Source organism: Pseudomonas sp. AIG (genome assembly GCF_977020205.1).
This window is the reverse complement of sequence record NZ_CDROCK010000011.1, coordinates 1-56,905: the sequence shown is the minus strand read 5'-3', so window position 1 is coordinate 56,905 and position 56,905 is coordinate 1. Positions and strand designations below refer to the sequence as shown.

Here is a 56,905-nt window from a genome sequence, read left to right as displayed (position 1 = left end):
AGAGCAGGGATGCAGCCGATCAGCAGCCAGGTCAGGCGCATGCGTGGCGGCTGACCACGGCCGGCGAGTACGGCCAGCGTCAGGAACAGCGCAAAGGAGCCCGACGCGTGACCGCTGGGCATGCTGAACGTTGTCAGCGGATCGGTCAGCACTTCCGGGCGCACCCGGGCGAAGAAGTATTTGGTCCCCGTGTTGGCCAGCGCGGTGACCAGCAGCGTACCCACCGCGAACAGTGCTTGGCGCCATTGGCGGCACACTAACAGCAGGGCCACGAGCAGCGCGCTGAACATCAGCATGTTGCGGAATTCGCCAATCAGCGTCAGCGTCACCGCAACTTCGTCCAGAACCGGCTGGCGATGTTCCTGCACCAGCGTCATCACGCCTTGATCGAGCGCGGTCAAATAGGGATAGCCAATGAACAGGCCGATCAGAATCAACAGGCTCATGCTGCTGATCCAGATCGTTGCGCGGCGGTGACGGCGCAGACTGCTGTTGACGCTCAGGCCGACCATCACGGCGATGCTGGCAGCGACAATTCCGGCTTCGAGCCAGAATCCTTCGGGCAGCGGCAGTCGGAACGCCGCTCCCGTGGCCCATCCAGGCAACAGATAGGCCAGGCTCCAGCCAGCGGCGGCCAACAGGCTGACAGCGGCGAAACGCGGGAAGGGCATGTCGCACATGCCGGCAACCATTGGCAGCATCGGTCGCAGCGGGCCGATGAAACGGCCGACCAGCAGGCTGGCGATGCCGTACCGCTGGAAGTAGGACTCGGCGCCCGCCATCCATTCCGGATGATGACGCAACCCCGGCAGACGACGGATGTTCTGGTGGAAGTGACGGCCGAGCAAATACGAAACGGCATCGCCAAGAATCCCGCCGAGAAACCCCAGCAACAGGGTTTCGCTCAGCGACAGTGCGCCGCTGCCGGCCAGAACGGCGATGGCAAACAGCAGCACGGTGCCCGGCACGATCAAACCGGCAATCGCCAGGCACTCCACCATGGCAACAATGAACACCGCAGCAGCCAGCCATTGTGGATTGGCTGCCAGCCACCCGGTCACGCTATCGAGCCATGGGCCCATACAGAAAAACTCCAAACCATTGATGATCCCTATGCAGGGGCTCCCCAAGGCTGCGATCTTTTGATCTTGATGCTTAAAACAAAGTCAAAAAATCGCAGCCTTGCGCAGCGTCTGCACAGGTTTGTGTTTACAGCAGAAAATAATCCCGGCCTTCGACCTGACCGCGTCGCAGCGGGTTCCGCGTGCACCATTGCGCATAGGCTGAGTCGACAAAACGGTACATCAGGTGTTCATCGCGGCCATGGGGAATGCCCAGGCGTGTGGTTTGAATGATGTGCGATGGCGCCGGCCCGGTGTCCTCTACCAAAAGGACTTCATGATCGAAACGTTTCGCGTCCCACACTGGCACCTTCAGTCCCAGCGCTTTGCACAGTAACGTTTGCCCGGCGCAAAGCTTTTGCGAAGGACGCGCACGTCCCTGGGCATCAGGGTTGTTCAACAGCATTTGCGCCAGGCTCGCCGGCCCGCTGATTTCATCCACCCACGGATAGGCGGATTTGATCAATACCGCATTGCCCGGCCCTTGCGCGCTGAAGTTCAGCGAATCACCGCCACGGGCGTAGTACATATAGATGTGCCCGCCATCCAGAAACAAAGCCTTACGTTTTTCCGTGTAGCCGAGGGACGCGTGGCTGCCTTTTTCGGCGCAGTAATAGGCTTCGGTTTCGATGATTCGCGCGCTCAGCCATAGATCGCCGACTCGGTGGCGGATGACTTTGCCGAGCAGATCCTGCGCCAGCACTTGCGCATCTCGGTCGAAAAAGGCGTCCGGCAGCCCCAGCGGCAGGCGTTCGGCACGGTGGCGAACGGTCAGGTTGGACATGGCAGGCAAGGTTTATCCAGGCTCAAGAGGTCGTGATGATAACAACGCCCGGCTTAATTGGGCCTGAACGCCGGCGAATCAGCGTTCATTTTGACCATCCGCCCGTCACCGCTGTTAGTCCCGGGACGCGACAGCTATAATCTGCCGCTTTCCTCTTTGCCAAGACCCCAGCAGACCATGACTGAGTCCGTTCTTGACTACATGACCCGATTGGGTCGCGCCGCCCGCGAAGCCTCCCGGGTCATCGGCCGTGCCAGCACCGCGCAGAAAAACCGCGCCTTGCAGGCTGCTGCCAATGCCCTGGACGCCGCGCGCGCCGAGCTTGCCGCCGCCAATGAGCAGGATCTGGCAGCCGGTCGCGCCAATGGTCTGGAGCCGGCACTGCTGGAGCGTCTGGAACTGACCCCGGCGCGCATCGACGGCATGATCGTCGGTTTGCGTCAGGTCGCTGCACTGCCGGACCCGGTCGGTGCGATCCGCGACATGAGCTTCCGTCCGTCGGGGATTCAGGTTGGCAAGATGCGCGTGCCGCTGGGCGTGATCGGGATCATTTACGAGTCCCGTCCCAACGTGACCATCGATGCCGCCAGCCTGTGCTTGAAGTCCGGCAACGCGACCATCCTGCGCGGTGGCTCCGAAGCGATTCATTCCAACCGGGCGATTGCCGCGTGCATTCAACGAGGTCTGGCCGAGGCCGAGTTGCCCGCCGCCGTGGTGCAAGTGGTCGAAACCACCGACCGTGCCGCCGTTGGCGCGATGATCACCATGCCCGAGTACGTCGACGTGATCGTGCCGCGCGGTGGCCGTGGCCTGATCGAACGCATCAGCCGCGATGCCCGGGTGCCGGTGATCAAGCATCTGGACGGCATCTGCCACGTTTACGTCAGTGCCCACGCCGATCTGGCGAAAGCCCAGCGCATCGCTTTCAATGCCAAGACTTATCGCTACGGCATCTGCGGTGCGATGGAGACTTTGCTGGTCGATCAAACGGTTGCGAAAGATTTCCTGCCGTCGATGGCGGCCCAGTTCCGCGAAAAAGGCGTCGAACTGCGTGGTTGCGAGCGCACTCGGGCGATCATCGAGGCCGTTGCTGCCAGCGAAGACGACTGGAGCACCGAATATCTGGCGCCGATTCTGTCGATTCGCGTGGTCGATGGGCTGGATCAGGCCATTGAACACATCAACCATTACGGCTCCCATCACACCGACTCGATCGTCAGCGAACACCTCGCCGACACCCGTCGGTTTGTCGCGGAAGTCGACTCGGCGTCGGTGATGATCAATACCCCGACCTGCTTCGCCGATGGATTTGAATACGGATTGGGTGCCGAGATCGGCATTTCTACTGATAAGCTGCACGCCCGCGGCCCGGTGGGCCTCGAAGGACTGACCTGCGAGAAGTACATCGTGGTCGGTGATGGCCAGTTGCGCGGCCAGGCGCCGGTCTGACTTGTCCGACCTCGACCTGACAGCGCCGCAGCCCGGCAACGAAACCCGTCCGCGACGCATTGGCGTTCTGGGCGGTACATTCGACCCGGTGCACATCGGCCATTTGCGCGGTGGGCTGGAAGTCGCCGAAGCGCTGGCACTCGATGAGCTGCGCCTGACGCCGAGTGCACGGCCGCCACATCGCAATACGCCGCAGGTGTCGGCGCAGGACCGCTTGGCGATGGTCGAGTGCGCGGTGGCCGGAGTGCCGCCGCTGGTGGTGGATGCCCGCGAACTGCAGCGGGACAAACCGTCCTACACCATTGATACCCTGGAGTTGATGCGCGCCGAAATGCCCGCTGAAACCCAGGTTTTTCTGCTTTTGGGCTGGGACGCATTTTGCGGCCTGCCCACTTGGCACCGCTGGGAAGAGTTGCTCCAGCATTGCCACATCCTGGTGCTACAGCGCCCGGACGCCGACAGCGAACCGCCGGATGCCTTGCGCAACCTGCTGGCAGCGCGTTCGGTGAGCGACCCGCTGGCCCTGAAAGGGCCGAGCGGACAGATTGCATTCGTCTGGCAGACACCGCTCGCGGTTTCCGCCACCCAGATCCGTCAACTGCTGGCCAGCGGTAAGTCGGTACGTTTCCTGGTGCCCGACGCGGTCCTGGCCTACATCGATGCGCACGGTCTGTACCGTGCGTCGAACTGAGCAAGGCGTGCTTCACTGATACGAATCCACGTATCGCCAAGCCGCCGAATATATGAGCAAAACGAGTTTTATATGACTGACAAAGACCAAACCAAAGTAAAGCGCAAAGGCACATTCAAGAGCGCCCCGCTGCCAGAGCCGGTCAACACCAATGAGCCGCTCAAAGGCGACGAGCTGGTCAAACTTGCCGTTGCAGCCCTGGAAGACGTCAAGGCGCAAGACATTCAGATCATTGATGTTCGCGAAAAGCAGAGCATCACTGACTACATGATCATCGCCACCGGTACGTCCAACCGCCAGATCAACGCGATGCTTGACAAGGTTCGCGAAGAAGTCAAAAAGCAGGGCGCCAAGCCGCTGGGCGAAGAAGGCAAGGGCGACAGCGACTGGGTGCTGCTCGACCTGGACCTGGTGATCGTGCACATGATGACTGCCTCGGCACGCCAGTTTTACGACCTGGAACGCCTGTGGGCCGGTGCCGAGCAGAGCCGTGCGGCCGACGCCAAGCACCACAGCCCGGAAAACACCCACGAGCACTTCACCAAGCTCAACAAAGACCAGCTGTAAGGGATTGCTGTGCGACTGCGCCTGATCGCCGTCGGTTCACGCATGCCCAAGTGGGTGGAAGAAGGCTGGCATGAATATGCCAAGCGTCTTCCGTCCGAGCTGGCGCTGGAACTGGTGGAAATACCGCTCAATACCCGTGGCAAGAATGCCGACGTGGCCCGTTTCATCCGCCAGGAAGGCGAAGCCATGCTGGCCAAGGTCGGGCCGAACGAGCGGATCGTCACGCTGGAAGTCCACGGTAAACCCTGGAGCACCGAGCAGCTGGCGGTCGAACTCGACCGTTGGCGGCTGGATTCGCGCACGGTCAACTTCATGGTCGGTGGCCCGGAAGGGCTGGCGCCGGAAGTCTGTGCCCGGGCCGACCAGCGCTGGTCGTTGTCGCCGCTGACGTTGCCGCACCCGCTGGTGCGGATCCTGATCGGCGAACAGTTGTATCGTGCCTGGACCGTGTTGTCCGGTCACCCTTACCACAAGTAATCCAGCCCTCATGTCTCAGCCGATCCGCATCAAGGACCACGAAAAGGACGCACGCCTGGTGCGTAGCCGCGTCGTGTTCGGGGCCATTGCGATCATGCTGTTGATCGGCGTGCTGATCGCGCGGCTGTATTACTTGCAGGTGATCCAGTACGAGTACCACTCGACGCTCTCGGAAAACAATCGCGTTCACGTACAGCCGATTCCGCCGACGCGCGGGCTGATTTTCGACCGTAATGGCGTGGTGGTGGCGGACAACCGTCCGAGCTTCAGCCTGAGCATGACCCGCGAGCGCTCCGGCGACTGGCAGCAAGTGCTCGACGTCATCGTCGAAGTGCTGGAACTGACGCCCGAAGACCGGGTGATTTTCGAAAAGCGCATGCGCCAGGGGCGTCGGCCGTTCGAGCCGGTGCCGATCCTGTTCGAGCTGAGCGAAGAGCAGATCGCCCGCATCGCCGTTAACCAGTTCCGCCTGCCCGGCGTGGAAGTGGTCGCGCAACTGGTTCGTCACTACCCGCAAGGCGCGCATTTTGCGCACTCGGTCGGGTACATGGGGCGGATCAACGAGAAAGAGCTGAAGAGCCTCGATCCGGTCAACTACAGCGGCACCCATCACATCGGCAAAACCGGCATCGAGCGTTTCTACGAACCGGAATTGCACGGTCAGGTCGGTTACGAAGAAGTCGAGACCAACGCCCGTGGCCGTGTGTTGCGTGTGCTCAAACGCACCGATCCGATTCCCGGCAAGGACATCGTTCTGAGCCTGGACATCAAGTTGCAGGAAGCGGCCGAGGCAGCGTTGGGCGGCCGTCGCGGCGCGGTGGTGGCGCTCGATCCGAAGACCGGTGAAGTGCTGGCGATGGTCAGTCAGCCGAGTTTCGACCCGAACCTGTTCGTCACTGGCATCAGCTTCAAGGCTTATGCCGAGCTGCGGGATTCCATTGATCGACCGCTGTTCAATCGTGTGCTGCGCGGTCTTTATCCGCCGGGCTCGACGATCAAACCGGCGGTGGCGATTGCCGGTCTTGATTCCGGCGTAGTGACGGCATCGAGCCGGGTGTTCGACCCTGGCTACTACATGCTGCCCAACTACGATCATAAATACCGTAACTGGAACCGCACCGGTGACGGTTTCGTCGACCTCGATACGGCGATCATGCGTTCCAACGACACCTACTTCTATGACCTGGCGCACAAGCTCGGCATTGATCGATTGTCGACGTATATGAACAAGTTCGGCATCGGCCAGAAGGTCTCGCTGGACATGTTCGAAGAATCCCCCGGCCTGATGCCGTCCCGCGAGTGGAAGCGGGCGACGCGCAAACAGGCGTGGTTCCCTGGCGAAACCCTGATTCTCGGGATCGGCCAGGGCTACATGCAATCGACCCCGCTGCAGCTGGCCCAGGCCACGGCGCTGGTTGCCAACAAAGGCGTCTGGAATCGTCCGCACCTGGCCAAATCCCTCGAAGGGGTGAAGCCGGTGGACGAGAATCCGATGCCGGACATTGTCCTGCGCGATCCGTCGGACTGGACCAAGGTCAACCACGGCATGCAGCAGGTGATGCACGGCGCTCGCGGTACCGCGCGCAAAGCGGCCATCGGTGCGCAATATCGTATCGCCGGCAAATCGGGTACGGCGCAGGTCGTGGCGATCAAGCAGGGCGAGAAGTACGACCGCTCCAAGGTTCAGGAGCGCCACCGCGACCACGCCTTGTTCGTCGGTTTCGCTCCGGCCGATGACCCGCGCATCGTCGTATCGGTGATGGTCGAGAACGGTGAGTCCGGCTCCGGCGTTGCCGCGCCAGTGGTGCGCCAAGTGATGGACGCCTGGCTGCTCGATCAGGACGGACGTTTGAAGGCCGAATACGCCAGCCCAATCAGTGCGGAGGCTACGGCCCGTGATGAATAACTTTGATCGCATGCTCTCCAGCGAGGATGTGATGCGTCGCCGTGCGACGTTGCTGCAAAGACTGCATATCGATGGCCCGCTGTTGATCCTGTTGCTGATTCTCGCTGCCGGCAGCCTGTTCGTGCTGTATTCGGCCAGTGGCAAAAGCTGGGATCTGTTGGCCAAACAGGCCACCTCGTTCGGCATCGGTCTGGTGTCGATGATCGTTATCGCGCAGTTCGAGCCGCGTTTCATGGCCCGTTGGGTGCCGCTCGGCTATGTGATCGGCGTGGTGCTGCTGATGGTGGTGGACATCATGGGGCACAACGCCATGGGCGCGACGCGCTGGATCAACATCCCCGGGGTGATCCGCTTCCAGCCTTCGGAATTCATGAAAATCCTGATGCCGGCGACCATCGCCTGGTATCTGTCCAAACGCACACTGCCGCCGCAGCTCAAACACGTCGGCATCAGCCTGATGCTGATCGGTGTGCCGTTTGTGTTGATCGTGCGCCAGCCTGACCTCGGTACTTCGCTGCTGATTCTGGCGGGCGGTGCGTTCGTGTTGTTCATGGGCGGATTGCGCTGGCGCTGGATACTCAGCGTGCTGGCGGCGGCGATTCCGGTGTCGGTGGCGATGTGGTTTTTCATCATGCACGACTACCAGAAGCAGCGAATCCTGACTTTTCTCGACCCGGAAAGCGATCCGCTTGGCACTGGCTGGAACATCATTCAGTCGAAAGCCGCGATCGGTTCCGGCGGCGTATTCGGCAAGGGCTGGCTGCTCGGCACCCAGTCGCACCTGGACTTCCTGCCGGAAAGCCACACTGACTTCATCATTGCCGTACTCGGCGAAGAGTTCGGCCTGGTGGGCATTTGCGCGCTGCTGCTGATCTATCTGTTGTTGATCGGCCGGGGGCTGGTGATCACGGCTCAGGCACAGACGTTGTTTGGCAAATTGCTCGCCGGTTCGTTGACCATGACGTTTTTTGTTTACGTTTTCGTCAACATCGGTATGGTCAGTGGCCTGTTGCCGGTCGTAGGGGTGCCGTTGCCGTTCATTAGCTACGGAGGAACTTCGCTGGTGACGCTGCTGTCAGCGTTTGGGGTTTTGATGTCGATCCATACCCATCGCAAGTGGATCGCACAGGTTTGAATAAGGTGAAGAGTTCAATGCAAGTAATGCGTGGCTGGGCGACTCGATGCGCGCCGCTGGTAGGCCTGATGGGCCTCCTGGGCAGCGTGCAGGAAGCGCTGGCCGGCGAATACGAAGGCTCGCCGCAGGTGGCCGAGTTCGTCGGTGAAATGACCCGCGACTATGGTTTCGCCGGTGAGCAACTGATGGCGGTGTTCCGCGAGGCTCAACGCAAACAGGCGATTCTCGACGCCATTTCAAAACCTGCCGAGCGGGTCAAACAGTGGAAAGAATATCGCCCGATGTTCATCACCGACGCGCGCATCGCTCGCGGTGTGGACTTCTGGCGTCAACACGAGGCCACGCTGGCCCGCGCTGAGCAGGAATACGGTGTACCGGCACAAGTCATCGTGTCGATCATCGGCGTTGAAACCTTTTTCGGACGTAATACCGGCAATTACCGGGTGATCGATGCGTTGTCGACGCTCGGTTTCGACTATCCTCCCCGTGCCGAATTTTTCCGCAAGGAACTGCGTGAGTTCCTGTTGCTGGCGCGCGAAGAACAGGTCGACCCACTGACCCTCAAAGGCTCTTACGCCGGGGCCATGGGCCTGCCGCAGTTCATGCCGAGCAGCTTTCGCGCGTATGCGGTGGATTTCGACGGTGACGGCCACATCAATATCTGGAACAACCCGGATGATGCGATCGGCAGCGTCGCCAGTTATTTCAAGCGTCACGGCTGGGTCGCCGGTGAGCCGGTGGTCAGCCGCGCCGATGTCCGTGGCGAGCAGGTCGATGAAGGCCTGACCACCGGCATCGAGCCGACGAAAACCGTTGGAGAGTTGCGGGCGCTGGGCTGGTCAAGTCATGATGCGCTGCGCGATGATATGCCGGTGACTGCATTTCGCCTCGAAGGCGAGAACGGCCCTGAATACTGGATGGGTCTGAAGAATTTCTACGCGATCACGCGTTATAACCGCAGCGTGATGTACGCCATGGCCGTACATCAACTGTCTGAACAGCTGGTACAAGCACGGGGCGTCAAGTAATGCGGGCATTGCCTAACAATAAACCCCTGAAGCTGGTGGCATTCGCTGCGTTGGCGGTGCTGGTCGCCAGTTGTTCGACCAGCCGTTCGCCGACTCAGAAAACCACCAATACCGCCGTGCGGGCGCAGCCGGGCCTGGACATCAATCGCGCGCACAAAGACGGCGCCCCTTGGTGGGACGTCGATGTGTCGCGCATCCCGGATGCCACGCCAACCCTGCACACCGGTCCGTACAAGGCCAACCCGTACACCGTACTGGGCAAGACCTACTTCCCGTTGCAGGAATCCAAGACCTATGTCGCTTCCGGCACGGCGTCCTGGTACGGCACCAAGTTTCACGGTCAGAACACCGCCAACGGCGAGGTCTACGACCTGTACGGCATGAGTGCCGCCCACAAGACATTGCCACTGCCAAGTTACGTTCGGGTGACCAACCTGGACAACAACCGCACGGTGATCCTGCGCGTCAACGACCGTGGGCCGTTCTATTCCGATCGCATCATCGACTTGTCCTACGCCGCCGCGAAAAAACTCGGTTACGCCGAAACCGGCACCGCGCGCGTCAAGGTTGAAGGCATCGATCCACAGCAATACTGGGCCGCCAAGGGGCGTCCGGCACCGCTGATGCTCAACGAACCGCAGGTCGCGCAGAACAGCGCGCCGGTGATCACGGCCTCGGCCGGCACCGTCGAGCAGTGGACGCCGCCACCGCAGCAACATGCCTCTGACACCGTCCCCGTGCCGATGAGTGCAAAAAAAAACGCTTCTGCAACAGCAACTGGCCAGTATCTGCAGGTGGGCGCGTTCGCCAACCCGGACGCTGCAGAACTCCTGAGGTCGAAGCTCAGCGGGATGGTGAGCGCTCCGGTGTTCATCAGCTCGATCGTGCGCAATCAGCAGACCCTGCACCGGGTTCGCCTGGGGCCGATCGGCTCGCCGGGTGAAATTGCCCAGGTGCAGAACAGCGTGCGCCTGGCCAACCTTGGTTCACCAAGTGTGGTCACCGAGTAATACGTAGAACTTGATTGACGGTTCGCTTGCGGTATTGGGGGGTGAACCAGGTTGTTGGCTCGTCGAAGAACAAAAGCCCGGCAAGGGTGACTGGAGTGAGCAACTGAACACGCGATGGCTCGTTAGAAAGTCATCTGATTAAATTTTGTCCGCAAGGACAGTTTCCATTAGCGATTTCGAGAGACGGATGAACATCACCACCTTTGCCAAACGCCTGTGTCTGCTAGTCCCGCTGCTCCTCTCGCCAGCCGCCTTCGCGGCCGAGATGATGCCGTCGCCACCGCAACTGGCTGCCAAAGCCTATGTTCTGATGGATGCCAGCAGCGGCAACGTGCTGGTCGAGAACAACGGCGACCAGCGTCTGCCACCGGCCAGCCTGACCAAGCTGATGACCGCGTACATCGCGACCCTGGAAATCCGTCGTGGCCAGATCGGTGAAAACGATCCGGTGACCGTCAGCGAAAACGCCTGGCGCACCGGCGGTTCGCGGATGTTCATCAAGGTCGGCTCGCAGGTGACTGTCAGCGACCTGCTGCACGGCATCATCATCCAGTCCGGCAACGACGCCAGCGTGGCGCTGTCCGAGCACATCGCCGGCAGCGAAGACGCGTTCGCCGACCTGATGAACAAGACTGTGGCTGATCTGGGCATGACCAATTCCCACTTCATGAACCCGACCGGTCTGCCAAACCCTGAGCACTACTCGTCGGCTCACGACATGGCGATCCTGGCCCGTGCGATCATCCACGAAGACCCGGCTCACTACGCGATCTACTCGCAGAAAGAGTTCTTCTGGAACGGCATCAAGCAGCCTAACCGCAACCTGCTGCTGTGGCGCGACAAGACCGTTGACGGTCTGAAAACCGGTCACACCGATGAAGCCGGCTACTGCATGGTGTCTTCGGCTGTACGTGACGGCCAGCGTCTGATCGCCGTGGTGTTCGGCACCAACAGCGAAGTGGCTCGCGCCGCTGAAACCCAGAAGCTGCTGACCTACGGCTTCCGCTTCTTCGAAACCCAGACCTTCTATCAGAAGGGCACCGAACTGGCTCAGGCCCCGGTCTGGAAAGGCACCACCAATCAAGTCAAGGCCGGCCTGGCTGAAGACCTGACCATGACCCTGCCAAAAGGCCAGCTGAAGAAGCTCGCTGCCAGCATGACCATGAACCCGCAACTGACCGCGCCAATCGCCAAGGGCGACGTGATCGGTAAAGTCGAAGTCAAACTGGAAGACAAGGTCGTGCACAGCGCTGACCTGATCGCTCTGGATGGCGTCGAGGAGGGTGGTATCTTCCGCCGCATGTGGGATAGCATCCGTCTATTCTTCTACGGCTTGTTCAACTGATTTGTGTTGACCTGCATGGCCCCGCCCCGATCCGGTGCGGGGCCATGCGCGTTATCACGGCTTGCGCTCAAGAGGCCGTTACGCCATGACCGATACCGAAGTAAAGGCGCCAAAGATCGAATTCCCTGTCACGGATTATCCCGTTAAGGTGATCAGCGATACCGGTGTGGGCAACAAAGACAAGATCATCGACATCGTCAAGAAACACGCGACCATCAATGATGAACGCATCGACGAGCGTCAAAGCACCAACGGCAAATACACCACGATTCAGTTGCACATCGTCGCGACCGATCAGGATCAGCTGTACAACATCAACAGCGAACTGCGGGCGACCGGCTTCGTGCACATGGTGTTGTGATGCCGGGCACGCTGGGCTTTCGTGAGCTCGGCCAGATGGCGTACGAGCCGGTCTGGCATGCCATGCAACGGTTTACCAACGAACGCGGCAGCGATGCCGCCGACGAAATCTGGCTCGTCGAACACCCTCCGGTGTTTACGCAGGGCCAGGCCGGCAAGGCCGAACACCTGTTGCTGCCGGGGGATATCCCGGTGGTGCAGGTCGATCGCGGCGGGCAGGTGACTTATCATGGCCCCGGCCAGTTGGTGGCCTATCTGCTGCTGGATGTACGCAAGCTGGGTTTCGGCGTGCGTGATCTGGTCAGCCGCATGGAGCTCTGCCTGATTGAACTGCTGGCCAGCTACGGCGTAACCGCTGCAGCCAAGCCAGATGCTCCCGGCGTGTACGTCGACGGAGCGAAAATCGCTTCTCTGGGTTTGCGGATTCGCCACGGTTGCTCCTTTCATGGCCTGGCCCTGAACGTGGATATGAACCTGGAACCGTTTCGACGGATTAATCCCTGCGGCTATGCCGGGCTGGCGATGACCCAGCTGAGCGAACACGCAGGATCGATTGAATTTGCCGAGGTAAGTGCCCGGCTGCGCGCGCAGCTCGTCAAACACCTCGACTATGCTGAGCAGACGACCCTGACGGGCGGAATCGACTGATATGACTACTGATGCAGTGCAAACCATGATCCCGACGCTCGACGTGACCGAGCGCCCGGCCCCGCGTCCCAAGGTTGAAGCCGGCGTCAAGCTGCGCGGCGCCGAGAAGGTTGCACGCATCCCGGTAAAGATCATTCCGACCACCGAACTGCCGAAGAAACCTGACTGGATTCGTGTGCGCATCCCGGTTTCGCCGGAAGTCGACCGGATCAAGAGCCTGCTGCGCAAACACAAGCTGCACAGCGTTTGCGAAGAAGCGTCCTGCCCGAACCTCGGCGAGTGCTTCTCCGGCGGCACCGCGACTTTCATGATCATGGGCGACATCTGCACCCGTCGCTGCCCGTTCTGCGACGTCGGCCACGGTCGTCCGAAGCCACTGGACGTCAACGAGCCGGAAAGCCTGGCCATCGCCATCGCCGACCTCAAGCTCAAGTACGTGGTGATCACCTCGGTTGACCGCGACGACCTGCGTGACGGCGGTGCCCAGCACTTTGCCGACTGCATCCGCGAAATCCGCAAGCTGTCGCCGAACGTGCAACTCGAGACTCTGGTTCCGGATTATCGTGGCCGCATGGACGTCGCGCTGGAAATCACCGCCGCCGAGCCGCCGGATGTGTTCAACCACAACCTGGAAACCGTGCCGCGCCTGTACAAGGCTGCGCGTCCGGGTTCGGATTACCAGTGGTCGCTGACCCTGCTGCAACGCTTCAAGCAGATGATGCCGCACATCCCGACCAAATCCGGCCTGATGCTGGGTCTGGGCGAGACCGACGAAGAAGTCATCGAAGTCATGAAGCGCATGCGCGAACACGACATCGACATGCTGACCCTCGGCCAGTACCTGCAACCGTCGCGCAGCCACTTGCCGGTGCAGCGCTTCGTGCACCCGGACACCTTCGCCTGGTTCGCCGAAGAAGGTTACAAGATGGGCTTCAAGAACGTGGCTTCCGGCCCGTTGGTGCGTTCTTCGTACCATGCGGACGAGCAGGCCAAGCTGGTCAAGGCGGAGCTGCTGGGTTCCTGATCCGGCGCTGAATGAAAAAATGCCCGCCGAGGTTTTAACGCCCGGCGGGCATTTTTTTGCCCGTCTTACATTCGCTGCTGATTTTTCCCGCAACCTGCGGCGTGGCCGACCCTCTTCTGTTTGCCCCCGTTCCTGACTACTGTGTGTGCATGACTCACAGGGAGATCCAAGGATGACCGTTCGACCGACCCATACTCTTTGCCCACACAGAGCCGTGCCTGCACTGCCCTCGGAAGGTTTGATCGGCGTCATTGCGCCTGCCGGCCCCGGAACTCTGGACACCGATAAGGCAGTGCAATGGATGCGCGCCCGGGGTTATGGGTTGAAGGTGTTTCCCGGTGTCTATGAAAAGGACGGCTATCTGGCCGGCAGTGACGATGTACGCCTGCGTGATCTGCACGCGGCGTTCGCTGATCCCGAGGTCGACGCGATCATTTGCCTGCGCGGCGGCTACGGTACGCCGCGATTGCTGGATCGCATCGACTATGACCTGCTGAGCCGCAACGCCAAGCCCTTCGTCGGCTACAGCGATATCACCTCACTGCACCTGGCCATCAGTCGATACGCAGGATTCGTGACTTTTCACGGTCCGCTACTCAACGCTGACCTGTTGGGCGACAAAGAGCCGCCGACGGTCACTTCGTTCTTTGCCATGCTGCGCGGGCAATTGAAGGCGGGAAGTGTGTTTAGCCATCCGGTGGCTTATCCGTTGACTACCGTCGAACCTGGTGTCGCGCACGGGCGCTTGCTCGGCGGTAATCTGGCGATGATCGCCGCTACCTTGGGCACGCCTTATGAAATTGATGTTGAAGGGGTGATCCTGCTCATTGAGGACATCAACGAGCCGCTGTACCGCATCGACCGCTTGCTGACGCAGATGCGTCTGGCTGGCAAGTTGGCGAAGTTGCGTGGGGTGTTGGTCGGGGATATTGCCGGCGTGGATGTCGCAGCGCTGAACCGCTTGCTCAAGCAGACTTTCGAGCCGTTGCGGATTCCGGTGTTGTCGGGGTGGCGTAGCGGGCATTGCGATCCGAACCTGACGCTGCCGATGGGCGCGCTGGTGCGGCTGGATGCCGGGAAGCAGGAATTGATGCTGGAGCAGGATGTCGTGATCAAGGCCTGAAGGTTTACTGCCTGTAGTCAGTCTTCGCGAGCAAGCTCGCTCCCACATTTGATCTGTGGCGTTCACAGAACCAGTGTGGGAGCGAGCTTGCTCGCGAAAGCGATATCAGCCATACGACAATCGTTCTACTGAGTCCGCAGGCTTTCCAGCAACTGGTGCGTCGGATACCCGTCCGCCGGCCAGCCAAACGACTGCTGGGCACTGCGAATCGCTTTACGCGTATTGGCGCCGATAATCCCGTCCGCCGTGCCGGCGTCGTAATTGCGCGCGGTCAGCAGGGTTTGCAATTCCATACGCTCGGTACGGCTCAGCGGCAGGTCATCTTTCGGCCAACTGCCGTTGATCAAGCCGCCACCGCTGAAACGTTCGGACAACAGGCTCACTGCCAGCGCATACGACGAAGAGTTGTTGTACTTGAGGATCGCGCGGAAGTTGTCGAGGATCAGGAACGCCGGGCCACGATAGCCCGCCGGTAGCAGCAACGCAGCGGAGAGTTGTTCGGAACCCGCCGGTACTTGGCCGCCATTCGGCAGAGTCACGCCCAACTGACGCCATTCGGCGACACTCTTGCGAATCGCGCCATCAGCCAGCGTGTAGTTGAAGCTGCTCGGCAGCTGTACTTCAAACCCCCACGGCTGGCCACGTTGCCAGCCAGAGCTTTGCAGGTAATGCGCGGTGGATGCCAGTGCATCCGCTGGGCTACCCCAGATATCGCGGCGGCCATCGCCGTCAAAATCCACAGCGTGGGTGTTGTAGGTGGTCGGAATGAACTGGGTCTGCCCCATGGCGCCAGCCCACGAGCCGAGCATCTTCTCTGGCGTGATGTCACCCTGTTGCAGGATCTGCAGCGCAGCGATCAATTGCGCGTGGGCAAAGCCCGGCCGACGGCCTTCGTAGGCGAGGGTGGCCAGCGAATTGATCACCGATTTGCTGCCCTGAAACTGACCGAAATTGCTTTCCATACCCCACACCGACACCAGCGCCTGGCGGTCAACGCCATAACGTTGCTCGATGCTTTGCAGAATATCGGCGTACTGGCTGATCAGTGCCTGGCCCTTGCGCACGCGCAGTGGCGAAAGTGCGCCGTCGAGGTATTCCCACACCGGGCGGGAGAATTCCGGCTGACTGCGGTCGGCCCGAATCACGCTGGCGTCGAAGCTGACATTGGCAAAGGCGCGATCGAACAGCTCAGGGCTGATCCCGGCGGCCAGCGCATCTTTGCGAAAGCCCGCTTGCCATTCGGCAAAAGTCTGGGTCGGCTGAAGATCAAGCGGGTCGGCGGACGGCACTACCGGCGGGATAATCGCTGGGGCCGTTGCGACAGGCGCGGCTTGAAGGGGTTGCGCGTCGGCGGCGGTCGGTTTTTCCGCGCAGGCGACAAGCAGAATGAAGCTGGAGGCAGCGATCAGTTGGCGAACAGGCCAACGACGGGAAAGACTAAAGGGCATGCACGGTTCCAGGGGATACGAATCAGGTGCAGACCTTAACATGACCGAGGGGTACTGCGCTTCAGGCAGCCAGAAAGTAAGAAGCCTCCCAGCTGTCAGACTGGAAGGCTTCGCGGCGGTAGCTGCCTTTACCCTTGGTTGGTCGTTCCTGGCGACTGCGGAACAGGGGCTGGGCGACGATGGATTTGGCCTTGTTGGGGCCATGTTTCGATGGCTTTTTGCTCATGAGGGTTCTCTCGAGTGAGTGGGTTTTGCGGGGGAAATAATCTGCCGATGTCGGGCGTCTGTCCAGTCCCTGATAGGTAGGAATGTTCTGATGCTTTCGCGAGCAAGCTCGCTCCCACATTGAAATGCATTCCAAATGTGGGAGCGAGCTTGCTCGCGAATGGCCGTTATGCGGTAGAGCAGGTTATTCGGCGGGGAGTGTCAGACGCTGGCCAGACATCAACAGCGCCAAGCGGCTCAGGCTCATCCACGGCGAACCGGCCGCCTGACCTTTGATCTGCGCATCGATACGCTGAGCTTCGAGCAACAACTGCGCCCAGCGTTGCGCGGAGTAGCGTTGCAGGGCCTTGCTCATCAAGGGTTTGCGCTTGTCCCAGACCGGCGGCTTCGCTTGACTGAAACACTTGTCCAGCGGCGTGCCCTGGCTGTACTGCAGCGAGATGTTGGCCAGCAGACGCAACTCCCGCGCCAGCGCCCAGAGAATCACCGGTGGCTCGACACCCTCGCCACGCAAGCCTTCCAGCATGCGCAACGCATGGGCCGGTTCGCCGTTGAGCACCGCATCCGTCAACCCAAACACATCGAAGCGGGCACTGTCCGCAACGGCGGCCTGCACGGTTTCGACGGTGATCTGGCCACCTTCGGCCATCAGCTTGAGCTTTTCGATTTCCTGCGCGGCGGCGAGCAAATTGCCCTCAACGCGTGCAGCAATCAATTCGACGGCGTCCTGGCTGGCCGACAAACCGGCCTGCGACAGGCGCTGACGAATCCAGCTCGGCAACTGATTGGCATCCACCGGCCAGATCTGGATGAACTGGGTTTGCTGACCTTCGACCAGCGCCTTGCCCCACTTGGTCTTCTGCGCACTGCCATCGAGCTTGGGCAGGCTGATCAGCAGAACGGTGTCTTCAGCCGGACGCGAGCAGTATTCGATAAATGCAGCAGCCCCCTTGTCGCCGGGCTTGCCCGAAGGCAGGCGCAGTTCCAGCAGGCGTTTTTCCGAGAACAACGACATGCTGGCGCCGGCCTGCAACAACGTGCCCCAATCGAAATTGGCGTCGGCGGCGAAGACCTGGCGTTCGTCGAAACCTTGCTGGCGCGCAGCACTGCGGATGGCGTCGGCGGCTTCCTGGCACAGCAGCGGGTCATCGCCGCTGATGATGTAGACCGGGGCCAGAGCACCTTGCAGGTGTTTACCGAGTTGGGCGGGAGCGAGCTTCATAAGAAAGGTCGAACGGGGCGCCTGAGCGCCCCGAACGTCTTACTGCTGCGGTATTTCGAGCGGCGACTGACGCGGAGTTTCCGCTTCAGCTTTTTGCGCCGCTTGCAGCGCATCGGCTTCTGCCTTGGCGCGATCATTGGCCGCTTGCTGCAGTTGTTGCAGTTGGCCCGGCGTCAGTTGCTGCAGACGCAGCATCATGCGCTGAACCAGTTCGCGAGTGGTTTCGCGACGGGCGTCGTTGGCTTCCTGATCGGAGCCCACGAGGTTGTTACCGTCGTGAATGAACACTTTCTGAACTTCAAGTTTGTCGCTGAGCAGTTGCAGGTTCTTGTCGCCACGGATCTCATAGTTCAGAACAGTGTTGACCTGATACTCGCCTGTACGACCGGCACCGGCGTAGCTGAGGATGCGCTGGCTCTCCTGCTGGTCAGCCAGGTACAGCTTGTACGGAGCACCGCTGTAAACCTTGACGCCGCTCGACTCCAGCACCTGACGCAGTTGCGTGACCGTCTCGCCGTAGGCGTTACGGGCGCTCAGGTCGAGTTCCTTGATCGACAGTTCGTTGGTGCCGGTACCGCGCAGCTGGAAACCGCAGGCGCTCAACAGAACGGCGAGGCCCATCACCAGCAGATTGCGTTTGATCATTGTGTTGCTCCCCTTGAAACCACGTGGGCCGACGGTGCGGCCCGAAAGGTTTTACTTGGCGTCAGGCGAACCTGACGTCCGATCCAATTAGCTGGCGACGATATTGACCAGTTTCCCGGGCACTACGATCACTTTACGAATAGTCAGGCCGTCGACGAAACGCAGAACGTTTTCGTTGGCGCGCGCTGCGGCTTCAACTTCTTCACGCGTTGCGCTGGCTGGCATGTCGATCTGGCCGCGCAGTTTGCCGTTGACCTGAATAACCAGGGTCAGGCTGTCCTGCACCAGTGCACTTTCGTCCACGGCCGGCCAACCGGCGTCGATGACCGCGTTGGCGTGACCCAGTTGATTCCACAGGTCGTGGCTGATGTGCGGGGTGATCGGTGCCAGCAACAGCGTCACGGCTTCAAGACCTTCGTGTACCAGTGCGCGATCCTGCTCGGTGCCTTGTGCGGCTTTTTCCAGCACGTTCATCAACGTCATCACCTGAGCGATGGCGGTGTTGAATTTGTGGTTCTGGCCGACGTCGTGGCTGGCTTGCTTGATGGCCACGTGGATCGAACGGCGAACGGCTTTCTGCTCGTCGTTCAGGCTGGCGATGTCCAGTTTGCCCGGCAAGCCCTGTGTCACGTGGGCTTGCGCCAGACGCCAGACGCGCTTGAGGAAACGGTGCGAACCTTCAACGCCGGAGTCGGACCATTCGGCGCTCATGTCGGGCGGCGAGGCGAACATCATGAACAGGCGGCAAGTATCGGCGCCGAACTGGTCGATCATCGACTGTGGATCAACGCCGTTGTTTTTCGACTTGGCCATCTTCTCGGTGCCGCCGATTTCCACCGGCAGACCGTCGGATTTCAGTTTGGCGCTGATGACCTTGGCTTTGCTGTCGCGCTCGAGTTCTACGTCCGCCGGGTTGAACCAGGTGTAAGCACCATTGGCTTCGCGGCGGTAGTAAGTCTCGGCGATGACCATGCCTTGGGTCAGCAGGTTCTTGAACGGCTCGTTGGAGCTGACCAGGCCTTCGTCACGCATCAGCTTGTGGAAGAAGCGCGCGTAGAGCAGGTGCAGAATCGCGTGTTCGATACCGCCGATGTACTGATCCACCGGCAACCAGTGATCGGCTGCGGATTTTTCCACCAGACCGCCTTCAAAGTGCGGCGAGGCGTAACGGGCGTAGTACCACGACGACTCGACGAAGGTGTCCATGGTGTCGGTTTCACGCTTGGCAGGCTGGCCGCATTTCGGGCAGCTGCACTCGTAAAACTCTGGCATGCGCGCCAGCGGTGAACCGGCGCCGTCCGGCACCACGTCTTCCGGCAGGACCACAGGCAGTTGGTCTTCCGGCACCGGCACGTCACCGCAAGTGTCGCAGTGGATGATCGGGATCGGGCAGCCCCAATAGCGCTGACGGCTGATGCCCCAGTCGCGCAGGCGGAACTGGGTACGCGAGGCGCCCAGTTCTTTTTTGATCAGCGCAACTTCCATGGCGTCGAACGCGCCGGCGAAGTCGAGACCGTCGAACTCGCCGGAGTTGATCAGCGTGCCGTGCTCGCCGTAGGCGTCTTGCCACGGGGCCGGGTTGCTGTCTCCAGAGCTGGTGCGCACGACCGATTTAACCGGCAGGTCGTATTTGTGAGCGAATTCGAAATCGCGCTCGTCGTGCGCCGGTACCGCCATCACAGCGCCGTCGCCGTAGTGCATCAGTACGTAGTTGGCGACCCACACCGGCAGTTTTTCGCCAGTCAGCGGGTGCTCGACGAACAGGCCGGTCGGCAGGCCTTTCTTTTCCTGCGTGGCGACGTCGGCTTCAGCGACGCTGCCGCCCTTGCATTCAGCGATGAACGCTTGCAGCTCAGGGTTGTTTTTCGCGGCCAGCGTGGCCAGCGGGTGCTCGGCAGCCACGGCGACATAGGTTGCGCCCATCAGGGTGTCCGGACGGGTAGTGAAGACTTTCAGAGTGCCGGCTTCGCCGATCGAGTCGACGTTGTACGGGAACTGCACTTCCATGCCGCGGGATTTGCCGATCCAGTTGCGCTGCATGGTCTTGACCTGTTCAGGCCAGCCAGTCAGTTCGTCGAGGCTCTCCAGCAGTTCATCCGCGTAGGCGGTGATCTTGAAGTAGTACATCGGGATTTCGCGCTTTTCGATCAGCGCGCCGGAACGCCAGCCGCGACCATCGATCACCTGTTCGTTGGCGAGAACGGTCTGATCGATCGGGTCCCAGTTCACGGTGCCGTTTTTACGGTAAATCACGCCTTTTTCGAACAGGCGAGTGAACAGCCATTGTTCCCAGCGATAGTAATCCGGCTTGCAGGTAGTGACTTCGCGCGACCAGTCGACCGCCAGGCCCAGGCTGCGCAGCTGGGTCTTCATGTAGGCGATGTTTTCGTAGGTCCACTTGGCCGGGGCGACGTTGTTCTTCATCGCGGCGTTTTCCGCCGGCATGCCGAACGCGTCCCAACCCATCGGTTGCAGAACATTCTTGCCGAGCATGCGCTGGTAGCGGGAAATCACGTCGCCGATGGTGTAGTTGCGCACGTGCCCCATGTGTAGCTTGCCGCTGGGGTAAGGGAACATCGACAGGCAGTAGTAGGTTTCCTTGCCTGGCTGTTCACTGACTTCAAAGGACTTTTGCTCGTCCCAGAACGACTGGGCGGCGGCTTCGATTTCACGGGGCTGATATTGTTCGTGCATGGCTACTTTTGTACTGGATAGGGGTGGCCTAATCCTCTTCAACGCAGGTTCCGGGGTTGGCCCGGACGAGCTGGAAGTGGAATTACAGGAAGCGCCGTAGCATACATGACCGCGCTTGGCCTAGGGAAACCCTGATTACAGCTACATGCGCCGCAACACATGCGCCGGGGGCCGTTGGTCGCGGCGCGCAGCCGGTTTGTGCAGCGAAGCTAAGCTCTAACTGGGGAGTGAGTCTTATCTTCAATGAGGTGAGGGATGGTGGAGCAACGGCAAAAAAACGTGACGAAACCCGAGTTGTACGAGAGGTTGATCGATCGTCTGGGTATGGCCCTGGACGCTGTAAAAACCGCTGACCGGCTGCGCGACGAGCGCCCCCTGGAACTGGAATTGCGTGGCTTGAGCCCCGCCGAGTTCAAACTGGTCAAGGCCTATCTGGATCGCAGTGAACGTGAAACGCACGGATGCTTGTCACAGGCAGTGAAGCAGCTCGATGCAGCACATTCGGCCAAGGTCATCTGGCTCAAGGACAAGGCGCCCGGCAGAGACACCGTCAAGGTTCGCTCTGTGCAGGCCAAGTAAGCGCATGGCAGGTCAAGAACCGGATCTTTTTCTACAGGATCCCACCTATTGGTTGTAACGCTTTATTAACACTCTTAGGCTTCGGGCATCTCTGGAGATGCTCGATGCCCTTTCGTTATTTCATCAAACAACTTTTATTGCCGCCCGGCATTCTTTTGCTGTTGTTGCTCGCTGCGTGGTGGTTGCGCCGCTCTCGGCCGCGCCTGGCTGGCGTGTGTTTTGCCCTTGGCTTTGGCGGATTGTGGCTGATGAGCCTGCCCGTCGTGGTGCAGTGGGGCGCCAAAGCGCTGGAGCGCGAGCCGCCGTTGGCCCGTGAAGAGTGGGCGACGTTGGCGCAGCGGGCCGATGCCATTGTGGTGCTGGGTTCCGGGCGCGAGCGTGGTGATCTGGCGTGGGGTGAGGATCAGCCGACTGGCGTGGGGCTTGAGCGCCAGCGTTATGCGGCGCGCCTGGCCAAGGCGTCGGGCCTGCCGATTCTGACCACGGGTGGCTTGCATTACGGTACGCCGCCGACCGAGGCGAAGTTGATGGCGGATTCATTGCGTGATGACTTCGGTGTGACCGTGCGTTGGCAGGAGGGTGAAAGCCGCACCACGTGGGAAAACGCCAAGCTCAGCGCCGATATCTTACTGCCGCAGGGGATCAAACGCGTGCTCGTGGTGACGCAGGCCTGGCATATGCCGCGCTCGGTGTGGAGTTTTCAACAGGCAGGATTTGAAGTGGTGCCGGCGCCGGTAGGCTTTTTGGGCACCGATAACGCCCGACCGTTTGGTGGCTGGTTGCCGGAGTTCAAGTCGATCTGGCAGAGCGGGCAGTTGTTGAATGAAGCGGTGGGGCAGGTGGGGTATTCACTGTTTTACCGCGGTGATTGATCGTTCCCACGCTCTGCGTGGGAATGCATCCCGTGGCGCTCTGCGCCACATCCGAAGCGGAACGCGGAGCGTCCCCGGCGGCATTCCCACGCGGAGCGTGGGAACGATCATTGTCGGAGGCTTTAAAGGGTTTTCGACATCCGGCTCGCCATCAGTGCCCACCCGAACAGCAGCAAGCAGACAATCATCAGCGGCCACGAGCGCCATTGCAGGTACGGTGTCAGGTTGTGCATCGGCACCACTTCGCCGTAGAGAATGCCCTGTTCAAACTGCGGAATCTGCTCGGTGATCTGCCCGAACGGGTTGATCAGACCGGTCACGCCATTGTTGGTCGCGCGGATCATCCAGCGTCCCGCTTCAAGCGCACGCATCTGCGCCATCTGCAAATGTTGCAGAGGGCCAATCGAAGTGCCGAACCAGGTGTCGTTGCTGATCGTCAGCAACAGATCGCTGCGCGCCGACAGGCCTGCGGCGAATTCCGGATACACCACCTCGTAGCAGATAAACGGTGCGATCTGATAACCCTTGGCCTGCAACAGTGCCTGATCCGCCGGGCCGCGGGCGAAGTCGGACATCGGCAGGTCGAAGAAAGCGATCAGTCCGCGCAATACATCCTGCAACGGTACGTATTCGCCGAATGGCACCAGTTTCTGTTTCAGGTAAGTGCCATCGCCTTCACCGACCACGGTGATGCCGTTGAAGAAACGTTTTTCGTGACGAACCGTTTCGCGGATCGGTACGCCGGTGATCAGCGCTGATTTACGCTCGGCGGCGAAAGTGCCCATCATGTTCAGGTAGCCCTCAGCGGACTCCTTCAATACCGGCACGGCGGTTTCCGGCCAGATCAGCAGGTCCACCGGTTTCGAACGGAAGCTCAGATCGCGGTAAAGCGCCAACTGCGCGTTGAGTTCCGCTGGGTCCCATTTCATGCTTTGCGCGACGTTGCCCTGAATCGCGGCAACGCTCAGAGGCGCGCCGGACGGGCTGGTCCAGGCGTGGCCCTTGAGCGCAATACCGCCCACCCAAGGCCCGACGAGCAGCAGCAGACCGGCAACGACAAAAGCTTTACGGCCGGTTTGCAGCAGACGCGGGGCGTTGTAGATCAGCGCCGCTGTGAGTGCCAGAACGAACGATACCAGCCACATCCCGCCGACTGGCGCGAGTCCGGCCAATGGCCCGTCGAGTTGGCTGTAACCGGAATACAGCCACGGGAAACCGGTGAGGAACCAGCCGCGAAACGCTTCCTGGCCAACCCACAGCGCGGCGAACGCCAAGGCATCGGCCACCGGTGCTTCGTTACGGCGCAACCAGCGCGCCCACAGCCAGGCGGGCAGGGCAAAGAACCAGGCAATCGCGGCGGTGAACAGCAGCATCAGGAACCCGGCCAGCAGCACCGAAGCGCCGCCGAAATGGTGGATGCTGTAGTAGATCCAGCTGGTGCCGGCGCCGAACAGGCCGAAACCGAAGCACCAGCCACGGCCCAGTGCCTGACGCGGGCTCAGCTCGCGCAAACCGGCATAGAACAAGCCGACCGCCAGCAAAGCCAGCGGCCAGATGTTGAAAGGTGCCAGGGCGAAGGTGGTGATTGCACCGGCCGCCACGGCCAGCAGGTTACCGGGCCAGCCGGGGCGGGTTGTCCAGCGCATTTCAGTCCTTAGAATTAACGAGCAATGGGCGTCAGTCGCAGCAAGTGAATCCGACGACTGTCGGCGTTCAGGATGCGGAAACGATAGGCGCCGATTTCAGTGATTTCGTTGCGTTTTGGCAAGTGCCCGAACGCGCTCATCACCAGACCGCCGACGGTGTCGAACTCGTCGTCAGAGAACTCGCTGTCGAAGAATTCGTTGAAGTTCTCGATCGGCGTCAGCGCCTTGATCAGGAAATCGCCACTGGGCAGCGGCTTGATGTAGCTGTCTTCTTCGACGTCGTGCTCGTCTTCGATGTCGCCGACGATCTGTTCCAGCACGTCTTCAATCGTTACCAGACCGGCCACACCGCCGTATTCGTCGATGACGATGGCCATGTGGTTGTGGTTGGCGCGGAACTCACGCAGCAACACGTTCAGGCGCTTGGACTCCGGCACGAACGTGGCCGGGCGCAGCAGATCCTTGATGTTGAAGCTGTCGCCGTTCTCCTTGAGGATCAGCGGCAGCAGGTCCTTGGCCAACAGCACGCCCATCACGTCGTCATGGCTTTCGCCGATGACCGGATAGCGCGAGTGAGCCGAGTCGACCACGGCCGGGAGGAATTCACGGGGTGTCTGGGTCGCCTTGATGCTGATCATCTGCGAGCGCGGCACCATGATGTCGCGTACTTGCAGGTCAGCCACCTGAATGGCGCCTTCAACGATGGCCAGCGCTTCGCTGTCCAGCAGTTTGTTCTGATGTGCATCACGCAGCAGCTCGAGGAGCTCCTGACGGTTCTTCGGCTCGTGGGCAAAAGCCTGGGTCAGTTTACCCAGCCATGACTTCTGCCCGTTGCTCGATCGATCTTCGCTCATAGCGATTACTCTGAATCCTTTGTTGTAACGATAGGGGATGTTTCGGTTTCGTCGTCCGCGTACGGATCGGGATAGCCCAATTCAGCAAGCAACTCGCGTTCCAGTGCTTCCATTTCTTCGGCTTCTTCATCATCTATATGGTCGTAACCAAGCAGATGCAAGCAGCCGTGAATGACCAGATGTGCCCAGTGGGCCTTTAGTTCCTTGCCTTGTTCGGCGGCTTCGCGCTCGACCACGGCCACGCAGATCACCAGATCGCCGAGCAACGGGATGTCGAGAAACTCGTCGGGCACGTCAGCAGGGAACGACAGGACGTTGGTCGCGTAATCCTTTTGGCGCCAGGTGTGGTTGAGCTCGCGGCCTTCTTCCTCGTCGACCAGACGAATGGTCATTTCCGAGTCGGCGGTGCGTTGGCGCAGGGCCAGTTCGCACCACCGGCGGAAGTCGGCTTCACTCGGCGCGTTCGCGTCAGTCGCGATTTGCAGGTCTAGCTCAAGCATTTCGCGAGGTGTCCTTGGGGGCTTCGTCACGGTTTTCGAAGCGCTCGTAGGCTTCGACGATCCGCTGTACCAAAGGATGGCGCACGACGTCTTTGGGCTGGAAGTGCGTGAAGCTGATGCCCGGCACGTCCTTGAGCACTTCGATCACATGGTGCAGACCCGATTTGGTGCCTTTCGGCAGGTCGACCTGGGTGATATCACCGGTGATAACCGCTGTTGAGCCGAAGCCGATCCGGGTGAGGAACATCTTCATCTGTTCGACGGTGGTGTTCTGGCTTTCGTCGAGGATGATGAAGCTGTTGTTCAGCGTGCGGCCGCGCATGTAGGCCAGCGGCGCAACTTCGATCACCTGACGTTCGATCAGCTTGGCCACGTATTCAAAGCCGAGCATCTCGTAGAGCGCGTCGTAGAGCGGGCGCAGGTACGGGTCGATCTTCTGCGACAGGTCGCCGGGCAGGAAGCCGAGTTTTTCACCCGCTTCGACTGCCGGACGCACCAGCAGGATGCGGCGGATCTGCTCGCGCTCGAGTGCATCGACAGCGCAGGCCACGGCCAGATAGGTCTTGCCGGTGCCGGCCGGACCAATCCCGAAGTTGATGTCGTTGCCGAGGATTTCCTTCACATAGCGCAGTTGATTCAAGCCGCGCGGGCGAATCATGCCTTTCTTGGTACGCAGGGCAACGGACGCTTCGGCGGGGGCGTGATTGTCCAGCTCGACGACGGACGATTCCTGCAGGAACAGGTGCACCGTATCTGGCGACAGCTCTGAACCTTTGGTTTCCCGGTACAGGCGACGAATCAGATTTTCCGCAGACGTGGTGTGCTTGGGGTCGCCGATCAGCTCGAACTGGTTTCCGCGGTTGCGGATCTCGATGGTCAGGCGCTGTTCGATCAAGCGCAAATGCTCGTCGAATTGCCCGCACAGATTGGCGAAGCGGCGAGCCTCAAAGGGCTCGAGGATAAAACGATGTGGTTCTATGGGTGCGTTCAAGGTCGTATTTAGCCGCCCTGGGGCAATTAAGATGAAATCAAGGATAACGCCAGAGGCGTGGGTGCGAAAGCTCTTAAATCATCGCTGTTCCTGTGGGAGCGAGCCTGCTCGCGAAAGCGGTGTGTCAGACACATTGTTGTTGAATGTGTCGCCGCCTTCGCGAGCAGGCTCGTTCCCACAGCGCCCTGTGTTGATTATTGGATCAGCGAGCCGCGCAGCGAGTGCGGTTGTGCCGCGTCGATGTGAACGTCGGCGAACTGGCCGATCAGGGTTGGATTGTCGCAGCGGAAGTTGACGATTCGATTATTCTCGGTGCGCCCTTGCAGCTCGCCCGGGTCTTTTTTCGAGTAATCGGTGACCAGAATGCGCTGGATCGAACCGACCATTTGTCGGCTGATCTCGAAACCTTGCTGATTCAGACGGTGCTGCAGCGCGTTCAAGCGTTCTTTCTTCAACTCCTCCGGCGTGTCATCCGCCAGATCGGCAGCCGGAGTGCCCGGGCGCTGGCTGTAAACGAACGAGTAGGAAAAGTCGAAACCGACGTCGGCAATCAGCTTCATGGTCTGTTCGAAATCTTTCTCGGTCTCGCCAGGGAAGCCGACGATGAAGTCCGAACTGATGCAGATTCCCGGCACCGCGGCGCGCAATTTGCGCAGCTTGGATTTGTACTCAAGCGCCGTGTGGTTGCGCTTCATCGCCGCGAGAATCCGATCGGAGCCCGACTGCACCGGCAGGTGCAGGTGCTTGACCAGTTCCGGGACGTCGGCGTGGGCCTGGATCAGGCTGTCGGAGAACTCCAGCGGGTGCGAAGTGGTGTAGCGAATGCGGTCGATGCCATCGATCGCGGCGACTACGCGGATCAGCTCGGCAAGATCCGCCAAGCGACCGTCATGGGTGGTGCCGCGGTAGCCATTGACGTTCTGCCCGAGCAGGGTCACTTCACGCACGCCGTTTTCGGCGAGGTGGATGACTTCGGCGATGACATCGTCGAACGGCCGGCTGACTTCTTCCCCACGGGTGTACGGCACCACACAGAACGTGCAGTACTTGCTGCAGCCTTCCATCACCGACACGTAAGCGCTCGGGCCATCGATGCGCGGCTCGGGCAAGTGGTCGAATTTTTCGATTTCCGGGAACGACACGTCGACTTGCGGCAGTTTGGTGATGCGCGCGGCGTCGATCATTTCCGGCAGGCGGTGCAGGGTCTGTGGGCCGAACACCACATCAACGTACGGCGCGCGATCGCGGATCGCCGCGCCTTCCTGGCTGGCCACGCAACCGCCGACGGCGATCACCATGTCCGGGTTGGCCAGTTTCAGTTCGCGCCAGCGGCCGAGCTGCGAGTACACGCGATCTTGTGCGCGCTCGCGGATCGAGCAGGTGTTGAGCAGAATAACGTCGGCGTCTTCCGCGCGCGCGGTGACTTCCAGGGCCTGATGTTCACCCAGCAGATCGACCATGCGCGAGCTGTCGTACTCGTTCATCTGGCAACCGTGGGTTTCGATGTAAAGCTTCTTGGCCATGGATTAGTGTCGTCACGTGATTCAAAGAACCCGGCATTATAGGGAACAAGCCCTCAGGTTCCTACCGCTGCGCGTCCAGTGGCTATGCTATAGTTTGCGCCCTCATTTTTATCCCCGATGTTATCCCCCCGCCATGACCAAACGCGAAGCTCCAATCTATAAGGTGATTTTCCTCAACCAGGGCCAGGTGTTCGAAATGTACGCCAAGCAGATCTATCAAAGTGATCTGTGGGGTTTTCTGGAAGTGGAAGAGTTCGTCTTTGGCGAGCGCACGCAAGTGGTCGTCGACCCGAGCGAAGAAAAGCTCAAGGCGCAGTTCGAAGGCGTGGTGCGCAGCTTTGTGCCGATGCATTCGATTGTGCGCATCGACGAAGTGGAACGTCTGGGTACCCCGAAAATCAGCGAAGCCCGCGGCGCGGTCGGCAATGTGATGCCGTTCCCGATGCCGATGCCTGAGAAGTAAGCCCGCGATTTTAGATGGGAGGGGATGATCGTTCCCACGCTCTGCGTGGGAATGCCGCCCTCGACGCTCTGCGTCGGTGACGCGGAGCGTCACGGGATGAATTCCCACGCAGAGCGTGGGAACTATCGCTGATCAGGGTAGGGGCGAAAACGGCGTACGCCCATCGGCGCTCTGCAGTTCCATCAGGTATTTACGGAAAATTTGCCCGAGTACCTGGGTGGCGGTTTCGAGATCTTCGCGGGACATTTTTTCAGAGACTTCGTCGGCCGTATCCAGCGCATCTTCGGCGCCGTTGACCGCGGCCATCTTCAGCACGATATACGCCTGAATGTTATTGGCCTGCACGCCTTCACCGTGGAAGAACATCGTGCCGAGTTTGAACTGTGCCTGAGCGTGGCCTTGCAGCGAGGCCTTTTCGAAATAGCTCAGGGCTTGATTGAGGTCGCGCGGCGCATTCTTGCCGTCATAGTAGAACTCACCCAACTCGTATTGCGCTTGCGCATCCCCTTCGTCCGCCGCTTTCTGGCAGGCGGCCAGTGCCTGCGTGACGTCTTGCGGCTGAGTATTGAGGGTGCAACGACCCATCGCCGGGATCAACAACGAGTTGCCGCCTGCTTGTGCATGCGCGAGCAGGGGCTGAAGGAGCAACAGGCAGCCCAAGGCAAGGGTGCGGCCGGTGCGGTTCATGGGAATCGACTTACCTCTGAAGGGCACGCGGACCCATCGAGGGATCCAATAAGCGCGCATTATGAAATAAGCAGGGCCAACCTTACAAAGTCTTTACTCGTTTTTCTGCTGCGCGGGGAATATATCGTCCACTTTATCGGGGATTCTTGGCAGGAGCGTCGGAAAAACGGCTTGGATGTAGGTGAAAGCTGACGCTGGCGATAGCCAACGTCAGCGGTGGCGCAATTATTTCAGTGCAGCGAAGGCGCGCTCGGCGGCATCCAGCGTCAGTTTCAACTCGGCTTCGCCGTGAGCGATCGAGGTGAAACCGGCTTCGAAGGCGCTCGGTGCCAGGTACACACCACCTTCCAGCATCAGGTGGAAGAAGCGCCCGAACAGCGCAGCGTCGCTGGCCATCACGTCTTCAAAAGTGACGATGTCGTCGGCGCCGCTGAAGTACAGGCCGAACATGCCGCCCGCCTGAGTGGTCACGAACGGAATACCAGCCGCATCAGCGCGTTGTTGCAGGCCGTCGAGCAAACGCGTGGTGTAGTCGGTCAGCTCGGCGTGGAACCCCGGACGGCTGATCAGACGCAGGGTGGTCAAACCGGCGGCCATGGCCAGCGGATTACCCGACAGCGTGCCGGCCTGGTACACCGGACCCAGCGGCGCGATGCGCTGCATGATTTCGCGCTTGCCGCCGAAGCAGCCGACCGGCATGCCGCCGCCGATGATCTTGCCGAAGGTGGTCAGGTCAGGGTTGACCCCGTAGTACGCCTGGGCGCCGCCGAGAGCGACGCGGAAACCGGTCATCACTTCGTCGAAAATCAGCACCACGCCATGCTTGTCGCACAGCGAGCGCAGGCCTTCGAGGAAGCCCGGCGCCGGAGGTACGCAGTTCATGTTGCCGGCCACCGGCTCAACGATGATGCACGCCACTTCCTCGCCGACTTCAGCGAGCATCTTTTCAACCGCGTCGATGTCGTTGAACGGCAGGGTCAGGGTGTGTTTGGCGAACGCCGCCGGTACGCCGGCCGAGCTCGGTACGCCCTGGGTCAGTGCGCCGGAACCGGCCTTGACCAGCAGGCTGTCGGAGTGACCGTGGTAGCAGCCTTCGAACTTGATGATGCTGTCGCGGCCGGTGTAACCACGGGCCAGACGGATCGCGCTCATGGTCGCTTCAGTACCGGAGCTGACCATGCGCACCATGTCCATCGACGGCACCAGCGAGCAGACCAGATCGGCCATCTCGGTTTCCATCGCGGTCGGCGCGCCGTACGACAAGCCATGTTGCAGTTGATTGCGCACTGCGTCGAGCACGTCCGGGTGGCTGTGGCCGAGGATCATCGGACCCCACGAACCAACGTAATCGACATAACGCTTGTCGTCTTCGTCGGTCACGTAAGCGCCTTCAGCGTGTTTGAAGAACAGCGGGGTGCCGCCAACGCTCTTGAATGCGCGGACTGGCGAGTTCACGCCACCGGGAATGTGTTTCTGGGCGTTGGCAAACAGGGTTTCGGAACGAGACATGATCGGGCTCTCAAATCAGACTTTCAGTAATTCATTGAACGCGCGGGCGCGGCGGGTCACTTCGGCGGTGCTCTCGGCACCAAATAGACCGTGGACCACAGCGAGCAGGTCGACCCCATGGGCCACCAGCGGCGCGGCGTTGTCGAGGGTGATGCCGCCAATCGCGCAGACCGGCAGGTGCAGCGTGCGTTTGGCTTCGTCGAGCAGATCGAGGCTGCAGGTCGGCGCGCCGGGTTTGGTGTTGGAATTGAAGAAGCGACCGAAGGCGACATAGCTCGCGCCTTCTTTGGCCGCTTGTTCGGCCAGCGCGATTTGCGCGTGGCAGGTCGAACCGATGATCGCTTTCGAACCGAGCAGCGCGCGGGTCGGCGACAGCGGGCCGTCGGTCTGACCGAGGTGCACGCCGACGTTGAGGCGCGCGGCCAGTTCGGCATCATCGTTGATGATCAGCTGCGTCTTGTAGCGCTCGCACAAATCGCGCAGCGCTTCGGCCTCACGCAGACGGCGCGCCTCGTCGCTGCTCTTGTCGCGGTATTGCAGCAGGGTGACGCCGCCTTCCAGCGCCGCCTCCACGTAAGACAGAAACTTGCCCGCCAGCAATTCGCTGTCGGTAATGGCATACAGGCCACGTAGTTTCATCGGGCAGACCTCACGACGTTACGAGCAGAAATCCAGCGGCAGGCGACGTGGAACGAACTGGCCTTTGCCCAGTTGTTCGGCGTCGCGCAGGGTGCGCCAGGTGTAATCCAATGCACTGCGCACGGCGCTGGCGAGGTGTTCGCCTTGAGCCAGGCGACCGGCCAAAGCACTGGCCAGTGTGCAACCGGAGCCGTGGTAGCTGCCCGGCAGACGCTGGCAGATAAAGGTTTCACGCAGACCGTCGCGGCTGTACACGCGGTTGTGGATTTCAGTTTCGTCGCCGTGGCCGCCAGTGATCAGCAGGTTTTTGACGAACGGCAGGAGTTTTTCCGCGCATTCGTCGGCGGTGCCTTCGGGCAGTTCGGCGAGGATGCGCGCTTCAGGAAGGTTGGGGGTGGCAATGATCGACAGCGGCAGCAGACGCTCGCGCATCGCATAGCCGACCTCGTCCTTGCCCAGACGTCCGCCGCCACCGGCGCGCAGCACCGGGTCGCAGACCACCGGCAAGTGCGGGTGCGCCGAAAGCAGTTCGACAACGGTGTCGACCATTTCCAGCGAACCGAGCATGCCCAGTTTGACGGCGGCGACTTCGGAGTCGTTGAGCACGGCATTGGCCTGAGCCAGTACCCACTCACGGTCGAGGACGCGGAAGTCAGTGACGTTGACGGTGTCTTGCACGGTCAGGGCGGTGACGGCCGGAGCCGCATGGCAACCCTGCGCGAGCAAGGCTTCGATATCTGCCTGCAAGCCGGCGCCACCACTTGGGTCGTGGCCGGAGAGACAGAGGACAACGGGGCGGGAGCTGTAGATATTCATGGTGCGCGAGCTTACCACCAAACCTGATTTTCGGGTTCAGTGCCGTTGTCCCGGGCCGATAACCTGGCAGGAGAATCCGACCGCTCTGTCACAAGCTGACCAACTCAACAGCTCTAGCCCGCTGCTTTGCTCTGGAACGCCCGTTCTAGAGCCTTTGTAGGAAAAATTTCAATGGTGCTCAATGGCCATCAACCGCTATGCTAGTCTGGATCCAAACCAATAACAGGTAATACCGGTTTTACGTCTACTCAAAGGGAATGGGGGGGCTTCCTGACACAACCGGACGAGCCACGCTGGGGCTTCAATGCGCTATCTGCTGATGTTGCTGTTCTGCTTGCCCCTCATGGCGAGCGCCGTCGAATTCGACGAATTTACCCAGAGCCTCCCTCTGGGCCGGTCGCTGCAAGTGTTCGAAGACCCGAGCGGTCAGGCGAGCATTGCCGATGTTCGTGCGCAAGCTGCCGCCGGCAATTTCAAACCCCACGATAAAGCCACGCTCAATGCCGGTTATTCACGCTCGGCGTTCTGGCTGAAGATCGACCTGCATTATCGTCCGAGCAATCCCGCTGCCCAGCGCACCTGGTTGCTGGAACTGGCGTATCCACCGCTCGACCATCTCGACCTTTATACAGCCGACACTAATGGCGACTACCGACTCGTTCGGCAAACCGGCGATGCCTGGCCGTTCGCCAGCCGCGAGATCCGCCAGAACAACTATTTGTTCGACCTTTCATTCAAACCGGATCAACAGCAGACCGTGTACCTGCGCCTGGCCAGCGAAGGCTCGATTCAGGCACCCGTCACATTGTGGTCGAGCACCGCGTACCTCGAAGACCAACCGGTGCGCCTGTATGTGCTGGGCATCATTTATGGCGTGCTGCTGGGGATGGTGGTTTACAACCTGTTCATCTTCCTTAGCGTGCGCGATACCAGCTACCTCTATTACATCTTCTATATTGCCTCGTTTGGCCTTTATCAGCTGTCGGTGAACGGCGCGGCGGTGGAGTATTTCTGGCCGGACAATCCGTGGTGGGCCAACGCCGCGACGCCGTTCTTCATTGGTTGCGCCGGTCTGTTCGGCAGTCAGTTCGCCCGTAGCTTCTTGCAGACCAAAAACCACAGCCGTGGGCTTGATCGTGTGCTGATCGGATTGATCGCGTTCAGCGCGGTGGTCATCGGTTTGTCGCTGATGACCAGTTACGCCCTGGCCCTGCGCCTGGCAACGACGCTGGCACTGACCTTCACCGTCGTGATTTTCGCCGCCGGGATTCTGGCCTGGTGGCGCGGCTTGCGGGTGGCGCGCTATTTCATCATCGCCTGGTCGGCGTTTCTGCTCGGCGGCATCGTCAACACGCTGATGGTGCTCGGCCTGCTGCCGAACGTGTTCCTGACCATGTACGCCAGCCAGATCGGTTCGGCGATCGAAGTGGCGCTGCTGTCGCTGGCGCTGGCCGACCGCATCAACGCCATGCGTGAGCAACAGGCGCAGACCCTGTACGACGCCGGGCAGAAACTCGAAGTGCTCAACCAGCAATTGGCCCACAGCAACAAGCTCAAAGATGAGTTTTTGGCGACCCTGACCCACGAACTGCGCACGCCGATGAACGGGGTGATCGGTTCGCTGGAACTGATGCAGACGGTCGAGATGGACCCGGAGCTTGAGCAGTATCAGCAAACCGCCGCCGGTTCTGCGCGGGACATGATGCGCATGGTCAACGGCATCCTCACCCTCACTGAATTGCAGGCTGGCAAGCTCAAGGCCGCGCCGGGCAGCTTCAGCCTGCGCACGGTGGTCGAGGCGTTGCGCGTGCAGTTCGACGGCAATGCGGCGAGCAAGTCGCTGGACTTCAAGGTCGAGGTGCTGCCGACCCTGCCGGATCGCCTGCACGGCGACAGCGCCAAACTCGCGCAATGCCTGGAATGCCTGCTCGACAACGCAATCAAGTTCACCCGTGTCGGTGGGTTGGCGCTGCGCGTGACTGGCAAACCGTCGACGGGCCATCGTCTGGCGCTGTCGTTTGCAGTGATTGACACCGGCATCGGGTTCACTGATCTGGGCGAAGCGACGATGTACCAGCGCTTCTTCCAGCTCGACGGTTCGATGACCCGCGAATACGGCGGGCTGGGCGTCGGTCTGGCGATCTGCCGACAATTGGTCGAGCTGCTTGGCGGCAAGCTCACTCATCGCTCTGAACCGGGGCGTGGCAGTCGCTTTCAGCTGGATGTCGAGTTCGAATTGCCGGTGGTTGAACCCGCATCGATCCCGGCGCCTTCGCGCAATTTCGTGCGCGCACCGCAGGACTGCACGGTGTTGCTGGTGGACGATAACAGCGTCAATCAACTGGTGATGCGCGGCATGTTGCTCAAGCTCGGCTTCCGCGTGCGCACTGCCGACAACGGCACGGCGGCGCTCGAATGCCTGCAACGTGAAACGGTGGATGCAGTATTGATCGATTGCCAGTTGCCAAGCCACGAAGGCGCTTCGTTGTGCTGCCAGATTCATGCGTTGCCCGGATGCGCCAACCTGCCAGTGTTCATGCTGGCGTTGAACGCTGATCGAGAGCTTTGCGCCACCGGTGCAGCGATCGATTACCTGAACAAACCGGTGAAATTCGAAGATCTGCAATCTGCACTGGTACGGCGGGTGCTGTGCTGTTGATGGGGTAAAAGCGCCGCAAATTCGGCGGATATGACACTTTGACCGGTTGCGGTGCGGTGCTTAACTGAGTTCCTTGGTTGAGCAAAGGAACCCGTCATGAACCTGCATCAGTTCGCCGAAACCCACGAAGTCACCAACCAGCCACCGTCGCTGGATGGCACCAACCTGTACCGTATCGACCTGCCGTTGCAGGAATGGTCGCGGCGCTTTGGTGCCGGTTGGGCCGAATCGCGGATCGATGCCTACGGCGCGCTCGCCGGTGGTCCGTTGATGGAAGCGGGGTTCCTCGCCAACCAGAACAAACCGGTTTTTGCCAGCCACGACCGCTACGGCCATCGCATTGATCTGGTGGAGTTTCATCCGGCCTATCACGAACTGATGCGCACGGCGATCGAGCATGGACTGACGTCATTGCCGTGGGCGCATCCGCAGGACGGCGCCCATGTCGCCCGCGCTTCGATGACTTACCTGCACAGTCAGGCCGAGGCAGGCAGCGGTTGCCCGTTGACCATGACCTTCGCCAGTGTGCCGGCGCTACGCTTGCAGCCGAATATCGCTGAACAGTGGCTGCCGAAAGTCCTCGCCACCCAATACGACCCGCGCAACGTCGGCATGGCGCACAAGGCCGGGGTGACCATCGGCATGGCCATGACCGAGAAACAGGGCGGCACCGATGTGCGCGCCAACACCACCAAGGCTTATCCGGTCGGCGCCAGCGGCCCCGGACAGGCTTATGAACTGGTCGGGCACAAGTGGTTCTGCTCGGCGCCGATGTGCGATGCGTTCCTCACGTTGGCGCAGACCGACAAGGGCTTGAGCTGCTTCCTGCTGCCACGCCATCGCCCGGACGACACGCGCAATCAGTTCTACATCCAGCGTCTGAAAAACAAGCTCGGCAACCAGTCCAATGCTTCCAGCGAAGTGGAGTTCCGTGGCGCGCTGGCGTGGATGGTCGGTGAGGAAGGGCGCGGGGTGCCAACCATCATCGAAATGGTCGCCATGACCCGTTTCGATTGCATGGTCGGTTCCAGCGCGTTGATGCGTCAGGCGCTGACCCAGGCCAGTCATCACTGCGCACACCGCAAGGTCGGCGGCAAACTGCTCAGCGAACAGCCGTTAATGCAAAACGTCCTGGCCGATCTGGCCCTGGAAAGCGAAGCCGCGTTAGCCCTGAGCCTGCGCATGGGCAAGGCGCTGGATCATCTGGATGATCGCCACGAAGCGCAATTTGCCCGGCTGGTGACGGCGGTGGGCAAGTATTGGATCTGTAAGCGCGCACCGGGGATGATCAACGAAGCGGCGGAATGCATGGGCGGCGCCGGGTATGTCGAGGACAGTATTCTGCCGCGCCTGTACCGCGAGGCGCCGGTGAATTCGACGTGGGAAGGCTCGGGTAATGTGCAGTGTCTGGACGTGCTGCGGGCCTTGTCGAAAGAGCCGGGTGTGCTGGACGTGTTGTTCAGTGAGCTGGGCGATGGCCATGGCGACAAGCGACTGGCCGCGCATATTCAGCAGTTGCAGGCGCAGTTCAAGGACACCAGTGATATTCAGTATCGGGCGCGGCAACTGACCGAAGACATCGCGCTCGGTTTGCAGGCCAAGCTTCTGTTGGAGGCCGGGAACTCAGCTGTCAGCGATGCCTTTATTGCCAGCCGACTGAGCGGTGCTGGTCGGGTTTACGGCGCCTTGCCACGCGGCCTCGACATCGAGTCCCTCGTCGCCCGCTCAACCCCGCAAGGTTTCTGATCTCAATCTCCCCAACACCACAAACCCCTGTGGGAGCGAGCTTGCTCGCGAAAGCGGTACATCAGTCGACATCAATGTTGAATGACAAACCGTATTCGCGAGCAAGCTCGCTCCCACAGGGGATCTCCATAGATGGGAAGATTTGGCTACACCCACAACGCCACTGTTCCCGTGACGCCACGATGCAGGCAAGATGAAGCTCTGCAAGTCAGAACACAGGAAGCTGATCGTGACCGAAGCGTTTATTGTTGTTCAAACCGCCGAACAAGCCGTGGATCGTCTGGCCGAGCTGCATGAGCGGGCCACCACTGCGCTGAACTCGGCGCTCAAGCGTTACCTCAAGGATCGCGTCGAACCCGACGCGGCGCAGCGTGCTCTGTTTCGTTATCCCGAACTGCGTCTGACCTATCACTGCCAGGGCGAAGTCCCGCAGACCACCCGTGCTTACGCCAAAGTGCAATTGCCGGGCACTTACAGCGTCACCGTCACCCACCCGGCGGCATTCCGCAAATACCTGCTCGAACAACTTGTGCCGTTGATGCACGACTTCACCGTGACCGTGGAAGTCGGCGTCAGCCAGCAGAACATTCCGTATCCGTATGTGGTCGAGCAGGGCGATGAACTCGCCGGTTCCGGCGTCACCGCTGCCGTGCTGGCGCGGGTGTTCCCGAGTACCGACCTGTCCGCTGCCACCGATGGCATCGCCGACGGTCTCTACGACTGGGAAAACACCGATCCGCTGCCGCTGGCCTTGTTCGATGCGGCGCGCGTGGATTTCTCCCTGCGTCGCTTGGTGCACTACACCGGCAGCGACTGGCGCCATGTGCAGCCGTGGATTCTGCTGACCAACTATCACCGCTATGTCGACCAGTTCATCGTCCATGGTCTGGAGCAATTGCGCAGTGACCCGCGTTTCGTGCGCATGGTGTTGCCGGGTAACGTGATCATCGAGAAGAGCATGGATCACGGCGAAGCGTCGGCGATTGCTGCCGGTGTGGTCTGGCACCGCTACCAGATGCCGGCCTATCACCTGATCGCCAGCGATGGCCACGGCGTGACCCTGGTCAACATCGGCGTCGGCCCGTCCAACGCCAAGAACATCACCGACCACTTGGCGGTGTTGCGTCCGCATTGCTGGTTGATGATTGGTCACTGCGGCGGCCTGCGTCAGTCGCAGACCATCGGCGACTATGTGTTGGCGCACGCTTACATGCGTCGCGACGGCATTCTCGACCGCGTGGTGCCGCCGAACATTCCGATCCCGGCGCTGGCCGAAGTACAAATGGCGCTGCAACAGGCAGCGGCGAACGTCACCGGCGAGAAGGGCGATGACCTGAAAAAACGCCTGCGCACCGGCACCGTGCTGACCTACGACGACCGTAACTGGGAACTGCGTTGGGCGCAGGAACGGCCGTTGATCAACCTGTCCCGCGCCGTCGCGGTGGACATGGAAAGCGGCACGATTGCCGCCCAGGGTTATCGCTTGCGGGTGCCGTACGGCACGTTGTTGTGCGTTTCGGACAAACCGCTGCACAGTGAAATCAAGCTGCCGGGTTCGGCCAACGCTTTCTATGAGCGCGCGGTCAGCCAGCACTTGAAGATTGGCATCGAAGCGGTCGATCTGCTGCGCACCGAACTCAACTCGCTGCACTCGCGCAAACTGCGCAGCTTCGACGAACCGCCGTTCCGCTAACGGTTAGTCGTGGTCATTTGGCGGTCGGGGCACTAGCATTAGCAGCCCTGATCGCTAAATGTTTTCTCTCCCTATGTCCCGTCCCCCGCGTCCACCTTCCCGCCGCCCCGGCGTGAAGCCTCAGTCCTCTTCTCCGCGCCGTGTTGCCAAGGCTCCACCGGCCGAGCCGAAACTGATCCTGTTCAACAAACCGTTCGATGTGCTGACGCAATTCAGCGACGGAGAAGGGCGGGCGACACTCAAGGATTACATCGATGTGCCCGGTATCTACCCGGCCGGACGCCTTGATCGCGACAGTGAAGGCTTGTTGCTGCTGACCAACGACGGGCAGTTGCAGGCACGTATCGCCGATCCGAAACACAAACTGGCGAAGACCTATTGGGTGCAGGTCGAAGGCGTGCCGACGGCCGAGCAGTTGCAGCGTCTGCGTGATGGCGTTGAGTTGAACGACGGCATGACCTTGCCCGCCGAAGCGCGGCAGCTGGATGAACCTGAGCTGTGGCCGCGCAATCCACCGGTGCGCTTTCGCGCGACCATACCGACGTCATGGCTGGAACTGGTGATTCGCGAAGGGCGCAACCGTCAGGTACGGCGCATGACCGCGGCGGTAGGCCTGCCGACATTGCGACTGGTGCGGGTAAGGATTGGTGACTGGACGATCGAAGGCCTCGATCAGGGCCAGTGGAAGGAAGTGCCGGCGCGCTTATAAAGCGCCGGATTCGATCAGGCCGATCACCACACTCTTGATGATGAACGCGGCCACGCCCAGGCCCAGCACGAAGAACAGAATGAACGAGCCAAAGCGCCCGGCCTTGGACTTCTTCGCCAGATCCCAGACGATAAAACCCATGAAAATGATCAGGATGCTGACCAGGCCGGTCATCATCCACTCTTCTAATAGTGCTGGATCCATTGGGTTTCTCCGACGCGCGCGCGGCTAAAAGGGCGCGGCGAGTATACGCCAAGGTGTGTGGGGTGGCATTGATCTGGGTCTGATCTGACGACTAACCCTCTCCCAGAGGGAGAGGGGACTGACCGGGGGATGCTCGCAAAATACGCCGACCTGAAGGATTTTTTGTGAATCCATAATCGACTCAATCTTTCAGGTCGATGAATGACGCCAGACACCTCGGTCGGCCCCCTCTCCCTCCGGGAGAGGGCTGGGGTGAGGGTGTCTTTGATCAGTTGCGCAGGTGGGTCAGCGGCAGTTCCGTGCTGTTGAGCACCTGATTCAGTACAAAACTCGAACGAACGCTGGTCACGCCTTCAATCCGCGTCAAATGCCCCAGCAACAGCTTCTGATAGTGATCCATGTCCGGCACCACCACTTTCAATTGGTAATCGGCATCCACACCGGTCACCAGACTGCACTCCAACACCTGCGGCAACGTGCGAATCGCCGCCTCGAAGTTCTCGAAACGCTCCGGTGTATGCCGGTCCATGCCGATCAGCACATATGCGGTCAGACTCAGCCCGAGCATCTTGCGATCAAGCAATGCCACCTGACGCGAAATATACCCGTCGTCTTCCAACTGCTTGACCCGGCGCGAGCAAGGGGAGGGCGACAGACCGATGCGCTCGGCCAATTCCTGGTTGGAGATGCGGGCGTCGCGCTGCAATTCCGCCAAAATGCTCAGGTCGTAACGGTCGAGTTTGCTCATCAATCTGTCCTTGGTTGTAACTATTGCGGCGGATTATCTATCCAGGGTTAAAAATTGCGCAAGTGGTGTTTATTTCAGCAATCTTCGCAATCCTCTGTCGCGGCCTCAGGCCTATTCTTATCACCAGAATCACTGCTCGGTAACACAGTCCACGCGGCCCGCCCTATCCGGCCTGCCGCGGCCGCCACCCCCATCGGGGTTGTGCCGGCCCCCGAGCTGCACACTGTCCAGAAGACGGCGTGAGGTGAGCCGACGTCAAAAGCGTCGAGCCAGGACGAAGTTCTCTAGAGGGGAGGCCGACGGGTCTCCCTTTTTTCTTGCCTGCGATTTCATGCTGTCGCGCTCAATAAATAAGTTGCGTGACTGATAACCTGTTGCAGAACCGGAGGCGTACGTGTCCGGTCTTAGCTACAAGCCCTCTTATATTTACAGGCCTCGCAGTGAGAAAAAGCATGAATTCGCGCATCTGGCGTCTGGCCAGTGTTGGTTTGCTGTGTGTGAGTGTCAGTGTGCAAACGCTCGCCGACGAGCCGCAGAATCGTGGACCGGATGGCGGTGGCCACGGCCAGGATCATCAGGGCAACAATCAGGGCCATGGCGGCAACAATCAGCCGCGCCCGCAGAACAATCCATCGCAGAGTCAGCCGCAACAGAATCAGCCGCGTCCGCAGAACAACGAGATCATTCGTGGCGACAACAGCCGCCAGTTCGAGCACAACGGCCAGCCGCACAACAACAATGGCCAGTGGCAAAACCACGACCAGAACCGCCCGGCCTACAATCCCAACCCGGTGCGCCAGCCACCACCGCCACCGCAACTGCCGGCCAATAGCCTGCCGATCCAGCCACGGCCCGACGCCGTGCGCCAGACCCAGGAGCCGCGTCAGGGTTACTACCGCGACGAGCGTCCGCAGAATGGCTACAACAACCAGCACTGGCAAACCAACAACCGGCCCAACGACAATCGCTGGCCGGGGCGCCCGGACGGTCATGGCAATGGCTGGGGGCCAGGTCCGCAATATCGGCCGGGGCACGTGATCGACCGCTTCCCGGATCGCGACTACCGCGTGCCGTATCGCGGGCAGGATTATTTCTTCTCCGGTGGCTACTGGTATCGCCCGCAAGGCCCGCGCTACATCGTTGTGCAACCGCCGCGCGGGATCCGCATCCAGTATTTGCCTGATTACGCCCGTGAAGTGTGGATCGGTGGTTCGCTGCTGTTCCTCGCCGCCGGTTCCTATTACGCCTATCAGGAAGCGACCCAGGATTACGTGGTGGTCGAGCCGCCGGTGCAGCAACAGCCGCAGCCACAATCCCAGGGCTATGACGTTGAGGCCTATCCGGCGAACGGCCAGTCCCCTGAGCAAGTGCAGCAGGACGGTTATCAGTGCTATCAGTACGCCGTGCAGCAAAGCGGTTTCGACCCGCGCACTGCCACCTATCAGCCAGCGCCCGAAGTGGTTCAGGCGTACCGCCAGGCTCAGGGCAATTGCCTGAGCAGTCGCGGTTATCAGGTCCAGTAAGAGCAGCTACGAGTTGCAAGTTTCGAGCTACAAGCTTGAAGCTTGCGGCTCGCGGCTTGTAGCTGCTTTTATCGGGTCGGCGTGCACCAGCACTTCGGCGCGCGGGTAGGCCTTGTGAATGGCATCGGCGGCTTGATCGCTGATGCCGTGGGCCACTGACAGGGTCAATTCCCCCGGCAACTCCAGGTGCAGCTGCACGAACCAGTGGTTGCCGGAGATCCGCGTGCGCAAGTCATGCGCGCCCAACACACCCGGCACACCACAAGCCAGTTCGAGCATGTGCTGACTGACATCTGTTGGCAGCTCCTCATCCATCAATACCGAAAAACTTTCCCGGGCGATCTGGATCGCACTCCACAGGATATAGGCGGCAATGCCAAGTCCGAACCACGCATCCAGTTTATGCCAGCCGAACCCCGCCAACATCAGCGCCACCAGAATACTGCCGTTGAGTAACAGGTCGGACCGGTAATGCAGTGAGTCGGCACGCACGGCATTGGAACCGGTCTGCCTGATCACTCGATGCTGCAGCACCAGCAAGGCCACCGTCAGCAGCAATGAGAAAATGATCACGCCAATGCTGATCCACGGCGCGCCAAGCGGTTCCGGGTGCTGGATGCGTTCATAGGCCTGAAACGCGATCAACACCGCACTGCCGCCAATGAACAACGCCTGCGCCATGCCCGCCAGCGATTCCGCCTTGCCGTGGCCATAACGGTGATCGTCATCGGCCGGGCGCAGCGCGTAATGCACGGCGAGCAGATTGAGCATCGAGGTGATGCCATCCAGCGCCGAGTCGGTGAGGCCGGCGAGCATGCTCACCGAACCGCTCAGCCACCAGGCGATGGCTTTAGCGATGATCAGCGTGCACGCGACCGCCACCGAGGCGCGGGTCGCCAGCCGTAGCAGGCGGGCGTGTTCGGGGCTGGATGTCATTGAACTTCCTTTTTAAGCGGCGGGTTGCAGGCCGAACATCGCCAGTTGTTGAGTGCTGCCCTTGTGTTGAATCAGGCGCGGGTCATCCAGAGGAAAATCTCTGCCCAACTCGCTTTCGAGAATAGCCTGCAACTTGTGATTATCGACCTGACCGTCCGGGCCGATGGCTTGCTTGAGTTTGGCCGGATCGATCTGCGCTGTGTGGCCCGGTTCGAAATAGATCGCACCGGTGGCGAAGTCGACGGCAAACGCGATCAGCCCGGGAATGACGTAGAACAGCAGGCCCACGGCGTCGAGCACGGCAATCGCCGGGTCGATCTTGCCGTCGATCTGACCGCGCCGGTCCGGGTAGAAAATCGAACCGCACGCGGTGATTTGCGTGAGCAGGGTGGCGACCAGTACACCGCCGATCAGGCGAAAAGGTAAGCGCATGGGAAATCTCCTGAGTCATTTGAAAACGAAGCGTAGTCGTCTGGAATTAAGACCCTGACGAACGCCCGGCAGTTCGCCGTTATACTCGGCCCTCTGTTTGGGAGCCAGCATGAATTCTTTGCCGATCGATGAAGTTTTACCCGCCCTGCGTGAAGCCTTGGCGACGCGCCACGAAGCCGTGCTCGAAGCACCGCCCGGCGCCGGTAAAACCACCCGTGTGCCTTTAGCCTTGCTCAATGAAGCGTGGCTGGCCGGGCAGACCATTCTGATGCTCGAACCGCGCCGCCTCGCCGCGCGTGCAGCGGCGGAACGTCTGGCCAGCGAGTTGGGCGAGAAGGTCGGTGAAACCGTCGGTTATCGCATTCGACTCGACAGCAAGGTCGGCCCCGATACGCGCATCGAAGTGGTCACCGAAGGCATTCTGACTCGGCGCTTGCAGGATGATCCGGCGCTGGAAGGCGTGGGCCTGCTGATCTTCGACGAATTTCACGTTTTGCTGAATGCACAGAAACCATCACTTTCTTGTCAAAAACTCTCAAACAACGCCGTCTCAGTCCGAGGGCTTAATCTCCTCGCTTGATCCCCCGTCGTATACTGCTTCCCTGATTTGGGAGCCTCGATGATTTCACTACCTATTGACCTCGTATTGCCAGACCTACGAGAGGCCCTGGCCAACCGCCACGAAGTAATCCTTGAAGCTCCTCCTGGTGCGGGCAAGACCACTCGAGTGCCCCTAGCACTACTGAACGAACCTTGGCTTGGTGATCAGAAGATCCTGATGCTCGAGCCTCGTCGATTGGCTGCTCGGGCCGCTGCTGAACGTTTGGCGAGTGAGCTTGGTGAGAAGGTTGGTGAGACTGTCGGATACCGCATTCGTCTTGAAAGCAAGGTAGGCCCTCGCACCCAGATTGAAGTGGTGACCGAAGGGATCCTGGCTCGCCGGCTTCAAGATGATCCCGCGCTTGATGGAGTGGGCGTGGTTATCTTCGATGAATACCACCTGAGAAACCTCGACTCCGACCTTGCGCTGGCCTTGTGCGTGAGTGCTCGTGAGCTTCTGCGTGATGAGCCGCCACTGAAGTTGCTTCTGATGTCCGCAACGCTGGAAGGTGCTCGCCTTTCAAAGGTGCTGAATGATGCGCCTGTTGTCACCAGCGAGGGCCGGATGTATCCGGTCGTACCAGTTTGGGGCAGTCCATATCAGCCGGGCGAGCGTATGGATGCGCGAGTCACTGACACCTGTTTGGCTGCCATCAACGAACAGTCGGGAAGCGTTTTGGTTTTCCTTCCTGGGCAGGCAGAGATTCGGCGGGTGGCTGAGGCGCTTAAGGAGCAGTTGAGTGGTCGTCCAGAGGTTATCGTATGCCCTCTCTACGGCGACCTCGACTTGAATGCTCAGCGTGCTGCGATAAATCCGGCACCCCAAGGCTCACGGAAGATCGTACTGGCCACGAACATCGCTGAAACCAGCTTGACCATCGAAGGTGTAAGGGTGGTGGTGGACAGTGGTCTCGAGCGAGTGCCGAAGTTCGATCCTCGCAGTGGGATGACCCGGCTCGACACACAGCGTATTTCGAAAGCCAGTGCTACTCAGCGTGCAGGACGGGCGGGGCGATTGGAACCAGGTATCTGCTATCGCCTTTGGTCTGAGTCGCAGCACGAGCAAATGGCTGGCTACAGTACCCCTGAAATTTTGCTGGCTGATCTTGCAGCCCTGGCACTCCAGTTGGCCCGATGGGGAATGAAGCCGGAGGAGATGACCTGGCTCGACCAACCTCCAACAGCTCCTTTTGGCCAAGCCAGAGACCTGTTAAAGCGCCTGGGCGCACTCGACGATGCTGGACAGCTCACACCACACGGATCAGCCATGAGCGAGCTCCCTGCGCATCCACGGATCGCTCACATGCTCATCAAGGGTAACGCGATGGGGCTGGATGACCTTGCTTGCAACACCGCTGCGCTGCTGGGTGAGAAGGATATTTTGCGTGGTGCAGGTGCCGATCTTCACACCAGACTGAGTGCATTATCCGGCGATCAACATTCACGTCAAGGCGGTGGATCCTTCCAGCGCGTGAAGCAGTCTGCTCGGCAGTATCGATCCCTGCTACGTGGGAGAGCCGTTCACCCTGTCAGCGAGCCGGATCACGCAAGATGGGTAGGCTGCCTACTGGCATTCGCTTACCCTGACCGGGTAGGTCTCCAGAGGCGTGCGAGTGCGTCTGAGTACCGTCTCTCCAACGGGCGGGCTGCTGTGTTCTCAGAGCCTGATGCTCTCACTAAACATGAGTGGCTTGTAGTGGCCGATTTGGGTAGTCGGCAAGGGCAGCGCGAAGAGCGGATCTACTTGGCGAGTGACCTCGATCCGGCCCTGTTCGACGACGAGTTGGCTGACCTGGTGAGGTCTGTCGATGAGGTCGATTGGGACGAGAGGGAAGGGGTGCTCAAGGCTGAGCGGCAGTTGAAGGTTGGGCAACTCATCCTGTCGTCAACAGCCCTGCCGAGTCTTGATGAGCAAACCCGCTCGTTGGCCTTAGTCAACCTTGTGAGGCGCAAGGGCATCGAGCTTCTGCCTTGGAACCCTGAGTTGCGCCAATGGCAGGCGCGGGTCAATCTGCTGCGTCAGTTGGATATCCAAAATTGCCAAACAGAAAGCAAGTGGCCTGATCTCAGCGATACCAACCTTCTGGACACGCTGGAAGAATGGCTCGCACCGTACCTGGGCAAAGTTTCGAGGCTCAGCCACTTCAGCCAACTGGGTCTGTCATCGATTGTCAGGAATCTTCTGCCTTGGCCGCTTCCACAGGAACTAGAGACACAGGCACCTCAGACCATCCAGGTACCATCTGGGTCGAATATCCGAATCGACTATTCGCAGCATCCTCCGATATTAGCTGTGAGGCTGCAGGAGCTTTTTGGTCTGTCAGAAACACCTCGGATTGCCCAAGGTAAGCAGCCACTGACGTTGCATCTTTTGTCGCCGGCGCGGAGGCCTGTACAGGTCACCCAAGATCTGGCCAATTTCTGGCGTAGCACCTACGTGGAAGTGAAGAAGGATCTTAAAGGCAGATACCCAAAGCACTATTGGCCGGAAGATCCATTGGTGGCAGAGGCGACTGCGAGAGCCAAGCCTAGGAAATCTTGAGGTGTAAGGCTGTTTTTTGGCGTGCCCTGCGGGAGCGGCTGTCGTGAATCGAGCCACTGCGTGTCTCGACCCTTGCGGGCTTCCATCCTCACGTCTGGCGCGCTCCGCTTGCTCGATGCACCGCTTTCGGACGAACTTGATTCGGGCAGGGGAGGTGTGTCCGGTCACAGCGTCAATATTTTGTGGAGCGCAATCGGGAGCCCGACACATAATGCCTCCCGTGGAGGTAGCTACAGAAGCCCGTTCGGTTGAACTGCAAGAGCAGTGTGGGATCCACGAGGGTTTTTTAATCCGGCTGGTATTAATTAGTGAGGGGAATCATGGAAGAAAGTCATTTTCAGGCAGAGCGATTGGAGTCCAATAATGGGTACACGTGGACTCTGGTAACGCGGCTCGGGGACATGCTCCAGGAAGCTACAAGCCTGTATGGCCCGAGAGACATGTCTTGGACAATTCTTGGTGTAGAGTTCGGCCTTGATATCCCTCAGATATGGTATCCGGGGTCAAGGAAAGATGTGGTCGTGCAGCTTGGTAAGCGCGCACTCGATGACACTTTGCAAGCTTGTTACCAGCTCGCTCATGAGAGTATCCACCTGCTAGCACCTTCAGGTTCAAACCTCGCGCCTGTTCTTGAAGAGGGGCTTGCTACTGTTTTTTCCGAAGATTACCTAAAGACTAAGTTTGGGCGTGTCTACACGTCACAAACACCTTCTTATCAAGTTGCAGCTAGCTTAGTTAGAGATTTGCTCTCGGCAGACCCTCAGGCGGTAAAGAAACTGCGTGAAGTCGAACCGTCGTTTACGAAGATGACGCAGGAGACCTTTGATGCAGTCAAGGTGACTGTGTCCGAGGGCTTGATACAGAAACTGCTTCAGCCATTCGTAAGGTCGTAGTTTTTCGACCGCTTATATTTGTGGGTTCTAGTGTCTCGGAGGCTACTTAGAGGCCCATCTTAACGATGTTACAGCGTAGCTTGGATGAAGTTACATTAACATGTGGCTTTATTTTTTATTGCATTGATGTGCGCTGTTGCTGCAGGATGAATTATTCAGTCGTATAACCATGTCATTAGTGTGCGTTATGCGAGCTGCAAGAGTGTATTGCTGGCTCGTGTAAGTGCTTTCAATAAAAATAATAGTGAGGAAGAGAAAATATGAGATTCCAGCAGAGCAATCCATTGATGGGGGTTCGCAGTAATTTGATACTAGAAGCGGCCTTGGAGGTCGATTATCTCATTCGGCTACGTGCGTCTTCACCTTGGCTAATTGAAAATATGCCCGCACTGAATCAGGAAATGAAACTTGGAGTGCTAAATGAACTGGCATATCACGCTATTGGACGGCTTGTGCCTGATCTGATTGCAGATTCGGTACGCGAAGATCTAATGCTTGTTCCCATCAGCCCAGCCGAACTCACTGCAGTTCTGGCTAGGCCGCTTAGTGATGGTTTACAGATATCTTAGCGCGAGCAGTCGAAGCCGTTCTTGGCGCAGGTATGTGTTATAAAAAAATGCGCTATCAAATTCGATTTTTTTACTGAATAGACGATTGGCCGTTTTCGCTGCGGTATCTACTTCTTCAATGAATAGTTCAACGGTGTCACCGCCATCTGGTGTGCTGCTGATTTTATGATTGTTGAAGTAAAAGCGAATTTCGTTTCCTTTTGTGCCATTGATACGTCCAACGTAAGCGTAGTTGTTGACTTTGAATTGTTTTGACTGGGTGTTGATCTGTTGTGCAATGGCGTCATTAACTTTGCAGCCGAACAAATCCTGCGATTCGGTCATGTAGCCGAAGCCGAAGGGTAGGTTGTACATGTTAATGGCTTTGTACTCGTGGCCTTTATTACCACCGAAGTGACTTATCATCGATTCAATGACGCTATCGCAGTATTTGATGCCAGTGGAATCTTCCAAGAATCGGATCACAAGATGAGTGTGGTTAACCAATGCGTCACGAATTTCGTTATCTGCTTCTAAATTTCCTCTTCGAGTCTTGTTGTCGAACCGCAGAGGGTTATGGTGGGGGCAGGCTTCATAGGCTGCTTGGTTGTGACTCGCCAGATCCGGCACCGAATATCCAGTGTGTTTAGCGTAAAGAGTGTTTGAGTCGGTCTCTTCCACGTACCGATTTACCAGCATTGTCGGGTTTTGACAGGCTGGGCAAAGGGCGTATGACTTTACCTCATCTTTGACCATTACTACGTAGGGCTCTTCTCGTCTGGTTTTAGCGTTGTAAATTTGCTGAGTCAAACGAATAGGCTTTTTCGGTTCTTCTTTAATACTAAAGACGTTCAAGTTTTTTCTCTCCGAGTATGTATGTGTTCAGGCATGAGGATGCATTGGGTATAAGGATGTAACGGCCAAGCGATTAATTTCATGAGCTATATATTGGGGGTAGTGCGGTGTGGCACCTCGCCGACGACGATTACCTGGTTGGATGCTCTCGCGGACGGTTGTCGTGAGCGCAGCCGATGCGTTGCTAGCGAGCTGCTAAATGCCCATCTTCCGAGGCAGGGCCAACTCTTCTGGCGCTTCACCTTCTCTGAATCCAATCAGGTAAAGCACATCCCCTACAGGGAATGCTTCCACATGCGAATCCGAGGTGCCGTTGTGTACCACTGGACAGGTCGCATAGCGCAGAGTAACGCGCTGTTCGTTAAGGCGTTCGATCAAGCCTTGAAGTTCTTCAAATACCTCTAGGCGCGCTGTACTTGAGTAGTGCTCGGCGCAGTCGCGATAGTCCCGTAGATAATCAGTGAGTTCCGCGAATGCCAGTGCCTGGTCTTTGGATGGCTCGAAGGCGGGCTCGATGTAATCGCCGATGCTTTCAGCAGCAAGTCTGGCCAAGCCCCTGCCTGATTCGGGCTTCAATGCCTTCGTCATGACATATTTCTGTTCGAACTGCTCACGAGCAGCGCGCAGTTGCTCCTCGGTGGGAATCGCCATCGGTTTCGTGAATGCGTCGATGTCCTGGAACTCAAAGGCAAAGGCGAGAGAGCGAAGTGTGTTGAGGCTGGCTCCGGCCCCTGCCTCAACCCGCTGGATGGTTCTGGGTGTCGTCTTGGTGAGCTCTGCCAGAGTCTCCTGAGACCACTGGCGGAGTTCGCGCAGATACCTGATTACGTGGCCCAATTCACCTTTGCTCAGTACGCGGGTTTCAACGTTGTCGAAGCTGCTCATCTCGTGTCCCCTGTTTCAGTGGCTGTTCAGATGGTTCGAGTATGAGTCGGGGGGCAGTCGGGCGACACGACACGCACCTGACAGTTGTGAACCTAGGTTCATTCTGCCTTCGGCTGCCACAGATGACCTTCCATTAGTGACAGGCCAAGCACGCCGGCCAGACTGGCGGACAGAGCCGCCTCAACAACTATTAGGTATGTATGAGCATCCCCGTGCACATTCCTCACCGTTTAGGCCTCCTTACGTTCTCTTCTCTTTCGCCCTCCAATCCTTACTGTAGAGCAGTTTGTCGCGGTGTAGTTGTAATACCGTATTGGTTTGCAGGATTTTCTGTGTTGCGCTGTTGAACTTCTTTGCCTCATCAAAAGCTAGGAAAATTTGCTTTTGTTTGAAGGAAGCTAGTATCTTAATGATATGTTCAGTGGCGGCAATTTCGATGTTTTTGTATATCATCGAATCATGGATGACGAATGGCAGGCGCGTGAGTGACAACATTGATAGGTCAAACCCAACCAACCCCGCATACGATTTGCCTGTTCCAGTATCTAGTGGAGAGGTGAAGCTGTAAGAGTTGGCACTCTTAATACGAAGCTGGGATGGGTTACGCTCAGGCCCGTAAACAAGGTTGTTGAATTTCTCAAGTTTCTGATTGATAGCGCCTTCAATCTCAAGGAAGATTTTGTCGTAGATAGCGTCTAGGCGCGTTTTGGAAGCTGCCTCGCTATCATCAATGGAAACCTTCTGCTCGAAGAATTTGTTTTCTTCCTTAGCCTTGTCGGTAACCTCTTTAAGCTCAAAAACCTTCGCGAATAGGTCTGTTGGGGTGCCTTTAGCTTTAAGAGTAAGTTTTATTTGTTCATCCAGGTCGGTGATGTGGCCGGTAATATCAGATTCATTTGCGACCAAAAGCTCAAGTTCGCTTTTGAGTTCTTTGCTCACTAGCTTGCCAATTTTCGCGTGGAATTGCTCTACCTGCTCGAGGCGTTCGAGGTTGGCCTCTGGGAAGAACTCAGCAACGAGGGCTATGTTTGCAGCCAGGCGAGGGGATACGCCAGACAGGTCTCTCTGAAGTTTTTCTTTTCTTGCCGAAATCAAGTTTCTCTGATTGACCATCTCGTTTTTGGTTTGTTGGATGGCCCTTAGCTTCTCGTCGAACAGGGCTTCGTATGCGGTTATGGCACCAGCGAAGTTATCCTTGATGTCACTGATGGCTTGCGCATTAGTCTTAATAAGCTGGTTGTTGGACTTGTACTTGGTTATCGTGATCCGAGGGATGATTTCGGCAGTCATCGACTTCCTCATCAAATCTTTTTTATCTTTTAATATCTGAAGTACAGCCCGCTCCACAGAGACATCACCGGTACGTTCAAATAGGTCGAGCAACCGGGCCACCCCGGCGCTGAGTCTTTCTTTTGAAGCTCCCGCTAATGGGTGATCTGGATCGGCCTCGCCCTTGTTCCATATCCGAGCAAATGGGCTAACGATAGATCGGAAGGAGCTCTCTAGTTCAGACAGATCATATAGGCTTTTGAGCTTCTCTCTATATGCTTCGAGTGATATTTCGTTTTGTTTGACATGGTTTGAATTGCAGATGTCAACAACGTCGGGCTGCTCAGTAGATCTGGTTACGAATAGGGGGGCACCACCGAAGTCAAATGTGATTTCGTATGAATGGCTCCCAAGCACCTTAATAACTCCGGCGTCGTCTACCAATAGGCTATTACCGCCCATTGCGAAGTCAATCACCAAGAGGGCTGATGATTTACCAATGGAGTTCTTAGCTTCGTCATCACCAAGGACAATGTTTAGTCCGTCATGGAATTCAATAGGGTTTTGATTGAATAGACTGCACTTTATCTGTTTAAGCATATTCAATCACTCCGGTTTCATCCTGAACATCTAGATAACCTAAGAAAAATAAAACATCCATTGCGGCAAGAAATTCAGACGCGTCTAAGAATTTGTCGCGAGTCTTGGCGAGGGCTTGGGCTACCGTTTCGCCAGGCTCCTTCTCTGCTAGGATTGCGTGCATCTTGAAAATGGTAGACTCTTCAAGCTTTGTAAACTTACTAGGCACTAGCATCGAAAATCTCGCAGTTTTGCACAAAGAATGAAGTGATGATCTTCGAAACATCCAGTGACTTACCGCTCTTGGCGCTGATCCATTGAGCGATATAATTGAATATGACATCTTTGTTGTCGGGGTGTTCTCTATGCATCGCCCAAAAATAGGTGTTAACTTGGTTGAGTAGCATTTTAACTGCTGCTTGATCCCGTTGCTCAAGCAGCCGCAGTTCGTCCCGGATTGTCACGAAATAGCCAACCACATCGTTTCGTATGTTGCGCTTCAGGACGTTGGTGGCACCTTTCTTTAGCTTCTCTTTCAAGGTGAAAGCATTTAGCTCTAAGTCAAAGGCGACAAGGCTTTCGTCGTCCAGATCGGCGAATGACTCAATCAGCTCTTTTATCTCTATCCTGAGGCTATGTTCAGAAATCGACTTTCTGGCATCCGTATCCCGGATGAAACCGTCCTTAATTTCCCGCAGCCGATCATACTCTTCAATCTTAAAATCCTTGTCGTACTTTCGGTGACAAGAAGGGCACAAGCAGATCACGTTATCGAGCCCGTTGATGTCGACAGGGATCGTGTGATTTACAAGTGCCTGAGTTTGAGCGGCAGTTGGGTTCAGCGGATAGATGTGAGCGACTTCATAAAACTTTCTAGGGTTTTTTGAGCCTGGTTTCTTATCTATGATTACACGAGCGCAAAGCGGACAGATACCACCTGTCTCCGCATAAAGCATGCTGTGCTCTTCAGGATGGAATGTTGTCCTTGCATTCGCCATATAAAACCTAAATTGTCTGCATGCCACTCAGGGCTGAGCCATGCCCCGGCTGGCTGATAGAAGAGTGATGAACAGGCGCAGGTATAGGCTCCATACGGCAAGATGGGATCGCCTGACCTACGGATGGTTGGGAGGGTAGCAAGACGCTTTCAGCCGATGCGGCGGCTGCACCTTTTGATATAGACACTCTGCTTTTGCAGGTTGCCTGTTCAAGATTCCACATTCCCTGTTCCTGATTTCCACTTGTCTTGCGCAACATACCATTTTGCCATCATCGCCGGTATAGCCAAGTCCCATCCTTTGAGGGCGGGACAACCGATAGCAGTGTGAGCATCATTGAAGCTGTGAGGTATGATCGTCGGAGCTTGCATCCCACATATCAGGCTAGGAATGATGCTGAAGGTTTTGAAACGCGTCTTTAACGTCCTCTATCCCGACCGCCGTCCCGATTGGGAGCAGAAGCGTGAGCGCGAGTTCATCCAGGCAGCGAACAGCTTCAAGACCCTCCGGGTGACACCGGAGGGAGGCATGTCCATCGACCCCGAAGAAGTCCGAGATCAGATAATCTCCTCGCGTGAGCAGTTGAAGCATCTTGTCCACAAACCAGGAGCGGCTAGCAGGCCATTCAAACCAGCGGCAGTGGAACATGGAGCGAGTCCCATCGTAGAGGCTTCAGAGGGCGCTCTGGACTGTATCGAGGTGGTGGCTTGGCGTCGGCTACCCAACGGTGCTGCCGTGCGTTACGTATGTCTCCAGTCTACGAGTACCGGTGGGTATTCTGTCGCGACAGCCAGCATATTCTTAGGGGCTATAGAGAGTCTCCCGACTTGGGTCGACGGCAATACCAATAGGCAAATTGCGAATGCCCTACAGCTTGGTGATCTCCAGTGGTGCGCGACTTTGAGCGAGGCGATGGATGCTTGGGATGCAGACCTTTGATTGCATTGAGGCCAGGCTTGCTGATGCTTGGGCCTACATCTGCCATGCCTCAATAGTGTTGAAAAGCCTTTCAATCTGGGTTGGCAAGTCGGTTCGTGGGTCATGGCTATGGTCGAAAGTGCTAACCCCGGCTAAGAACTTGTTCGCGATTGTAACTTTTGAATAGGTTGTAATCTGCTTTAGTCTAGCGCCGAAAATCCGATAATGCTTGTCTCGAAAAGCTGCTGGCAAATAACTTTCAATCGTATAGCCCTCAGTTACCCAGCAATACCCCGTCTTCGACTCATGTTCAGCGATGTCAGCCCAAACATGATATTTCACACAGTTTTGGTTGATGCATTCATCAGTGCCGTCAGTTGCGCGCTGGAAGTCTAGATCTCTATCCATAACTACTATGGAGTTCCTGTTTATACTGAATATGTCAATTAATCCTGGCGTAGCATTTGACGTGAAATGGCCGAGCATAGAGCCGCCGTAAAAAACGAAGGAGAAATCAAGATTTTCCATGGGCATGGATCTACCATGTGTCGAGCACCAGAGCGAAAGCCAGTGCAAAATGTAGATTCGATCAGACGCCCCTTCGACCCATATCACGCCGTTGGCTTGGAAAACATCGCTTGGCTTTATGCCGAGCCCTGACAGAGCCCTTGCAGGTGATGTTAATTCTGATATTGCGTAACCATTGACTTCAAACAGCTTTGTTTCTGGTACAGACCAGTTTGATATATCTAGAAGCACAGACGAGTGCGTGGATATGAAAAGCTGAAGGTTCTTGCGAGTTACGATTTCAGAAACCCTAGCCATCATGAGTCTCTGAAGTGTTGGATGCAGGTGGACTTCTGGTTCCTCGATGATACATATTTGGTTATCATTAACAGAGTTCAGCCATCCTATTAGACCAGCAAAAGCCCGCCATCCAGACGGCAGCATCTTTATTGGAATATGGTTGAACTGACCTAAGTCATCGTTGAGGTAGACACCTACAGTTTTCTTATCAAGAAAGCTAATTGGGTTGGCATGCTTGTAGGTGTGATCTTCATTCGGAGGCCTTTTATAATCTACCTGGTCGGGCTGCAATGGGTGTGGCGCGAGTCCCACGAGATGCTTTCCATCATTATTCAGCGCACTGATGACTCTTTGGATACAAACTCCGCACTCGTCGTGTGATGAGCGAAAACTGATTATGGCTTCTAGTTTATCCAATACCTTTACAAGTTCTTTTGGTGGTTTTGACGGTTTGCTGTAGATACTTCCCTTGAATAGGTGCCTTTCATCTCGTGTAGTAACGGCAATGTATGTGCCAAATTCATCAATACCTAGCTTGTTAAATATCGAAGCTACCCAGGTTTCCTTGTCAAAGTAGATGATGGACGTCGCTACGGTACTGGATCGCATGTTTTCACGAGCTATCGTTTTTATAATCTCAACGTCCTTCAGTGCTCGCACCATATCTAGTACAGTTGACTTGCCGCCGCCGTTGGGGCCGACGAAAATATTAACCTTTGAAGCTCTGACTTGAGGCACATCACGCGGATTGAGGGAGTTGGTCTGCATGATGTTATTGAGGCAGAGTGTTCGAAGCCCCAACAGACCAAAACTTTTAATATGCAAGATTGTATTCCTTTACTAATTTATTTTGATAGGCGCGCTAATTAGACATAATTCTGAAAGTGAGCCCCCCGAGCGGTGCAGGCGGCACGCTCGTATTGTACCTAGAGAGACGGAAGGAGAGGTGCTTGCAGGAGTTGTACTCGCCGACACCGGCAGCTTTCACACTGGTGGGTTATCCGCTATATACAGGAAGAAACAGTATGGGCTGTGGTGAGGTTTACTGAAAACAAGGCCCCCAAGTCGGCGGGTTCTCAACAATGTCGATTGAGATGCTGAGCTCGTCCTGAATGTGCTCAAAAACTCTGTAGAGACTTGGATGAGCTTTCGACTCTCGCAGGGCAGTCACTAATTCCAGTAGCTCCCGGCCCTGGGCCACATGCATTTGGATATCGCAATACACGAAGTCGTCATCGTCTGTCATTCCCATCGGAAAATCCTCGCAGAATGGTCTCTACTTCTAGCTCATGTCACCTGGGCGTTTGGCCGTGCCCCTTTGGGAATGGGCTGTCGTGAACCGAGCCTTCGTCTCGGCCCTTCGGGCTTCCATCCCGCACGTACTGCGCTCTCCACTTGCCACTCCGAGCCAGCCCATGATTGGCTTCCTGCGGTTCAGCAGTCACTGCCTGAGCTAAATCCAAAGCTCAAAGGCTTAGTGATTTTTTATCACTAGGAGTAGGTAGCAAGTTCAAGCTTCGAAAAAAGCGCGACATGCGTTCATCAAAGCAGCTGCGTCTTCCAAAGCTCGGTGATGCTTGGTTTTAGGCAGTAGGCGATAAATGTCGCTGGCTGCCTCCCGGCCCACAAATACCTCCAAAGGCCTCAACTCGAAGGTGGGCATCAGCTCTGCGGCTTCGTAAAGGGCATCGAGCCAAAAACCGTCTTGAGGTGAGTCACTGCAAAGCACCCGCCCTGAAAACAGCTGATTCATATTTCTCGCTACAGCTTCTGGGGTATCACCTACCTGATGTAGCAAATCTTGAGTGAGACCGTGCATGTCTTGCGCATCAAACGACCAGTGTGTCCAGTAACGGGCCGGCTTGATAAGCGAGCTGAAGGAGGTCTCACTCGACACGACGGCGACCTCGATAGGATAGCTATCAGGAGCTATTCCAGAGGCTTCAAAATCAATAAAAAACGAAGGCCGTTCCACCTTGCTGCTCCTGCTTGAAGGCTGCGATTTTCAGCGGCTCCACCGACTGGTTGTGTGCTTGCGCTGCCATCGCTCGAACCAGCCGCTCTAGCTGGTAGGAGCCCGCGCAACTCGGTGATTTTGCAGATGCTGCATCTCACACTCCCATTCAGTCAGAAATTTATCCCAGTCTGCGGCGTAGCGCCCATCAGGGATTTTGGTTGATCCGATGCTCGCTTGCAGAAAGCGTTCTCGCCAGGGCTGCGGGATATCGCGCTCCAAGATGATGTCGATTCCGGAATTATGGCGCATCACCGAGACAGAGTTACGAACCTCAACGAGTTCAAGTGGCTTATCGCTACAGAGGGTATCGTTTCGCTCTTGGACGTCGAGGCTATCGAGGATGGTTAGGAGTTCGGAGGCATTCGGATCACCAGGATGGAAGCTGGCAAGCGCCCACAGAACCCTTCGCCTAGTCCTCTCTCGTTCGCGGAGTAAATCGCAGGTCACTTCAGCATCCTTTGACAAGGCTGGACGGTAGTTGTGGCGTGCCGCCTTCGGCGGATGGCTGGCGTGAACCGAGCCGTGGCAAGCCACGTCTCGGCCCTCCGGGCTTTCATCCAACACGCCTGCGCGCTCCGCTTGCCTAATTCGCAGCGCGCCGGGCTTCTGACTGAGCTCAATTTTCAGCGAATTGTGGGCCTAACATTTCGCTTTTCCCGCCAGACGCGAACATTACCCCTTATGAAATTTGCTGAAGCGACTCGACAGCGTGGAAGGAGTGATAATTTCCCAAGATTCCGGCCTCGAGGTGGCACTGAAAATTACCCAGGCACGCCAAAGAAAAAACAGCGCAACCAACCCTGCTTCAACTATCGTAACAACTGTAGTGTTATACATATAACTTTGATCTTGCCCGAACAAGAAGATCAATGCGAATAGAGATGGAAACCAAGCGATGAGAAATACCATACAAAAGGCGAGAGCGGCGGCGCCGGCCAAAATCATTGGCACCATAAGCCTAAAGGAAGTAGCGAACATTTTCTCGCCACTTTCTTTTTGAACACCATAAATCACACCAATATTTTTTTCTTTTTTACTACTGTTCTTGAACATCCCATAAAATGTCACATTTTGGCCAACCTCTAATTCTTCGTAAATTTTATTGGTCAGTGTCAAATTAGGAATTACCGACCCATCAATACTGACTTTGGCTTTATAGCCACCATTCATGGGCATGACAGATCGGACATAGTCGAGCTTTCCGGAAACTTTTACGCAATCAAACTTCATCACTCACTATCCCTGCCTTCGCTCAAAAAGTAGATCTGGTTCTCGCCAAGACTTCGCTCAGTGACTATTGCGGCGGGTTTACGCGGGCCATAAACGTCGGACTTGATGAGCGCGTCTCCCATCGAGACGTCCC

General features: G+C 58.1%; 54 protein-coding genes and 1 pseudogene (1 of these 55 cut by a window edge). 25 read left to right on the top strand and 30 right to left on the bottom strand.

Annotated elements, in window-relative coordinates; genetic code table 11:
* Positions 1-1,082, bottom strand: partial view of a bifunctional DedA family/phosphatase PAP2 family protein gene (locus tag ACWR1S_RS09440; protein WP_454563287.1) — the 5' portion only. 235 nt of this gene lie to the left of the window's left edge; the window shows 1,082 of its 1,317 coding nt (coding positions 1-1,082); its start codon is at positions 1,080-1,082; its stop codon lies off the left edge, out of view.
* 127 nt (positions 1,083-1,209) lie between these two features.
* Positions 1,210-1,905: a DNA-3-methyladenine glycosylase gene (locus tag ACWR1S_RS09435; RefSeq protein ID WP_454563334.1), complete on the bottom strand. Its 696-nt coding sequence runs from the start codon at positions 1,903-1,905 to the stop codon at positions 1,210-1,212.
* A 177-nt stretch (positions 1,906-2,082) separates the two neighbouring features.
* Between ACWR1S_RS09435 and ACWR1S_RS09430 the strand changes: the two genes are divergently transcribed.
* The 13 genes from ACWR1S_RS09430 (at position 2,083) to ACWR1S_RS09370 (ending at position 14,668) form a co-directional block, all read left to right on the top strand.
* A complete protein-coding gene (locus ACWR1S_RS09430) occupies positions 2,083-3,354 on the top strand; it encodes a glutamate-5-semialdehyde dehydrogenase (protein ID WP_454563286.1) in 1,272 nt (423 codons plus the stop codon).
* Positions 3,323-4,045, top strand: a complete 723-nt coding sequence (nadD, locus tag ACWR1S_RS09425; protein ID WP_454563285.1) for a nicotinate-nucleotide adenylyltransferase — start codon at positions 3,323-3,325, stop codon at positions 4,043-4,045. Before ACWR1S_RS09430 ends, nadD begins: the two co-directional genes overlap by 32 nt.
* A gap of 72 nt (positions 4,046-4,117) precedes the next feature.
* Positions 4,118-4,612: a ribosome silencing factor gene (rsfS, locus tag ACWR1S_RS09420; RefSeq protein WP_454563284.1), complete on the top strand. Its 495-nt coding sequence runs from the start codon at positions 4,118-4,120 to the stop codon at positions 4,610-4,612.
* Between the two features lie 9 nt (positions 4,613-4,621).
* On the top strand, positions 4,622-5,089 hold the full coding sequence (gene rlmH, locus ACWR1S_RS09415; RefSeq protein WP_003185785.1) for a 23S rRNA (pseudouridine(1915)-N(3))-methyltransferase RlmH: 468 nt from the start codon (positions 4,622-4,624) through the stop codon (positions 5,087-5,089).
* Between the two features lie 10 nt (positions 5,090-5,099).
* On the top strand, positions 5,100-6,995 hold the full coding sequence (mrdA, locus tag ACWR1S_RS09410; protein WP_454563283.1) for a penicillin-binding protein 2: 1,896 nt from the start codon (positions 5,100-5,102) through the stop codon (positions 6,993-6,995).
* A 31-nt stretch (positions 6,996-7,026) separates the two neighbouring features.
* Entirely contained in the window at positions 7,027-8,130 is a 1,104-nt protein-coding gene (gene rodA / locus ACWR1S_RS09405) for a rod shape-determining protein RodA (protein ID WP_454563333.1), read from the top strand.
* 17 nt (positions 8,131-8,147) lie between these two features.
* Positions 8,148-9,158, top strand: coding sequence for a lytic murein transglycosylase B (gene mltB / locus ACWR1S_RS09400; RefSeq protein WP_454563282.1), 1,011 nt, complete (start codon positions 8,148-8,150; stop codon positions 9,156-9,158).
* On the top strand, positions 9,158-10,168 hold the full coding sequence (locus tag ACWR1S_RS09395; RefSeq protein ID WP_175553131.1) for a septal ring lytic transglycosylase RlpA family protein: 1,011 nt from the start codon (positions 9,158-9,160) through the stop codon (positions 10,166-10,168). The genes mltB and ACWR1S_RS09395 overlap by 1 nt, the downstream gene beginning before the upstream one ends.
* A gap of 187 nt (positions 10,169-10,355) precedes the next feature.
* The gene (locus ACWR1S_RS09390; protein WP_007909601.1) at positions 10,356-11,513 is read left to right on the top strand and encodes a D-alanyl-D-alanine carboxypeptidase family protein; all 1,158 of its coding nucleotides are present in this window, start codon (positions 10,356-10,358) and stop codon (positions 11,511-11,513) included.
* An 85-nt stretch (positions 11,514-11,598) separates the two neighbouring features.
* A complete protein-coding gene (locus tag ACWR1S_RS09385; RefSeq protein ID WP_039761816.1) occupies positions 11,599-11,874 on the top strand; it encodes a DUF493 domain-containing protein in 276 nt (91 codons plus the stop codon).
* The gene (gene lipB, locus ACWR1S_RS09380; RefSeq protein ID WP_141126548.1) at positions 11,874-12,521 is read left to right on the top strand and encodes a lipoyl(octanoyl) transferase LipB; all 648 of its coding nucleotides are present in this window, start codon (positions 11,874-11,876) and stop codon (positions 12,519-12,521) included. The genes ACWR1S_RS09385 and lipB overlap by 1 nt, the downstream gene beginning before the upstream one ends.
* Before the next feature lie 25 nt (positions 12,522-12,546).
* On the top strand, positions 12,547-13,545 hold the full coding sequence (gene lipA, locus ACWR1S_RS09375; protein WP_161986515.1) for a lipoyl synthase: 999 nt from the start codon (positions 12,547-12,549) through the stop codon (positions 13,543-13,545).
* A 172-nt stretch (positions 13,546-13,717) separates the two neighbouring features.
* Positions 13,718-14,668: a S66 peptidase family protein gene (locus ACWR1S_RS09370; protein WP_454563281.1), complete on the top strand. Its 951-nt coding sequence runs from the start codon at positions 13,718-13,720 to the stop codon at positions 14,666-14,668.
* Between the two features lie 125 nt (positions 14,669-14,793).
* Here the strand turns inward: ACWR1S_RS09370 and ACWR1S_RS09365 are convergent, their stop codons facing one another.
* From ACWR1S_RS09365 to leuS, 5 genes are all read right to left on the bottom strand, one after another.
* Positions 14,794-16,116: a lytic murein transglycosylase gene (locus tag ACWR1S_RS09365; protein ID WP_454563280.1), complete on the bottom strand. Its 1,323-nt coding sequence runs from the start codon at positions 16,114-16,116 to the stop codon at positions 14,794-14,796.
* A 61-nt stretch (positions 16,117-16,177) separates the two neighbouring features.
* Positions 16,178-16,342, bottom strand: coding sequence for an alternative ribosome rescue factor ArfA (arfA, locus tag ACWR1S_RS09360; protein ID WP_016986126.1), 165 nt, complete (start codon positions 16,340-16,342; stop codon positions 16,178-16,180).
* A 183-nt stretch (positions 16,343-16,525) separates the two neighbouring features.
* Positions 16,526-17,563, bottom strand: a complete 1,038-nt coding sequence (gene holA, locus ACWR1S_RS09355) for a DNA polymerase III subunit delta (protein ID WP_454563279.1) — start codon at positions 17,561-17,563, stop codon at positions 16,526-16,528.
* 39 nt (positions 17,564-17,602) lie between these two features.
* The gene (locus ACWR1S_RS09350; protein ID WP_242206939.1) at positions 17,603-18,208 is read right to left on the bottom strand and encodes an LPS-assembly lipoprotein LptE; all 606 of its coding nucleotides are present in this window, start codon (positions 18,206-18,208) and stop codon (positions 17,603-17,605) included.
* A gap of 87 nt (positions 18,209-18,295) precedes the next feature.
* Positions 18,296-20,902: a leucine--tRNA ligase gene (gene leuS, locus ACWR1S_RS09345; protein WP_454563278.1), complete on the bottom strand. Its 2,607-nt coding sequence runs from the start codon at positions 20,900-20,902 to the stop codon at positions 18,296-18,298.
* A 255-nt stretch (positions 20,903-21,157) separates the two neighbouring features.
* Between leuS and ACWR1S_RS09340 the strand changes: the two genes are divergently transcribed.
* Both ACWR1S_RS09340 and ACWR1S_RS09335 read left to right on the top strand, forming a co-directional pair.
* Positions 21,158-21,481, top strand: coding sequence for a hypothetical protein (locus ACWR1S_RS09340; RefSeq protein WP_077574659.1), 324 nt, complete (start codon positions 21,158-21,160; stop codon positions 21,479-21,481).
* A gap of 104 nt (positions 21,482-21,585) precedes the next feature.
* Positions 21,586-22,353, top strand: coding sequence for a YdcF family protein (locus ACWR1S_RS09335; RefSeq protein ID WP_454563277.1), 768 nt, complete (start codon positions 21,586-21,588; stop codon positions 22,351-22,353).
* Between the two features lie 122 nt (positions 22,354-22,475).
* Here ACWR1S_RS09335 and lnt read toward each other — a convergent pair whose 3' ends face one another.
* The 5 genes from lnt to miaB all read right to left on the bottom strand — a co-directional run bounded on the left by lnt (position 22,476) and on the right by miaB (position 27,867).
* Positions 22,476-23,999: an apolipoprotein N-acyltransferase gene (gene lnt, locus ACWR1S_RS09330; protein ID WP_454563276.1), complete on the bottom strand. Its 1,524-nt coding sequence runs from the start codon at positions 23,997-23,999 to the stop codon at positions 22,476-22,478.
* A gap of 14 nt (positions 24,000-24,013) precedes the next feature.
* Complete coding sequence (locus ACWR1S_RS09325) at positions 24,014-24,853, bottom strand: HlyC/CorC family transporter (protein WP_007909641.1); 840 nt, start codon at positions 24,851-24,853, stop codon at positions 24,014-24,016.
* A gap of 5 nt (positions 24,854-24,858) precedes the next feature.
* Positions 24,859-25,353 carry an rRNA maturation RNase YbeY gene (gene ybeY, locus ACWR1S_RS09320; protein ID WP_454563275.1) on the bottom strand — a complete coding sequence of 165 codons (495 nt, stop codon included), beginning with the start codon at positions 25,351-25,353 and terminating at the stop codon, positions 24,859-24,861.
* Complete coding sequence (locus ACWR1S_RS09315; protein ID WP_322844916.1) at positions 25,346-26,344, bottom strand: PhoH family protein; 999 nt, start codon at positions 26,342-26,344, stop codon at positions 25,346-25,348. The genes ybeY and ACWR1S_RS09315 overlap by 8 nt, the downstream gene beginning before the upstream one ends.
* A gap of 194 nt (positions 26,345-26,538) precedes the next feature.
* A complete protein-coding gene (gene miaB, locus ACWR1S_RS09310; protein ID WP_034153780.1) occupies positions 26,539-27,867 on the bottom strand; it encodes a tRNA (N6-isopentenyl adenosine(37)-C2)-methylthiotransferase MiaB in 1,329 nt (442 codons plus the stop codon).
* Positions 27,868-28,000: 133 nt separating this feature from the next.
* On the opposite strand from miaB, the gene ACWR1S_RS09305 reads away from it, so the two are divergent.
* Positions 28,001-28,330 carry a DUF1820 family protein gene (locus ACWR1S_RS09305; RefSeq protein ID WP_003185742.1) on the top strand — a complete coding sequence of 110 codons (330 nt, stop codon included), beginning with the start codon at positions 28,001-28,003 and terminating at the stop codon, positions 28,328-28,330.
* Positions 28,331-28,462: 132 nt separating this feature from the next.
* Here the strand turns inward: ACWR1S_RS09305 and ACWR1S_RS09300 are convergent, their stop codons facing one another.
* The 4 genes from ACWR1S_RS09300 to ACWR1S_RS09285 form a co-directional block, all read right to left on the bottom strand.
* Positions 28,463-29,017, bottom strand: coding sequence for a tetratricopeptide repeat protein (locus ACWR1S_RS09300; RefSeq protein WP_003228518.1), 555 nt, complete (start codon positions 29,015-29,017; stop codon positions 28,463-28,465).
* Between the two features lie 225 nt (positions 29,018-29,242).
* Entirely contained in the window at positions 29,243-30,526 is a 1,284-nt protein-coding gene (gene hemL / locus ACWR1S_RS09295; protein ID WP_108226241.1) for a glutamate-1-semialdehyde 2,1-aminomutase, read from the bottom strand.
* A 15-nt stretch (positions 30,527-30,541) separates the two neighbouring features.
* Positions 30,542-31,165, bottom strand: a complete 624-nt coding sequence (thiE, locus tag ACWR1S_RS09290) for a thiamine phosphate synthase (protein WP_454563274.1) — start codon at positions 31,163-31,165, stop codon at positions 30,542-30,544.
* Positions 31,166-31,183: 18 nt separating this feature from the next.
* Positions 31,184-31,981, bottom strand: coding sequence for a hydroxymethylpyrimidine/phosphomethylpyrimidine kinase (locus ACWR1S_RS09285; protein ID WP_007909650.1), 798 nt, complete (start codon positions 31,979-31,981; stop codon positions 31,184-31,186).
* Positions 31,982-32,285: 304 nt separating this feature from the next.
* Between ACWR1S_RS09285 and ACWR1S_RS09280 the strand changes: the two genes are divergently transcribed.
* The 4 genes from ACWR1S_RS09280 to ACWR1S_RS09265 all read left to right on the top strand — a co-directional run bounded on the left by ACWR1S_RS09280 (position 32,286) and on the right by ACWR1S_RS09265 (position 38,788).
* Entirely contained in the window at positions 32,286-34,640 is a 2,355-nt protein-coding gene (locus ACWR1S_RS09280) for a 7TM diverse intracellular signaling domain-containing protein (RefSeq protein ID WP_454563273.1), read from the top strand.
* A 96-nt stretch (positions 34,641-34,736) separates the two neighbouring features.
* Positions 34,737-36,386, top strand: a complete 1,650-nt coding sequence (locus ACWR1S_RS09275) for an acyl-CoA dehydrogenase family protein (RefSeq protein ID WP_454563272.1) — start codon at positions 34,737-34,739, stop codon at positions 36,384-36,386.
* 193 nt (positions 36,387-36,579) lie between these two features.
* Positions 36,580-38,079 carry an AMP nucleosidase gene (amn, locus tag ACWR1S_RS09270; RefSeq protein ID WP_171057252.1) on the top strand — a complete coding sequence of 500 codons (1,500 nt, stop codon included), beginning with the start codon at positions 36,580-36,582 and terminating at the stop codon, positions 38,077-38,079.
* A gap of 73 nt (positions 38,080-38,152) precedes the next feature.
* The gene (locus tag ACWR1S_RS09265; protein WP_454563271.1) at positions 38,153-38,788 is read left to right on the top strand and encodes a pseudouridine synthase; all 636 of its coding nucleotides are present in this window, start codon (positions 38,153-38,155) and stop codon (positions 38,786-38,788) included.
* Here the strand turns inward: ACWR1S_RS09265 and ACWR1S_RS09260 are convergent.
* Both ACWR1S_RS09260 and ACWR1S_RS09255 read right to left on the bottom strand, forming a co-directional pair.
* Positions 38,783-38,992, bottom strand: a complete 210-nt coding sequence (locus ACWR1S_RS09260) for a DUF2788 domain-containing protein (RefSeq protein WP_007909655.1) — start codon at positions 38,990-38,992, stop codon at positions 38,783-38,785. The genes ACWR1S_RS09265 and ACWR1S_RS09260 overlap by 6 nt on opposite strands.
* A gap of 268 nt (positions 38,993-39,260) precedes the next feature.
* Positions 39,261-39,740, bottom strand: coding sequence for an Lrp/AsnC family transcriptional regulator (locus ACWR1S_RS09255; RefSeq protein WP_008081091.1), 480 nt, complete (start codon positions 39,738-39,740; stop codon positions 39,261-39,263).
* Between the two features lie 452 nt (positions 39,741-40,192).
* Between ACWR1S_RS09255 and ACWR1S_RS09250 the strand changes: the two genes are divergently transcribed.
* Positions 40,193-41,263 carry a DUF6515 family protein gene (locus ACWR1S_RS09250; protein WP_454563270.1) on the top strand — a complete coding sequence of 357 codons (1,071 nt, stop codon included), beginning with the start codon at positions 40,193-40,195 and terminating at the stop codon, positions 41,261-41,263.
* 27 nt (positions 41,264-41,290) lie between these two features.
* On the opposite strand, the gene ACWR1S_RS09245 is transcribed toward ACWR1S_RS09250, so the two are convergent.
* Positions 41,291-42,199, bottom strand: coding sequence for a cation diffusion facilitator family transporter (locus tag ACWR1S_RS09245; protein WP_454563269.1), 909 nt, complete (start codon positions 42,197-42,199; stop codon positions 41,291-41,293).
* A 12-nt stretch (positions 42,200-42,211) separates the two neighbouring features.
* Positions 42,212-42,631: a hypothetical protein gene (locus ACWR1S_RS09240; RefSeq protein WP_007909665.1), complete on the bottom strand. Its 420-nt coding sequence runs from the start codon at positions 42,629-42,631 to the stop codon at positions 42,212-42,214.
* 109 nt (positions 42,632-42,740) lie between these two features.
* Here ACWR1S_RS09240 and ACWR1S_RS09235 point away from each other — a divergent pair.
* The 4 genes and pseudogenes from ACWR1S_RS09235 to ACWR1S_RS09220 form a co-directional block, all read left to right on the top strand.
* A pseudogene (locus tag ACWR1S_RS09235) lies at positions 42,741-43,121 on the top strand (DEAD/DEAH box helicase); the annotation flags it as partial.
* A gap of 129 nt (positions 43,122-43,250) precedes the next feature.
* Positions 43,251-45,773, top strand: a complete 2,523-nt coding sequence (gene hrpB / locus ACWR1S_RS09230) for an ATP-dependent helicase HrpB (protein WP_454563268.1) — start codon at positions 43,251-43,253, stop codon at positions 45,771-45,773.
* A gap of 440 nt (positions 45,774-46,213) precedes the next feature.
* Positions 46,214-46,666, top strand: coding sequence for a hypothetical protein (locus tag ACWR1S_RS09225; RefSeq protein ID WP_454563267.1), 453 nt, complete (start codon positions 46,214-46,216; stop codon positions 46,664-46,666).
* Between the two features lie 260 nt (positions 46,667-46,926).
* Positions 46,927-47,235 (top strand): hypothetical protein, encoded by a 309-nt coding sequence (locus tag ACWR1S_RS09220; RefSeq protein WP_454563266.1) that lies wholly within the window; start codon positions 46,927-46,929, stop codon positions 47,233-47,235.
* Here the strand turns inward: ACWR1S_RS09220 and ACWR1S_RS09215 are convergent.
* From ACWR1S_RS09215 to ACWR1S_RS09170, 10 genes are all read right to left on the bottom strand, one after another.
* Positions 47,221-48,069 (bottom strand): hypothetical protein, encoded by an 849-nt coding sequence (locus tag ACWR1S_RS09215; RefSeq protein ID WP_454563265.1) that lies wholly within the window; start codon positions 48,067-48,069, stop codon positions 47,221-47,223. The genes ACWR1S_RS09220 and ACWR1S_RS09215 overlap by 15 nt on opposite strands.
* Before the next feature lie 195 nt (positions 48,070-48,264).
* Positions 48,265-48,954, bottom strand: a complete 690-nt coding sequence (locus ACWR1S_RS09210) for a helix-turn-helix domain-containing protein (protein WP_454563264.1) — start codon at positions 48,952-48,954, stop codon at positions 48,265-48,267.
* Between the two features lie 240 nt (positions 48,955-49,194).
* A complete protein-coding gene (locus tag ACWR1S_RS09205) occupies positions 49,195-50,823 on the bottom strand; it encodes a DUF2326 domain-containing protein (RefSeq protein ID WP_454563263.1) in 1,629 nt (542 codons plus the stop codon).
* On the bottom strand, positions 50,816-50,986 hold the full coding sequence (locus ACWR1S_RS09200) for an ABC-three component system middle component 7 (RefSeq protein ID WP_454563332.1): 171 nt from the start codon (positions 50,984-50,986) through the stop codon (positions 50,816-50,818). The genes ACWR1S_RS09205 and ACWR1S_RS09200 overlap by 8 nt, the downstream gene beginning before the upstream one ends.
* A 37-nt stretch (positions 50,987-51,023) precedes the next feature.
* Entirely contained in the window at positions 51,024-51,758 is a 735-nt protein-coding gene (locus tag ACWR1S_RS09195) for an ABC-three component system protein (protein WP_454563262.1), read from the bottom strand.
* 1,014 nt (positions 51,759-52,772) lie between these two features.
* Entirely contained in the window at positions 52,773-54,350 is a 1,578-nt protein-coding gene (locus tag ACWR1S_RS09190) for an ATP-dependent nuclease (protein ID WP_454563261.1), read from the bottom strand.
* 217 nt (positions 54,351-54,567) lie between these two features.
* On the bottom strand, positions 54,568-54,777 hold the full coding sequence (locus ACWR1S_RS09185) for a hypothetical protein (RefSeq protein ID WP_454563260.1): 210 nt from the start codon (positions 54,775-54,777) through the stop codon (positions 54,568-54,570).
* Positions 54,778-55,035: 258 nt separating this feature from the next.
* Complete coding sequence (locus ACWR1S_RS09180; protein WP_454563259.1) at positions 55,036-55,500, bottom strand: hypothetical protein; 465 nt, start codon at positions 55,498-55,500, stop codon at positions 55,036-55,038.
* A gap of 87 nt (positions 55,501-55,587) precedes the next feature.
* Positions 55,588-56,106, bottom strand: coding sequence for a hypothetical protein (locus ACWR1S_RS09175; RefSeq protein WP_454563258.1), 519 nt, complete (start codon positions 56,104-56,106; stop codon positions 55,588-55,590).
* Between the two features lie 108 nt (positions 56,107-56,214).
* On the bottom strand, positions 56,215-56,772 hold the full coding sequence (locus ACWR1S_RS09170) for a hypothetical protein (protein WP_454563257.1): 558 nt from the start codon (positions 56,770-56,772) through the stop codon (positions 56,215-56,217).
* Positions 56,773-56,905: the final 133 nt, after the last annotated feature.

Bases quoted from the DNA above. Each gene is read 5' to 3' on its own strand.
- ACWR1S_RS09435 (WP_454563334.1), bottom strand. From the start codon at position 1,905: ATGTCCAACCTGACCGTTCGCCACCGTGCCGAACGCCTGCCGCTGGGG.
- ACWR1S_RS09430 (WP_454563286.1), top strand. From the start codon at position 2,083: ATGACTGAGTCCGTTCTTGACTACATGACCCGATTGGGTCGCGCCGCC.
- nadD (WP_454563285.1), top strand. From the start codon at position 3,323: ATGGCCAGTTGCGCGGCCAGGCGCCGGTCTGACTTGTCCGACCTCGAC.
- rsfS (WP_454563284.1), top strand. From the start codon at position 4,118: ATGACTGACAAAGACCAAACCAAAGTAAAGCGCAAAGGCACATTCAAG.
- mrdA (WP_454563283.1), top strand. From the start codon at position 5,100: ATGTCTCAGCCGATCCGCATCAAGGACCACGAAAAGGACGCACGCCTG.
- rodA (WP_454563333.1), top strand. From the start codon at position 7,027: ATGCGTCGCCGTGCGACGTTGCTGCAAAGACTGCATATCGATGGCCCG.
- mltB (WP_454563282.1), top strand. From the start codon at position 8,148: ATGCAAGTAATGCGTGGCTGGGCGACTCGATGCGCGCCGCTGGTAGGC.
- ACWR1S_RS09395 (WP_175553131.1), top strand. From the start codon at position 9,158: ATGCGGGCATTGCCTAACAATAAACCCCTGAAGCTGGTGGCATTCGCT.
- ACWR1S_RS09390 (WP_007909601.1), top strand. From the start codon at position 10,356: ATGAACATCACCACCTTTGCCAAACGCCTGTGTCTGCTAGTCCCGCTG.
- ACWR1S_RS09385 (WP_039761816.1), top strand. From the start codon at position 11,599: ATGACCGATACCGAAGTAAAGGCGCCAAAGATCGAATTCCCTGTCACG.
- lipB (WP_141126548.1), top strand. From the start codon at position 11,874: ATGCCGGGCACGCTGGGCTTTCGTGAGCTCGGCCAGATGGCGTACGAG.
- lipA (WP_161986515.1), top strand. From the start codon at position 12,547: ATGATCCCGACGCTCGACGTGACCGAGCGCCCGGCCCCGCGTCCCAAG.
- ACWR1S_RS09370 (WP_454563281.1), top strand. From the start codon at position 13,718: ATGACCGTTCGACCGACCCATACTCTTTGCCCACACAGAGCCGTGCCT.
- ACWR1S_RS09365 (WP_454563280.1), bottom strand. From the start codon at position 16,116: ATGCCCTTTAGTCTTTCCCGTCGTTGGCCTGTTCGCCAACTGATCGCT.
- arfA (WP_016986126.1), bottom strand. From the start codon at position 16,342: ATGAGCAAAAAGCCATCGAAACATGGCCCCAACAAGGCCAAATCCATC.
- holA (WP_454563279.1), bottom strand. From the start codon at position 17,563: ATGAAGCTCGCTCCCGCCCAACTCGGTAAACACCTGCAAGGTGCTCTG.
- ACWR1S_RS09350 (WP_242206939.1), bottom strand. From the start codon at position 18,208: ATGATCAAACGCAATCTGCTGGTGATGGGCCTCGCCGTTCTGTTGAGC.
- leuS (WP_454563278.1), bottom strand. From the start codon at position 20,902: ATGCACGAACAATATCAGCCCCGTGAAATCGAAGCCGCCGCCCAGTCG.
- ACWR1S_RS09340 (WP_077574659.1), top strand. From the start codon at position 21,158: ATGGTGGAGCAACGGCAAAAAAACGTGACGAAACCCGAGTTGTACGAG.
- ACWR1S_RS09335 (WP_454563277.1), top strand. From the start codon at position 21,586: ATGCCCTTTCGTTATTTCATCAAACAACTTTTATTGCCGCCCGGCATT.
- lnt (WP_454563276.1), bottom strand. From the start codon at position 23,999: ATGCGCTGGACAACCCGCCCCGGCTGGCCCGGTAACCTGCTGGCCGTG.
- ACWR1S_RS09325 (WP_007909641.1), bottom strand. From the start codon at position 24,853: ATGAGCGAAGATCGATCGAGCAACGGGCAGAAGTCATGGCTGGGTAAA.
- ybeY (WP_454563275.1), bottom strand. From the start codon at position 25,353: ATGCTTGAGCTAGACCTGCAAATCGCGACTGACGCGAACGCGCCGAGT.
- miaB (WP_034153780.1), bottom strand. From the start codon at position 27,867: ATGGCCAAGAAGCTTTACATCGAAACCCACGGTTGCCAGATGAACGAG.
- ACWR1S_RS09305 (WP_003185742.1), top strand. From the start codon at position 28,001: ATGACCAAACGCGAAGCTCCAATCTATAAGGTGATTTTCCTCAACCAG.
- ACWR1S_RS09300 (WP_003228518.1), bottom strand. From the start codon at position 29,017: ATGAACCGCACCGGCCGCACCCTTGCCTTGGGCTGCCTGTTGCTCCTT.
- hemL (WP_108226241.1), bottom strand. From the start codon at position 30,526: ATGTCTCGTTCCGAAACCCTGTTTGCCAACGCCCAGAAACACATTCCC.
- thiE (WP_454563274.1), bottom strand. From the start codon at position 31,165: ATGAAACTACGTGGCCTGTATGCCATTACCGACAGCGAATTGCTGGCG.
- ACWR1S_RS09285 (WP_007909650.1), bottom strand. From the start codon at position 31,981: ATGAATATCTACAGCTCCCGCCCCGTTGTCCTCTGTCTCTCCGGCCAC.
- ACWR1S_RS09280 (WP_454563273.1), top strand. From the start codon at position 32,286: ATGCGCTATCTGCTGATGTTGCTGTTCTGCTTGCCCCTCATGGCGAGC.
- ACWR1S_RS09275 (WP_454563272.1), top strand. From the start codon at position 34,737: ATGAACCTGCATCAGTTCGCCGAAACCCACGAAGTCACCAACCAGCCA.
- amn (WP_171057252.1), top strand. From the start codon at position 36,580: ATGAAGCTCTGCAAGTCAGAACACAGGAAGCTGATCGTGACCGAAGCG.
- ACWR1S_RS09265 (WP_454563271.1), top strand. From the start codon at position 38,153: ATGTCCCGTCCCCCGCGTCCACCTTCCCGCCGCCCCGGCGTGAAGCCT.
- ACWR1S_RS09260 (WP_007909655.1), bottom strand. From the start codon at position 38,992: ATGGATCCAGCACTATTAGAAGAGTGGATGATGACCGGCCTGGTCAGC.
- ACWR1S_RS09255 (WP_008081091.1), bottom strand. From the start codon at position 39,740: ATGAGCAAACTCGACCGTTACGACCTGAGCATTTTGGCGGAATTGCAG.
- ACWR1S_RS09250 (WP_454563270.1), top strand. From the start codon at position 40,193: ATGAATTCGCGCATCTGGCGTCTGGCCAGTGTTGGTTTGCTGTGTGTG.
- ACWR1S_RS09245 (WP_454563269.1), bottom strand. From the start codon at position 42,199: ATGACATCCAGCCCCGAACACGCCCGCCTGCTACGGCTGGCGACCCGC.
- ACWR1S_RS09240 (WP_007909665.1), bottom strand. From the start codon at position 42,631: ATGCGCTTACCTTTTCGCCTGATCGGCGGTGTACTGGTCGCCACCCTG.
- hrpB (WP_454563268.1), top strand. From the start codon at position 43,251: ATGATTTCACTACCTATTGACCTCGTATTGCCAGACCTACGAGAGGCC.
- ACWR1S_RS09225 (WP_454563267.1), top strand. From the start codon at position 46,214: ATGTCTTGGACAATTCTTGGTGTAGAGTTCGGCCTTGATATCCCTCAG.
- ACWR1S_RS09220 (WP_454563266.1), top strand. From the start codon at position 46,927: ATGAGATTCCAGCAGAGCAATCCATTGATGGGGGTTCGCAGTAATTTG.
- ACWR1S_RS09210 (WP_454563264.1), bottom strand. From the start codon at position 48,954: ATGAGCAGCTTCGACAACGTTGAAACCCGCGTACTGAGCAAAGGTGAA.
- ACWR1S_RS09205 (WP_454563263.1), bottom strand. From the start codon at position 50,823: ATGCTTAAACAGATAAAGTGCAGTCTATTCAATCAAAACCCTATTGAA.
- ACWR1S_RS09200 (WP_454563332.1), bottom strand. From the start codon at position 50,986: ATGCACGCAATCCTAGCAGAGAAGGAGCCTGGCGAAACGGTAGCCCAA.
- ACWR1S_RS09195 (WP_454563262.1), bottom strand. From the start codon at position 51,758: ATGCTTTATGCGGAGACAGGTGGTATCTGTCCGCTTTGCGCTCGTGTA.
- ACWR1S_RS09185 (WP_454563260.1), bottom strand. From the start codon at position 54,777: ATGGGAATGACAGACGATGACGACTTCGTGTATTGCGATATCCAAATG.
- ACWR1S_RS09170 (WP_454563257.1), bottom strand. From the start codon at position 56,772: ATGAAGTTTGATTGCGTAAAAGTTTCCGGAAAGCTCGACTATGTCCGA.